Here is a 57,671-nt window from a genome sequence, read left to right as displayed (position 1 = left end):
GTTGCCGAGGTTATTCGTCTCGTAATGCCGGATCTTGTCCTGGCCCGCCGCGACGGCGGCGGTCAGTCCGTAGCGCTTGCCGTCGGCCGTGCCCTGCGCGTCCAGTTGCTTGCGGAACTCGGCCGTCAGCAACGTGAAGTTGTCCCGGTCGGCAGGCGACGCGTGATTGCCGACATGCCCGCCACCGCCCGGGTACTCCCAGTCCAGATCGAAGCCGTCGAAGACACCCTTGCCGGTTCCCGGGCCACCGAAGCCGTTCTGTTTCGGCAGGTTTCCCTTGATGAACATGTCGATGCACGAGGAGACGAACTTCTTGCGCGCGGCGTCGGTGGCAGACACATCGGAGAAGTACTTCGAGTATGTCCAGCCGCCGATTGCCAACAGCACCTTGAGGTTCGGGTGCTTGGCCTTCAGTTGCTTCAGCTGCTTGAAGTTCCCAACGATCGGGTCGTTCCAAGCGTCGGCGGTGCCGTCCACGCTGCTCGACGCGTCGAACGACTTACCGTAATCGGCGTACGAATCGCCCGCGCCGTCACCGGCATTCGGATCGTTTTCGTCCTGATTCGCCGCCTTGTTCGCCTCGAAGCAGGTCAGATCGACGGGGTGGATGTTGGCGAAGGCGTACATCAGGTAGTCGAGTTTGCTCGCCATGCCCGACGTGTCGACGTGCTTGGGGTAGAAGGCGTTCTGGTAGATCGACCACTGGTTGTAGTAGGCGACCTTGACGCCGCCCGACGTCGCGGCGGTCGATGCGGTGTTCGCCGGCGCGGCGTTCGTCAGTGCCACCAACACCGTCGATATGCCGATCAGCACGCTCACGATCGCCGCGACGAGCCCCGAATATTTCTTTCGCATGGGGTCCTCCCTATGGAGACGTTGGTCGGTCCCCGATGCACTGAATCGCGTAGCAGGTCAGCGAATCGTCCACCGCGACACCCATATTGCTGTTTGCGCGCGGCGAACAGCCCGCAGAACGCAGCCGAACGAGAACCGAAAACTATTGTGCGAGAGGATGTCCCGGCCGACGGCCGTACGGTCTACCGCCATGTCTGGACAACCGGTTGAATCATGACATGAAAGACCGCACCCGGACCTCCCCAGTGTGGGAGTGGGGAATTCGGAACTTCCGCGGGTGCAACAGGTGATCAGGACGATGCCGACAAGGTGCTGTGCAATTTCACTGAGCGGCGGCGATCGATGCTAATTGAAAGGTTCCGTCGGAAGTCCGATAATTCGACTGAATTGGATCCCGATCTGCCGCCACGGTTGTCGGCGGGCATCGCAACATTCAACGCTGGGAATAATCGAGTCGCATTATGCCGCAGCGTATCCGGTGAATTCATGCGCGGTCACCGCGACCATGCGGCCACCCACTGCCTTCACTGCCGAGCGAAAGCTGGGCCTACCGCTGGGCGGCAACGGCATCGACCAGGCAGGCGAACCGTCTCCGGCATCGATCGCGTGCACTGTGGTGCCGTCGGTCAGGATGAGGTGGCTTGCGTCGGTTATGCCGTCATAGCGTGAATAGCGTGAGGTGTTCGCAAACGGTATCGGCTGCTGCCAGATTCGGTGTCCGTCAGTGAGATCGAGTCCGGTCAGCTCTGAGCCATCGAGCGATCGGACGATCACGGTGTTATTCACTACTCCCTGTATCGCGCTCGTGCGTCCGGTGGGCTCGTCCATGCCGATCTGCGCATTGGTCCAGAGGACTCGGCCTGTCGTGCGCTCGTAGGCACTTTCGCCGGTGAGGATCGGCGGCGGTGTCGCGGTCGCGGTCGGGTACCACTCGAGGAGGAAACTGGGGTTGTTGACCTCGGTGATGGGATGGCCATTGCGATCGAGAAGCGTGACCCTTCCCGCGCTCCAGCCGGCTTCGAACACTTGCGAAGCGATAATGCCGCCGTCGAACATGTAGGCAACGGGTCCGGTGAACAGCGGCTCGCCGGTGCGCAGATCGTAGACGCGAACGTCGCGGTCGTGCCCATCCCGGAAGTAGTCCCGCGCGGACGAGTCGATACCGGGAGTGACCGGGTCGCCGGGAACGGGTGTCGGATACGTCCGCCGCCAGGTCGCGGCGATATCGGAAACGGCCCCTCGGGTGACGACGGCTGTCATCCAGTCCGCGGTTCGGCCTGCCACCGAAACGACGCCGTCACGTAGCGCCACGTCCATGACCTCGAAGTCCGTCGTGTGGTCCCCGAGCACCGCGCCCGTCGCAGCCTCGATGACCAACACTCGATGCGTGCCGCGGCAGGCGAGCTGTCCGTCGAATACCTGCTCATCGCAGCTGGAGAGTTCGCCGACGTCGGTCGTCCATCGCACCTCGCCGGTGTCCGGATCGATGCCGTGCAGCTGCACCGGTCCGACGGGCAGTCCGGCATTCTCGCCCGCCCCCGGCTCGGGCACCGCGGTTGCGGCGACGATCATCGTCCCGGCGTCCATCGGCGAGCCGTAGCCGTAGTAGCGGTCCAGGGTCTGCGGTGCTGACAGCAGGACCGCACCCGGCTTGTCGGACAAGTCGGCAGCGCGCAATGTCCATCGCGGTACCGGAGTGGAGTCGAGCCGGGTCGAAATCCGGAACTTGCCACCAGTTGCGGATGCCTCCTGCGGCCGCTCTGGTGATCTGTTCACCCACACGACCGCGGCGATACCCGCCACCACAGCCACGATCAGCATCGCGATCCAGATCCTGCGACTTCCCTGACCAGTGAGCCGCTTTGCAGCCGGGTTCATACGGAGGTCTCCTTCATCGATCTGGCCCACTGGCCGAAACCTGCGAATACGCAAGGTATCAGCCAACTTCGGTGGTGTGGGATCGCGAGGACGATCCGAGCGGAACCTTGGAGAGCCTGCACCAGAAGTTCCTGTGCTGTGCGCGGTTCCCGTGGTGAAGCGAATTCAGCGGAGCAGGCTCGAGCAAAGAACGCTTGCGCTAGGTGCGGTTTTTCGCGGGCCTGTTGGTTGCGGCGCGGCGCTCCGCTTCCTTGGCTGCGATGCGTTCGTTTTCTTTGAGAACCTCGGCGTAGTTTTCGCGTTCGCGGATCAACCACTCTGGGGGGTCGGTGAGGAGGGCGGTGATTTCGTCGGCGGTGAGGGCGTCGGAGACTTCGGCGCGGGCCAGGCCGGAGTTGGAGACGCCGAGTTTGCGGGCGGTGACGTCGCGGGGGAAGGGGCCGGTGCGGCGGAGTTCGGTGAGCCATTCCGGCGGGTTGGTGCGGAGAGCGTCGAGGTCGGCGCGGGAGATCGGGGTGGTCCGGAAGGACTCGGGGGCCGCAGGGAGGTAGATGCCGAGCTTGTTGGCTGCGGTCAACGGCTTCATCATCTGCGGGTTCTGGTCCGGGCTCACTGAGACAGCGTATCGGGTGCCGATACTGTTCCTGGCATGAGCCGGTTCGAGTCGATCGATATCGCGCGGCTGCGGTGGTTTGTCGCGGTTGCCGAGGAGCTGCATTTTGCGCGGGCGGCGAAGGGGTTGAAGATTTCGCGGCAGCGGTTGAGTCAGACGGTGATCGATTTGGAGGGGGAGCTCGGAACGAAACTGTTTGTGCCGGGTGCGCAACCGACTCAGTTGACCGAGGATGGCGCGGAGTTGCTGCGGGAGGCGCGGGAGTTGATCGCGCGGTCCGAAGAGGCGGGGGTCGAGGAGACGCCGGACGGTCCGGCCGCGTTGCGGGTCGGTTTTGTGCCGGGTGTCACGGTGTCGAAGTGGACGCGGATCTGGGGGGAGCGGTTTCCGGATACTTCGCTCGAGGTGGTGGCGGTGCCGATGGGGGAGCAGGAAGCGGCGTTGCGGGAAGGGCGGGTGGATTTGTGCTTCGTCCGCCTGCCGATCGACCGGGACGGGATGAGTGCGATTCCGCTCTATCGGGAGGTCCCCGTCGTTGTGGTGCCCAAGGACCATCCGATCTCGGTGTTCGACCAGGTGAGCATGGCGGACCTGGCCGACGAGCGGATGCAGGATGCCAGCGACCTGGACACTGTCGCGGGTGCCATCGAGCTGGTGGCGGCCGGAGTGGGTGTCGCCGTTGTTCCGCATTCGATTGCCCGGCTGCACGCCCGCCGCGACCTGGTGTACCGCACGGTCACCGATACCGCGGAGACGGAGATCGCCTTGGCGTGGCCGACAGCTCGCACCAGCGACTTGGTCGAAGATTTCGTCGGCGTCGTTAGAGGGCGTTCCGAACGTAGCTCTCGGTCTCCGGCGGCGCGCGCCAAAAGTCCTGAGCCGCAGAAGAAGTCCGCTGGCAAGCGGGCCGGTGGGCGTCCGAATACGACGAGGAGTTCGGCGGCCAAGAAGAAGCCGGTGAAGCGCCGAGGGCGTTAGTTGCCGAAGCTCGATCACTGACCGTTGGAGGGTAACGCGTCGGGGCTCAGCAGAAGTCCGTGCTCTCGATGGTGTGCCATTCGGCGGCGCGCCTGCCAGTGGCCCTGACCGCGAGGTGCTGCACGATGCGGGTGAATCCTTTTTCGGTGTCAGTTCCTCTCATACTTGTGTCGACAACAAGGTCGGCACGAGATCGGGAGGTTGTCGTGATCATTGCCGCGATTGTTGTCGGCGGAGTGCTTGTGTGCGCGTGCAGTGTTGCCGTGTTGCGGCGGTGGAGGCAGTCGCGTGGCTGAAGTTATGTGGCCCGACGAACAGTTGGTGGCGGCCGCGCGAGCGGGGGATGTGGAGTCGATTACCGCGTTGGTATCGGGTACGCATCCGCATGTGCGGCGGTTTGCCTACTCGCTGTGTGCATCGCCGGAAGACGCGGAGGATGCGGCGCAGGAAGCGCTGATCATTCTGTACCGCAAGATCGGAACACTGCGCGCGTCGGGGGCCTTGGCGTCGTGGATGTTTCGCATTGTCCGCAACGAGTGTCTGCGGCAGTTGCGGCTGATGGCGCGAGGTGGCGAGCCGATTCCCGACGCCTCGATGGTGTCGGCGGAGGAGGCGGCGATGCAGCGGCTGGAGGGCGAACGGGTGGCCGTGGCGATCGCGGAGTTGCCGCTCGATCAGCGCCAGGTGTTGATCATGCGGGATATCCAGGGATACAGCGGGCGGATGGTCGCGGACCGGCTCGGTCTCAGCGTCGCGGCGATGAAGTCGCGGCTGCACCGAGCTCGCTCGGCCGTCCAGCACTCGTTGCGAGACGGCCTCGATCCTCGAGCGGGATGTCGAGGATGACAACCGACCAGACCTTCGCCAGCACCTCCGTGCCACGGCACCTGGCACGAGGAGCCATCGGATTCGCCGCGCTGATCGGGGCGTTCGCTCTACTGCCCTGGACCGGCGTGGCAAGCCTGCTACTCGCCCCCCTCGGCTTCATCGCCCTGCGAGGCTGTCCCACCTGCTGGGCAATCGGCCTGATCCAAACCATCTCAATGGGCCGATTACACCGCTCATGCAGAGCCGGCCACTGCCAACTAACCCGCACCAACTAACCCACACCAACCATCCCTGCCCCAGCACCGAACCACCCGCCCGGCCGGCCGTCGAGCGGGACATGGCGGCGGCAAACGCGAGTAAGCGCTCCGTCGTGTCCCGTTCGGCGGTGCCCTGGGGGCGGGGTCAGGCTGCGCAGACGCGGTTGAGTTCGTCGGTGTAGGGGTCCAAATTGTCGACGTTTTCGTCGACTAGGGCGTTTGCGAAGGCGGTGATGACTTCGTGCTCGGCGCCGCTGGAGGGGATGGCCGTGAGGGTGAAGTGCAGGGACTGCAAGGTCGCCGCGTCGAGTTGGCCGTCGGGGGTGCCGTCTATGGCGGCGTTGATGGCGGCTATGGCGGCGCTGCAGGCCTCGGACTGGGCGTGGGCGGGGGCGGCGGGGAGTAGCAGGAGGGAGGCGGTGGCGGTGGTGGTCAGTAGTGCGGTGGCGAAGATGTTGGGCATGGGGTCCTCACGGTGTGGTCAGCAGCAAAAGTCCGCGACTCGAATGAGTCGCGGACCTGTCGAACGCACACCGTACTCGACGCCCTGAACTGGCGAAAGCCGTTATATCTCAGGGCATTCGGCGGGGCCCACCGCGTATGGCGTGTGCCGTTCGCGTTGGCTGCTCGACGCGGGGGTGGGCGGCCGATCGCTGGCTAGCGAGGCTTACGGCGCAGGTACGAGTCGCGGACCAGGATGCCAACGATGGCGGCGGCGAAGCCGACCAGGAAGATGTCCTCGACATGCCCCTTGTGGTTGCCGATGACCATCGCGACCAGGCAGAACGCGACGATCCAGCCCGCGATACGGAAGGTGCGGGGCGACTCACCGCTCCACCCCCACGCGGCGGAGGGAACCTCGGCGGTGTCCACGTGAGTGACGATGCCGCGCTCGGTGCTGGCGGGTTTGAGTTCCGTGGCGGCCACGATCGCTCCTTAGCTGGTTCGGGTACCGCGGGTTCCGGTACGCACACGAGGGACTAGTGCTCGATATCGTGACATACGACGGCGCGTCGTTGTAAGTCGGGCCACGCCGGTTGTGTGGACTTTTTTGTGGGCCACAATGAACCCGTGTCCGACATCGTGAGAGTCCTGCTCCTCGGCAGTACCGGATCCATCGGTACCCAAGCGCTCGAGGTGATCGCCGCCAACCCCGACCGGTTCGAGGTGGTCGGCTTGGCCGCACGCGGCGGCAACACCGAGTTGTTCGCCGCGCAGATGGCGGCCACCGGGACGCGCAACGTCGCCCTCGCCGACCCCGCCGCCGCCCAGCAACTCGACGTGCCGCTGGCAGGCCCGGACGCGGTGACCGAACTGGTGCGCCGCACCGAGGCCGACGTGGTGCTCAACGCGCTGGTTGGCTCGCTCGGCTTGGCCCCTACCCTGGCAACCCTGGATTCCGGCACCCGGCTCGCCCTGGCCAACAAGGAATCGCTGGTCGCGGGCGGTTCGCTGGTCACTCGCGCCGCCGCGCCCGGCCAAATCGTGCCGGTCGACTCGGAACATTCCGCGCTCGCCCAATGCTTGCGTGGCGGGCGCGCCGAGGAGGTGGACCGCTTGGTGCTCACCGCGTCGGGCGGCCCGTTCCGCGGCTGGACCGCCGAGATGCTGGAATCGGTGAATCCCAGTGCGGCCAAGACGCATCCGACCTGGTCCATGGGTCCGATGAACACGCTGAACTCGGCGTCACTGGTCAACAAGGGCCTCGAGCTGATCGAGACGCACCTGCTGTTCGGCATTCCCTACGACCGCATCGACGTCACCGTGCACCCCCAATCGATCGTGCACTCGATGGTCACCTTCACCGACGGCTCCACTCTCGCCCAGGCCAGCCCGCCGGACATGAAACTGCCCATCGCACTCGCCCTCGGCTGGCCGGACCGTGTCCCCGGCGCCGCCGCGGCCTGTGATTTCGGCACAGCCGCGACCTGGACCTTCGAGCCGGTGGACAGCAAGGTCTTCCCCGCGATCGAGCTGGCCCGCCAGGCCGGGGAGGCAGGCGGCAGCGTCACCGCCGTCTACAACGCCGCCAACGAGGTTGCGGTACAAGCCTTCCTGGACGGCGCCATCCGCTTCCCCGACATCGTCCGCGCGGTGGCCGCCGCCGTCGACTCCGCCGACCAGTGGCGTCCCGAACCGAACTCGCTCGACGAAGTACTGGCCGCCGACACCTGGGCCCGCGAAATCACCCGAGCCCGCATCCACGCCTAGCCGCACGCAGATCCCACAGACGGTGCGAACGTGTCACAGGAGCTGTAGACCCTGTGACGCGTATGCAAGGTCTGCGGGGTGAGTGGGGGCGGGGGACGGGACGCGCCCGGCGACCGCTGCCTGGCACACTGAGGACGCAGGGCCGGTCGGTGTCCGGTTACTGTGGTCGGGGTGCTCGCGGCCGTGACGGGATGTGCGGGCCGGGTTTGTGGGCGGCCGATCCGGCGGCCGCACTTCATCGAGGCGAGCTGCGCAATGCAGGAGGGCTGCAAAACACATGGTCTACGCGTTGGGATTCGCGCTGTTCTCCCTTGGCATCACGATTTCGATCGCGTTGCACGAATGCGGACACATGTGGACCGCTCAAGCCACCGGAATGAAGGTGCGGCGGTATTTCATCGGCTTCGGGCCGAGGGTGTTCTCGTTCCGCCGCGGTGACACCGAATACGGCCTCAAGGCGCTGCCACTCGGCGGCTTCTGCGATATCGCGGGCATGACCGCCCTCGACGAATTGCGCCCGGAAGAAATCGACCGCGCCATGTACCGCCAGGCCACCTGGAAGCGGATGGTCGTCATGTCCGGCGGCATCGCGATGAATTTCCTGCTCGGCTACATCCTGGTGGTCGTCCTCGCCATCGGCTGGGGCCTGCCGCAGTTCGACCAGCCGCCGGCCACCGCGCTCGGCAACATGAGCTGTGTGCCGCAACAGAATCCGGACGGCACCACCCAGCCGTGCACCGGCGCGGGCCCGGCCCAGCGCGCCGGTTTGCAGCGCGGCGACGTGGTCAAGTCGGTCAACGACGTGAAGGTCTCGACCTGGAAGGAATTCCAGGCCGAAACCCAGAAGCAGTCCGGCCCCTTCACCTACACGGTCGAGCGCGACGGGCAGATCCTCACCATCCCGGTCACCCCGGAACGCGTCATGCGCTACCCGGAGGGTGGCGGCGCGGGTCGTGAGGTGGGTGCGGTCGGCGTCGGCGCGGACGTCTACGGACCGGTCAAGTACGACGTGCTGAGCGCGATCCCGGCCGCTGGCTCGTTCACCGGTGACATGTTCGTGCGTACCTTCCAATCGCTGGCGCAGCTGCCGCAGAAGGTGACCTCGCTGTGGGACGCGGTGACCGGCGGCGAGCGCGACCCGGAGACCCCGGTCAGCGTGTACGGCGCGAGCAAGATCGGCGGCGAGACCGCCGAACGCGGGCTGTGGGGTGTGTTCATCCTGGTGCTGGCCAGCCTGAACTTCTTCCTCGGCGCCTTCAACATCCTGCCGCTGTTGCCGTTGGACGGCGGCCACATGGCGGTGGTGCTGTACGAGAAGATCCGCAACACCATCCGCGGCTGGAAGGGCCTCGCGCCCGGCGCGCCGGTGGACTATCTGAAGCTATTACCCGTGACCTACGTCGCGGTGGTGATCGGCGGCGCCTACATGGTGCTGACGTTGGTCGCCGATATCGTCAACCCGATCCGCCTGTTCCCCTGAGTTTCCCGCGACGCGGTACCCTGTCGCGGGCACTGGGGGACAGCACGTTGTCATGGGCGTCACAGGGTGGTCGTTCGGCGCGCGCGACTAAGCTCGGATGGCGAACGGCCCGGAATGTACGTACGAAAGTAGGCAGCCGAAGGTGACCAGCACAATCGGATTGGGGATGCCCGCCGCTCCCGCGGCCGTTCTCGCTCCTCGACGCAAGACTCGCCAGTTGATGGTGGGCAATGTCGGGGTCGGAAGTGATCACCCGATCTCCGTGCAGTCGATGACCACCACCAAGACCCACGACATCAACGCCACCCTTCAGCAGATCGCGCAGCTCACCGCTTCGGGCTGTGACATCGTGCGGGTGGCGTGTCCGCGTCAGGAAGACGCGGACGCACTGGCGACGATCGCGCGCAAGAGCCAGATCCCGGTGATCGCCGACATCCACTTCCAGCCGCGCTACATCTTCGCGGCCATCGACGCGGGCTGCGCCGCGGTGCGGGTGAACCCCGGCAACATCAAGGAATTCGACGGCCGGGTCGGCGAGGTCGCCAAGGCCGCGGCCGCGGCGGGTATCCCGATCCGCATCGGCGTCAACGCCGGTTCGCTGGACAAGCGGATGCTGGAGAAGTACGGCAAGGCCACCCCGGAGGCGCTGGTGGAATCCGCGCTGTGGGAGGCGAGCCTGTTCGAGGACCACGGGTTCGGCGACATCAAGATCTCGGTCAAGCACAACGACCCGGTGGTCATGGTGGAGGCCTACCGGCAGCTGGCCGCGCGCAGCGACTACCCGCTGCACCTGGGCGTCACCGAAGCCGGTCCGGCGTTCCAGGGCACCATCAAGTCCGCCGTGGCGTTCGGTGCGCTGCTGTCCGAGGGCATCGGCGACACCATCCGCGTCTCGCTGTCCGCGCCGCCCGCCGAGGAGATCAAGGTCGGCGATCAGATCCTGCAGTCGCTGAACCTGCGCCCACGCAAGCTGGAAATCGTGTCCTGCCCGTCCTGTGGCCGCGCCCAGGTGGACGTGTACACCCTGGCGAACGCGGTCAGTGCCGGGCTGGAGGGCATGGAGGTGCCGTTGCGGGTGGCCGTGATGGGTTGCGTCGTGAACGGTCCCGGCGAGGCGCGGGAGGCCGATCTCGGTGTCGCGTCCGGCAACGGCAAGGGCCAGATCTTCGTGAAGGGTGAGGTCATCAAGACCGTGCCGGAGGCGATGATCGTGGAAACCCTGATCGAAGAGGCGCTGCGCATCGCCGAGGAGATGGGCGAGGCGGCAGGCGCGGGAGAGCCTGTAGTCACAGTCAGCTGAGCGGCTGCCCGGCCGTTGCTCGGTCCGGCGCGGGAGACCGGTGGTCACAGACAGATAACCCCCGGACTGTTGCGTTCGGCATAGCCGTACCACATCGCCGATATTCGTGGCAGGCTAGCAACGTGCGGAGTCTGCTGGAGCCGACGCGTAGGGCGAAGTATGTTCCCGCGCGGCAGCTCGCGAACCGGGACCTGGGGCAGGTCCTGCGCGTTCTGGATGCCGATCCGGTGGCCTCGTGCATGGTCGCCGCCCGGCTCCAGGAATTCGGGCTGGACACAGCCCGATGTGGGCAGGGTGAACTGTGGAGTCGAGGCGGCCCGTCGGAGTCGCTGTGTTTCTCCGGTGCGAACCTGGTCCCGCTGCGCGGTGATCACGACGCGCTGCGGGCGTTCGCGGACCGGGCGATCCGGTGGCCGCGCATCGCGTCCTCGGTGGTCGGGCGCCGCGAACTGGCGCTGCCGCTGTGGGAGATGCTGGCCGACCACTGGGGCCCCGAGCGGGAACTGCGCGGCGAACAACCGCTGCTCGCCCTCGCGCAACCGCCGCTGGCCACCCCCGACCCGGATGTCCGCAGGGTGCGGCCCGACGAAATCGATCGCTACCTGTGTGCCGCGATCGCCATGTTCATCGAGGAAGTCGGCGTGGATCCCCGCGCCGGTGACGGCGGCCGCGGCTACCGGCGCCGGATCCACAGCCTGATCGAATCCGGCCGTGCCTGGGCACGTTTCGAGGACGGCGAGGTCGTGTTCAAGGCCGAGGTCGGTTCGCTGTCCCGGCGCACCGGCCAGATCCAAGGCGTCTGGGTGCATCCGGAACATCGCGGCACCGGACTCGGTACCGCGGGCACGGCTGCCATCGCCAACGCGGTGGTGGCGTCCGGTCGCACCGCCAGCCTGTACGTGAACGACTACAACGAGGTCGCGCGCCGCGCCTACAGCCGCGTCGGCTTCCGGCAGATCGCCACGTTCTCCACGATCCTGCTCGACTGACCCCGCCTGCGCTGAAAACTGGTTCAGTGGAAAGAAACACGGTGCGGCGCAGGGGTTTGCTCAGCGTTGGCTACTACCATCGGTGACGATGTCGACCAGGATTGATCCGCTGAGAAAATCGCTTCTCGTCACGCTGACCGGCGCGCTGCTCGCGCTGTCCGCTGCCGGTTGCGCGCACGGATCGCAGGGCCCGGTGCCGGCGGCCGACGCCTTCGTCGAGGCGTTCGCGGATCACGATCTGACCGCCGCGGCCGAGCTCACCAATCAGCCCGAAAAAGCCGGTGCCGCATTGCGTTCCGCCTGGGACCGGTTGCAGGCCGAAAAGCTCACGGCCCGCATCGGCTCGTCCAGGGTCACCGGCGACACCGCGACGGTCGATTACACCTATGAGTGGCGGCTGCCCAAGGATCGGACCTGGCGCTATACCGGACAGCTGCAGATGGGTCGCAGCGGTGGCCGCTGGATGGTCCGCTGGACCTCGTCGAATATCCATCCCAATCTCGGTGACACCCAGACGTTGTCGTTGCGATCCAATCCGGCGCCCCGCGCCCGGGTGAACGAGCAGGCGGGCAGCGATGTGCTGGTGCCGGGCAAGGTTTCCCGGGTCGCGTTCACCGCGGCGAACGCGGCCGACCCCGGCTCGGTCGCGACCGCGCTGGCCGCGGCGCTGAGCCGATTCGATCCGCAGCTCACCGCCGAATCGATCCTGAAGGCGGCCACCTCCGCAGGGGGTTCCTACACCGTCGCGTTGCTCAGCGAGAACGAATTCGACCAGGTGAGTATCGATCTCATCGGTCTGCCCGGCGTGGTGGTGACCGCGGAGTGGGACCTGGTTCCCACCGACCGAGCGTTCGCGCCCGACCTGCTCGCTCAGGTTCGCAAGACGGTGATCGCCGAAGTGGACGGCAAGGCGGGCTGGAGCGTGGTCACCATGAACGCCAACGGCGCCGACACGGATGTGCTCACGGAGGTGCCGTCGCAACCGGCGCCGTCGTTCTCGCTCAGCGTGGATCGCAATGTGCAGAATGCCGCGCAACGCGCCGTCGACCTTCGCGAAGAGCAGACCATGATGGTGGTGCTTCGCCCGTCCACCGGCGCGATCCTGGCGATCGCGCAGAACAAAGCGGCCGATCGGGACGGCCCGGTCGCCACCATCGGCCAGTACCCGCCGGGTTCGGTGTTCAAGACGGTGACCGCGGCCGCCGCGATGTCGACCGGTCTCGCCACGCCCGACACGGTGCTGCCCTGCCCGAGCCGAATCATCATCGGGGACCGCACGATTCCCAACTACAACCTGTTCACGGTCGGTGACGTGCCGATGATCACGGCTTACGAGCGGTCCTGCAATACCTCGTTCGCCAATGTGGCGAGCAGGCTGCCGGGCGACGCGTTACACCTGGCCGCCGCGAAACTCGGTGTGGGGCCGGGTTATACGGTGGCGGGACTGCCGACCTTCTCCGGCTCGGTGCCGCCTGCGGACCAGCTGATACAGCGCACCGAAGACGGCATCGGCCAGGGCAAGGTGGTGGTCAGTCCGCTCGGGATGGCGTTGATGGCGGCCACCATCGCGCGTGGTTCGGTGCCGGTGCCCTATCTGATCGCGGGGCGCACCACCGCGGTCGATGGAGCGGAGCCCGCCCTCGCGCCGCAGGTGATCAATGGGCTGCGGGCGATGATGCGCAGGGTGGTCACCGGCGGCACCGCGGAGCGGATCGCCGATCAGGGTGAGGTGTACGGCAAGACGGGCGAGGCCGAGGTCGACGGCGGGTCGCACTCGTGGTTCGTCGGCTATCGCGGAGATATCGCGTTCGCGACGCTGCTCGTCAAGGGCGGCAGCTCCGACAATGCGGTCGCGGTCAGTCGTGACATGGTCGCCGCGCTGCCGCCTGGTTACTGAGGGGTGCCGTCGGGCGAGGCGGCTACTTGGTTGCTGGCCGGCGCGCTGCTGGGGCCGGTTTCGATGATCAGAGCGCCGGTGTCGCCGCCGTCGAGGATCTGGGCGGTTGCGGCGCCACCGAGGATGATTGCCACGCTGGCCAGAATGGTGGTGGAACGCTTCATTGTTCGGCTCCCTCGGGTCAGGGGTGTCGACGGGGGAAGGTTCTAGCTGCTCCGCGAAGGGGTCGCTTCCCGAAGTTGTCTGGAAGTTTGCTGACTTCCGAACCGTAAACCGGGATCGATTCACGGAACAAGGGCAAGTGGGGCATGGCACATTCCGGTAGAAATGTGCTGCCGATCACATTTTATGATCTCGAAGGTGAGATTACGCGCCACCGAACTCGCGTTTCCACGGAATTCGACGATGGTGAAACAACTACGCCAGGCGGGGTCTTCGGCCACATAATGTTGCGAATCAGCAGCCGGATGGCGGAGGGTCTTCGGAATTCGGTCGGGAATCCGAGGTCGGCGGCACCCAGTCGGCCATCGCTCCGACGTGCACGAGTGATCGTCGACGGTGTCCTCGCCGACGATCGTCGGCCATCGAAGAGCCGGGTTCTCGAAAAGAGAACCGAGGGCCCGCCCTATTCCGCCCGGCGCAATGTGGCGGCGAGATGGTGTTGCAGTGGCTCGCCTACCGCGGCCATCCGCAACGTGTAATCGATGGTGTCGCCCTTCAATTGAAATGTCCGGCCAAGGGCGGTAACGAGTTTCGCGGTGCTGGTGCGGCCGATACTGGTGGAGTCGAATTCCATGTGCAGGGCGCCGTCGGCGACATTCAGTGCGCCTTCACATATTTCGGTGATGCCGGTGGGGTGCGCCAAGATCAATTCGACCCGGTCCGGGCGTGGGCAGCGCAGGTATCCGGTTTCGGCGTGCATGGGGCGGCCGTCGTCGGCGGCGCGCGTGCGCTGCCGATAGGTGAGGAACGGGCGGCCGAGATGGCCGAACCGGACTTCCTCCAGGTAATCGAAGGGCTGGATGGTCGGGTATTCGCCGTGTCCGTTGCCGCGCCAGATGCCGAGCAGCGGGGCCAGGGGGGCGATATCGGGATGGGGCGCGATTGGCGGTTGGGGTTCGACCACGGCGCACAGCCTAAACCTGTTGGTTCTCGGGGTGTTCACATACTGACGAATTCAGTACAGGTTAAGGTTAGCGTCGCCTAACTGTCAGCGCGGTGGTTTGGTCGGAAAGGAACAAGACGTTGCACGGACACTGGAGTGAGTCGCGCCTGACCGGCGCGTGGCGGCCGCGGACGAAACGTGGTCTGCTGCGCGTATCGGTGCTCGGCGCCGCCCTGGTGGTCGCCGCCGCCTGCTCGAATTCGAAACCCGCCGACGACGAGGTCCGTGCTCTCGACGGCAACCGGTACGCGCAGACCAACCTGGCTGCCAACGAAGCCGAGTACCAGGCCGAGTTCACCTTCCCTGACATGGTGAACGCCTGGGGCCTGGCCGACCGGCCGAAGGGCGCGGGCGGACATTTCTGGGTCGGCGCGGGCGGCAAGTCGTTCCAGTTCGTCGGCGATGTCACCGCGTCGGCGGACCCGAAGGTGCAGAAGCTGTTCCAGGATCCGCTGAAGATCGTCACCATCCCCGGCGCCGACGCCGACATCTCCGACAACAGCATCGGCAAGACCACCGGTGTCCTGTTCAACCCGGCGCCGATCACCTCGGACCTGTTCGCGGTGCGCGATCAACCGGTCGAGGTGGACGGGACGCAACAGCTGCTCACCGGGTCGGCACGGTTCATCTTCGCCACCGACTCCGGCAAGATTTCCGGCTGGACCGAGCAGGCCGCCGACGGCCGGATCGTCCGGCACGACGGCCCGGCCAACCTGATGTTCGACGGCGAGCCGCAGGGCATGCAGTTCTTCGGCATCGCGCTCACCCCGTCCGGTGACAAGCTGCTCGCCGCCGACTTCGGCGCGGACCCGCAGGTCCGCACCCTCGACAAGAACTGGCAGCTCATCCCCACCACCGGCTTCGCCAACCCGTTCGCCAGCGGCGACGCGGTCGACCCCGCCGCGCCCGACAAGGGCAAGAAGGTCAAGCCGGGCGATCCCGCCCCGTTCAATGTGTCCACCGTCGGCAACCGAGTGTTCGTCGCCTACGCGACCACCAAGCCGGACGAGGCGGACCCGGCCGAGCTCGATGCCGGCGAAGAGGATTCGCTCGACAAGGACCAGGAGCAGGACGCCAAGGGCAAGCCGGACAAGGGCAAGGTCGCCGAGTTCGACGCCGAGGGCAAGCTGGTCCGCGTCATCGACGGCGATCAGCGCTTCAACGCCCCTTGGGCCGTCACCGTCGCCCCCGCAGGCTTCGGCCCGCTCAGCGGCAAGCTGCTGATCGGCAACTTCGGCGGCGCGGGCTACGTCCTTGCCTTCGATGACGCCACCGGCAAGTTCGTCGACTACCTGCGCGACACTGACGGTAAGCCGGTGGCGATCGAAGGACTCTGGGCACTCATGTTCGGCAACGGCGAAAGTCTTGGTGACGCCGACTCGCTGTACTTCACGGCAGGCCCGGACGACGAGAAGGACGGCCTGTTCGGCAAGCTCCGGCTGAAGTAAGGCCCCCCGCCGACGGCCCGGCACTCTCGAGAGTGCCGGGCCGTTCGTGTCCGCAGGCCGGTGAGCTCGGCGCTGCGCCGCCGGTGACACGAGGACGTCCCAGGCGCCCCGCAGCAACAGCCGAGCGGGACCTGGCTGAGGACGCTCTCGCACGTCGACGCAGCCATGTCCCGCTGGGCCGGTGATTATCGGCCGCCGGTGGGGGCGGACGGCCTGGGGCGGGGGTTGCGGGCTTGGATTGCTGTTTCCACTTCATCGACCGCGGTGCGGATGGTGGTGCTGTAAGGGGAATCAGGGAGGGTGTGCAAGGTGGCTCGGGCGGCGGTGATTTCGCGCTGGGCGGCGGTGAAGGAGCTCAGTCTGCGGTAGTTGTCGGCCAGGTTGAGGTGCAGGGACGGGTAGAAGCCACGGACGTCCAGGGCTGAGTCGTATTGCTGGGCACGATCGTTGGACAGGGAGTCGGCGGCGTCGAGGGCGCGGATGTCCCAGGTGAGTGCTTCGGCCGCATCGTCGTACAGGTCGGCGAGGTAGTGGGCGAGAGCGCAGCGGTGTAGTGGATCACCCTGCGGGCCAAGGGATTTCCACAACGCGAGCAAGGCGTTACGGGCTGCGTCGGGTTGTCCCTCGTGCCCCAGTCCTACCGCGCGGCTGATCGCGGCCATGGTGTCGTCTGTCATGCGTGTGTGGTCCTATCTGTCTGTTGGGTCGGCATGGCCAGCGTGGTGAGGTCGCCGTCGGTGGCGGAGCGCAGGACGACGGGCTGGTCCGCCGCTGAGATGTCGAACATGAGATCTGGGCCCAGCGCGGTGTGGATCGCGGGGAGCAGCGTCGCGACATCGAAAGACAGATCGATGTCAGAACCGGTGACCGCGGCGGACAGGTGCTCTCGGCGGTTGCCGCCGGACACCGTGAGACCGGTGCGGTCGATCTCGAACCGCACTGTGGTCGTGTGGTTTTCGAGGAGGGCGAGCAACGTCTTGCGGGCCGTCACCACGCGCGTCCGGACCGGGGCGAGCCCCGAAAGCACCGCTCGATAGTCGGGGAACGGTTCGTCGATCACCCGGCAACGGCGCTCGACGCCGTCACCGGCGAACAGTAGACCCTGATCCGTTGGTGCCACAACGATTTCATCCAGGTGCCGGAGCCAGTCGAGCACCGGTGCGAGATCGCCCGCGTCGACGACCAACGACCAGTCGTCACCGTTTCGATTCCGCGACACCACTGTCCGGGTCGAGAGCCGGTACCGATCGGTGGCGGTCAGCGTCAGCGAATTCGCGCTCGCCTCCAGCAGAATGCCTGCGAGGACCGGTATTTCGCGGTTGCCCGCGGCAGCGGCCCGCACCTGGTCGAACGCCGCCGCCAACAGTGCGGCAGGCAATGCGACCTGATGGCCCGTCGACTCGGCGCCCAGCGTCTGCTTGATTGCCTCGGCAACGAGCGCGGCCTCCGCTGCCCGGCGCCGCAGCTCGTCGACGTGCTCGTCCAACAGTCGTTCAGCGCGTCCGGTATCGCCGGACAGGATGTCCGAGATCGACTCGAGCGGTACCTCGATCGCCCGCAGCCGACGGATCAGTGCGGCACGTTCCCGCTGGCCTTCGGTGTAATAGCGATAGCCGGTGAGCGGATCGACCCGGGCGGGGACGAGTAGCCCGCAGTCGTCGTAGAACCGCAGCGCACTCGCCGTGAGCCCACTGGCCCGCGCCAGCACGCCTATCGTGATGAACTCTTCGGACTCGGCCACCCGGCCATCATGAAGTCTCAGGTAGGCGGAAGGTCAAACCGTTCCGTCGTTCGGGTCGGTGAGTGCCGCTCCCCACCGCCGCGACCAATCCCAGACGGCGTGCAGGGCGGTGCCGAGTTCTGTTCCGGCGGTGGTGAGTTCGTAGGACTTGTCGGCGTTCTTCACGATCAGGCCAGCGCTTTGCAGGTGCTGCAGGCGCACCGAAAGCATGCTGGAGGAGCAGTTGTCCATGCGCCGCCGCAGTTCGAGGAAACCGAGCCTGCCTGGTTCCAGCTCCCACAGCACGCGCAGCGTCCATCGCTGACCCAGTAGCTCCATCGCGGCCAGGACCGGCGCGTTCGCCGGCTCGACCCGGCCGTTGGGCGGCTTCGCTCCGCTTGCACTTCTCATTTAGAACTACCATAGTGATTCTGAATTAGAAGCAATCCGCCGGGCCGCTGGTCCGCGATCGAGAGGGAAATGGTGGGCGAGCCAGCCGGACAGCGAATCGTTCTGATCACGGGTGCCTCCCGCGGCATCGGCGCCGAAACGGCGCGCATCCTCGCCGCGCGCGGCGATCACGTGATCATCAACTACCGCGAAAAGCTGAAGCGCGCCACAGCAATCGCCGACGAGATCAGCGCCGCGGGTGGCAGCGCGTCCACCGCGGGCGCCGACATCGCCGATGCCGACGCCACGCGCCTGCTCATCGACGGCATCATCGAGGAATTCGGCCGCCTCGACGTCCTCGTCCTCAACGCTTCCGGCGGCCTGGAACGCAACGCCGCCCCCGACTACGCCATGTCGATCAACCGGGACGCCCAGACCCGCCTGGTCCGACTGTGCTTGCCGCACATGCCTTCCGGTGCTCGCATCGTCTTCGTCACCAGCCACCAGGCCCACTTCCACGGCCGCAAACCGGTCCCCGCCGAGTACGAACCCATCGCGGCGAGCAAACGCGCAGGTGAAGACGCCCTCCGTGCGATGATCCCGGAACTCACGGCGCGAAACATTCCCCTGCACATCGTCTCCGGCGACATGATCGACGGCACGATCATCGTCCAGCTCCTCGAACGCCGGAACCCGGACGCGGTGGCTGCCCGCCGCGACCACGCCGCCCTGCCGACCATCACCGAATTCGCCACCGCGGTAGCCGACGCCACCAGCGGTCCGGTCGAATCCGGTCACACCGTCTACGTCGGCGGCCCGGACTATCTGCTCGCGGACAGTTCCATCCCGGTATAGCCGACGAGGTCGCCGCGGCCGCGGCGACCTCGCGCCGATTGCCCTACTCGCCGGGATCGATCGCTGCGCTGCCTCGGTTGGGTATAGCCGCAGGTTATCCGTTCCGAGTGGCGCATTAAGGTGTGGTCACTCAACGTTTGCCCTAGCCGAATGGACGCAACGGCGGGCTGGTGGGGAGGCGGCGATCGAGGGCGTGTTGGATGAACGGAAGTGGGTGAAATCGACGTGGAGGGGGGAAGTCTCGTTCACGCTATCGTTGTGTGCCAGGTGCGGAATGTGCTGCGGCAACGGTGCGGTACGCGGCACCGTCCGAGGACCGGGACGTTTGGGGTCGTGCCGACGCGCCACCATGCGGGGGCGCTGAGATGACCTATCCGGGCAACGACCGCACGATCCCCGGAAAAGACTTGCTGCTGGCCGCCTTCCGTGGCTTCCCGCACGCCGACCATCCGATGCTGGAGGCCGCGGGCGAACTGGCTCAGCTGCACCTGGCTCGGGAGCGCACACCGGCCACCGAGTCGGCCAAGATCGATCGGCGGCGCATCCAGCTGGTGCGCACGATCGATCGCTGGGTGACGCTGGCGACGCCGGTCCCGGAGGTCGCCGCACCCGAACACGCCGAAACCGTCGGCAGAATGGTGGATCGGCTCGCCGGAATGACCGCGCAGGCGTTCGCCGCGCTGGCACACGCCCCGGAGCCCGTCTTTTACGACGCCTGGGTGCAGATCGAGGAGATGGCCGACGGCTACCAGGACCTCATCGACGACTTACGCATCGGCATCCGGCGATTACCCGACGACCCGTACGACAGCTGGTGACTACTTCCCGCGCCCGAACAGCCGAAACGACCGACTCCGGCGTCGCGGCAAGGTCGCGTAGACCATCGTCATATCGGCGAACACCTCCGCCTCGCGCTCCCGTTCGACGCCGAATTCACTGCGCCCCAGCACATGTTTGATCGACTGCGGCGAAATCGAGGGCAGCAGCACGGCCAGCATCGGCGGGATCGGTGCGCTGCGATCCGCTTCCTGGGTGCCATGACCGAGCAGCATGTGCCCCACCTCGTGCAGGATGATGTGGTCGGCATTGCGATCGGTGGCGTCGACGTCGTAGATGATGAGGTCGTCGTGGGTGCGCGCGACCCACAGACCGCCCCCGCCGCAACCGATCTCGTTCAGCAGTGCCTTCGGCGCCGTGTGCAGGCTGATGGAGCGGCCACGGTGCGCGGCAACGGCGGCGAGATAGGTGGTCAGGTTCCACGGGTTGGGGAGGGGCACGGTTCGGGTCGCGTCACCGAAACGGGCTTCCATGCTGGTCATCTCGGCTCACATTACTCACGACTCCGCCACTAGTCACCTAGTGATTCGGACGAACCCGACGTGAGCTGGTGCACTGCCCGATAACAAGATCCACTACTTGGGCGGCGGCTCCGCGGCGGCGGGTTCGGCGTGCAGATATCGGATCACCAGATGATTCACGCCCCACAGCACGACCCCGACCGCGAGCAGGATTCCCGCGATGGCGTACTGCTGCGGATTCCGGTCGGTCCATGGCGTCACCAAGAAACCGCACGTCAGCGCGCCGATCACCGGCAGCGCCGTCGGCGTCCGGAAGTGCTCGTGCGACACGGGATCTCGGCGCAGCACCAGGACGGTGACATTCACGATGGTGAACACCGCGAGCAGCAGCAGCGCGGTGGTGCCGCCGAGTTCGGGAACCTCGCTGACGATGGCGATCAGACCCAGCGCGAGCAGCGTGGTGAACAGGATCGCGACATACGGCGTGCGCCGACCGGCATGGACCCGCCCGAGTATCCGCGGTACCACGCCCTGCCTGGCCATGCCGTAGAGCAGGCGACTTGCCATCAGCATGTTGATCAGTGCGGTGTTGGCGACGGCGATCATGCTGATGTACGCGAAGACATGCGTCGGGAACGCGGGCCAGCCCACCTGCACCACCTGCAGCAGCGGTGTGTCGCCCTGGCTGAGCTGGGCGACCGGCACGAGCGCTATCGCGGTGATCGATACCAGCACGTAGACGAGTGCGGTGATGGCGAGCCCGGCCAGCAGCACCTTCGGGAAGATCCGGCTTGGCTGTTTGCATTCCTCGGCCATATTGACCGAGTCCTCGAAGCCGACCATCGCGTAGAAGGCCAGCGTGGTGGCGGCGATGACACCGCCGACGGCGGTCCGGTCGCCGGTGTCGAACTCGACGACTCGGCTGAAATCGCCGTCGCCGACGCCTAGTGCCCAGCAGCCGATTCCGATGACGATCAGCAGACCGGTCAGCTCGACACAGGTGAGCAGCACGTTCAGCTTCACGCCCTCGCTGACGCCACGCAGATTGATCGCCGCGACCACCGCCATGAACGCCAGCGCGATCACCGTGACCGTGACGCCGGTGCCGATATCGAAGTCGAAGGCCTTGCCGAAGTTGGCCGCGAAGGCGCGGGATGCGGTCGATGCCGAGGTGATCCCGGAACTCATCACCGCGAACGCCACCATGAAGGTGAGGAACTGGATGCCGAAGGCCTTGTGCGTGTACAGCGCGGCGCCCGCCGCGTGCGGGTATTTGGTGACCAGTTCCAGGTAACTCATCGCGGTCACCAGCGCGACCAGGAACGAGACGACGAACGGCACCCACACCGCGCCGCCGACCTCGTTGGCCACCTTGCCGGTGAGCGCGTAGATCGAGGAGCCGAGGATGTCGCCGACCACGAACAACAGCAGCAGCCACGGGCCCATCACCCGCTTCAGCTCCGGCTCCGCTTCCCGCTGTGCGGTGACGTCGGCCATGGAGCTCCCCTCCCTAGAGATTTCGCGGCAGACGGATGAAGTACCCGAATCTCTCTGAAAATAGTCCACCGACCTTAGCTTTCGGCGGAAAACCATCGACTCGATGAACCGAATAGCCCGCTGGAGCGGTATCTCCTACGACCACCGCGGGCGACATGCGGACAACTGCCGGTTCCCGGCAAACCGGCGCCGGTATCCGCAGGATGAGAGCGTGCAGATGAGCCTGCTGACGGTCGCGGCGCGGCCGAGGATCGGGGTGGTCGCCCAATGGTGGGTGCTGACCTGCCGCCTGATCCGGCCGTCGTGGCGCAACGGCGAACTGGTGACCGCCGTGGTCGCGCCTACCGTGTTCACCCTGGGCTTTTACGTGCCGCTCAATCTGGTGATGAGCGGATACGGGCACGGGCTCAGCAGTTACGCACAATTCCTCATGCCGATGATCGTGATGCAGGCGGTGGCCTTCTGCGCGACGTCCGCCGCGTTTCGCGCGGCCAGCGACGCCGAGGACGGGCTCACCGTGCGATTCGGTTCGCTGCCGATGCCCGCGGCGGTGCCGTTGGCGGCGCGAATCACCGCCGCCATGTACCGCGCCGTGATCGCGCTGGCTGTCGCGGTGGTGTGCGGCCTGGTGATCGGCGTCGAGTTCTACGGAAGTTGGTGGGACACGGTCGGATTCCTGGCGTTCTCGCTGCTGGTGGCGTTGGCATTGTGTCTCGGCGCGGACCTGATCGGCAGTCTCGCCAAGAATCCCGAGGCGATCACCCAGGTGTTGATCTTCCCGCAGCTGATCCTCGGCTTGGTGTCCACCGGTATCGCGCCCGCGCACCAATTCCCGTCCTGGCTCCAGTTGTTCGCCCGCAACCAGCCGGTGTCGCAGTTCGTCTACGGGTTGCGCGCGCTGGCCGGTGATTCCAGCGGCAACGCGGGAGTCGTCGGCTGGTCGGTCCTCGGACCCGGCTTGGCCTGGGCGGTGGGGATACTCGTGGTGTTCGGCGCACTCGGCGTAGTGGTGGCCACACGGAGGTCGGCATGACCACGACGGACACCCGTGCCGCGGCCGCCGATCTGCCGATCGTGCGCGGCCGGACCGAGACCTGGCGGTTGTTCCTGCCGCAGACCGTCATTCAGACCCGGCGGCTGCTACTGCGGTGGTGGCGTGACCCGTTGACGCTGGTGCAATCGCTGGTGTTCCCGGCCTTGCTCCTGATCGTGCTGAATACCGTGCTCGGCAAGCAGGTTTCGACGTTCTCCGGAGCGAGTGCGCTCTATGGCTCGGTGCCGATGGTGGCACTGGTCGGCGTGATGTCGGGGTCGCTGGCCAGTGCGATCACCCTGGGGCGGGAGCGCGATCAGGGTCTGCTGGCCCGGTTGTGGGTGCTGCCGGTGCATCGCGCGTCCGGCCTTGCCTCGCGGATCCTCGCCGAAGGGGCCCGAATTCTGTTGTGCACCACCGTGTTGTTCGCGGTGGGCGTGCTGCTCGGCTTTCGGTTCGAACAGGGCGTGCTCGCCGGGATCGCGCTGTTCGGTGTGCCGCTACTGTATGGGCTCGGCTTCGCGACGCTGGTCACGGCGGTCGCGGTGTTCAGTGCGAAAGCGGCTCTGGTGGAAGCGGTTTCGCTGGGGTCGTCGATCATGATGTTCTTCAGCACCGGCTTCGTCCCGTTGACCGCGTATCCCCGTTGGGCCCAGCCGATCGTCGCGCACCAGCCGATGACCTACGCGATCGACGCCATGCGCGGGCTGTCGCTCGGCGGGCCGGTCCGCACCGCACTCCTGGCCACGGTGGCGTGGTCGGTCGGTGCGATCGTGGTGTTCGCGGTGCCCGCCGCGGTCGGCTACCGGCGGGCCAGCCGGCGTTAACCCATCCGGGCGGCGGCGTCGGTGATCATCGCCGCGGAATCGCGCGGGCTCAGCGCCATGGCGCGCAACTGGTCGAAGATGACGCCGAAGCGCCGGATCTCGGGATGTCCCTCGATCAGTTCATCGCCGGCGATGCCCTCCACGTACACCAGTTCCGGGTCGGCCGGGTCGGGGAAGTCCAACAGCGTGAACGAGCCGGCCATGCCGGGATGGGCGCCCGCGTCGAACGGCAAGATCTGCAGGATCACGTTCTTGCGCTTGGTTTCCTGGAGCAGCCGATCCAGTTGACCGCGCATGACGGCGGGTCCGCCGACGGTGCGCCGGATGGCCGCCTCGTCCATCACCACCCACAGCTCGAGCGGGTCGTCCTTGGTCAGGTTGGCGGCGCGATCCATCCTGGCGCGTGCCCGGTCCTCCATGACCGATGCCTCCACCTTCGGCATCGAGGTGTCGATGACCGCCGTCGCGTATTCCATGGTCTGGAGTAGCCCCGGGATGGTGGAGGTCTGGTAGTGCCGCGCGGACAGCGCCTCGGCCTCGAAATTGATATACGCCGCGTACACCTCCGAGACGCTGCCCTCGTACGCCCGCGACATTCCGGGCTTGAGCGCGTCCGACAGCAACTCGATGGCGTCTTCGCGCTTCTCCTCGGTCACGCCGTATAGATCGAGCATCGCCTGCAGGGTGCGCCGCTGCGGCCGAGCCTGCGCGGTCTCGATCCGATACAGCGTGGTGACATTGATGCCGGTCTTCGAACTCACTTCTTCCTTGCTGAGTTCGGCATTCTCGCGCATCTCTTGCAGCATCGCCGCCAACCGGCGCAGCCGAACGGTCAGGACGGTGCGCTTACCTGCCATGACAACACCCCTTTCGGTGTGTTCGTAGGCCAGAGCCTACCGCTTGCGATCGCCCTGAGGTCCAAGGTTTTCGGTTCAGCCGCGGCTATTACGGAAGATGTAAAGGGCGGTGCGCGGGTAGGGCGTTCAGGATCGAGCGGCAAGACGGGCGGTGCGAACGGCGAGCTTTTTGGCTGCCGCGAGCGGCTCCCAGCCCGCGGGGTCTTCGCTGTCGTCGACGAGGCCGAGGACGTGACCGGCGCGGATCTCCTGGTCCAGGTCGCGCCCACACGCCGCACCCGCGGCGTGCAGGCCGGACAGCATCGCGCTCTCGACGGCGGGACCCCACGCGGTGCTCGCGCCACACAGGAACAGGCCGCTGATTTCGGTGCGCACGCCCGGACGGAATGGCCCGAATTGGGTGATGGACATTTCGAGGCCGTACGGGGTGCCGCTGCTGGAACGGGTGTAGCGGTGCTGGGTCAGCGGGGTGGCTCCCTCGCGCCACACGATATGCTCCTCGATGCCGGGGATGACCTCGGCGACTCGCGCGATCATGAGCTCGATGAACCCCTCCTTCATTCGGAGGTATTCGGGGTTGCGCTGGTAGCTGTCGTCGCCGACGGCGGGCCACTCGGCCAAGCCCCAGAATTCCGGTTCGGCGGGCGCGAGCGTCATCACCTCGAGCACCGAGGAACCGGCCGGGGCGCCGTGCGGGTTGTCGGGGTCCTTGGTCGTGGTCACGCTGACGTACGCGGGCAACCTCTTTCGCGCCTGCTCGATGCGCTCGTCCTTGGTGTAGCCCGCCTTGTTCTCGGCCAGATCCTGGAATAGCGAGGTGACATCTTCGGCGGTCGGCACCGAGTAGAAGTTGGTGTTGTCGATCCGGGTGCTCAGGTCGATGTCGACGCCGAGGTAGCAGTTGAAGAACGACTGCGACATCCGCAACCGTTGGGCCCGGGCGATGGTGGTGGCGCGCAGGTGCTTTCGACCTACCAGCTCCAGGTAGGTCTTCTTGATGTCGGCGTTGGAGACCACGATCGGGGCGGTGAATCGGCTGCCGTCGTCGAGCTCTACGCCGGTTACCGTCTTGTCTGCCACCAGGATTCGCCGCACCGCCGACCGCGTCCGGATCTGCCCGCCGTTGGCGACGACCACCTCGCCGAGCCGGGCGGAGAGCACCTGTCCGCCGCCCTTGGGGAACCAGGCGCCGTCGCTGAGGAAGTTCTGCAGCATGAAGGCGTGCACGGCGACCGGGGTCCGATGCGGCGGGCTGGCGTAGGTGCCGTACTGCACCGACATCGCGGCTTTGAGTCCGGAGGTGAGCCGATGCGCGTTCAGCAACTGCGTCAGCGGAACCATCGCCCACGGCGCGTGAATTCCGGCCGCGAGCAAGAACTTCGCGTTACCGAGCAGCGAGGCCGGGGTGCGGCTGTGATCGATGCTCGTACCGATCCGCCGCAGAATGGCGACCACCCTGCGGATCTTTCGTGCTTCGGCGGGAAACGCCTCGATCAGGTTGTGCTGATAGTTGTCCCAGCCGCGCGGGATCTTCAGAGTCAGGTCGGGAAAGACGATGGTGTCGAAACCGTTGGGGTCAAGCGGCCGGAACTCGATCTTCTTGTCCAGTCCGACGCCGCGCAGGATGGTCGGGATCTGCCCGTTCGGCCCGCAGTCACCCAGGTAGTGCACCCCGACATCGAATTCCCACTTCCCCGCGCGCCGGAAGGCATGCGTGCAGCCGCCGATCACGTCGTAGGCCTCGAGCACCAGGGTGCGTTTGCCCGCCGCCGCCAAGTACGCCGCGGCGGTCATGCCGCCCATTCCCGAGCCGACGACGATCGCATCGAACGTGCGGTCGGTGGCCGTCGAATCCTGCCCGACGAGAGCGGTCATGTGTCCTCCTTGGTCGTGCCACGCTGATCAGCTGAATTTTCCTGTTACGAAGAGTTACGGGTGACCCAATGTAGTAGCATGATCGGTCTACCGCAAGAGAGGGATGGGTAAGGTGCGACCATGACGATGCGTCCCCGTGAGCGGCTCATCATGGGTGCCATTGATCTGATTCGCCGACACGGCGTCGCGGGCACCGGCATGACCGAACTCCTCGCGCACAGCAACACCGCCCGCCGCTCCGTCTATCAGAACTTTCCGCGCGGCAAGCAGCAGCTGATCGAGGAAGCGACGAGGACAGCGGGCGAGGTAATGGCCGCGGCCATCACCGCGACCGAGGGGTCCGGCACGTCGGCGGCTCGGCTCGCCGCCTTCGTGCAGATGTGGAAAGACACGCTGGTCGCCGCCGACTTCACCGCCGGCTGCCCGGTGGTCGCGGCGGCACTGTCGGGATCGGAGGTGCCCGCGGCACCGGCCATCGCCGCCGAGGTCTTCGCCCGTTGGGAGACGCTGATCGCCGAGCAGTTGACCGCCGAGGGTTTCGATGCCCCGATGGCGGCGTCCCTGGCGACCACCGCGGTCGCCGCCATCGAAGGCGCGGTCGTCATGTGCATCGCCGCGCGTTCGATAACCCCGCTCGAGCGAGTCGCGGACCAGCTCGACCAGCTCCTCCGATACCGGCAGTCCGAGCGCGGGGCCTAGGCGACGCGGCGGCCCGGAAATCAGTCGGGGTAAGCACCGGCGAAAGTGTTTGTCCGGCACCAATCCTTCACGGAGTCGAAACCTGGCGAAACCTGGAATTCGGTTTGGGCACGTAGGTTCACCGTCATGACTGGGGCGGGATCGACAGCGAAGCGACTAGTGCACCTCCTCGCCGTAGTGGCGGCGGCCTTGACGTTGGTGTTCGGGCTGTCGACGGGGACGCAGGAGCAGCATGTGCGGCCCGTGCAGACGGAATCGATCACGCTGCTCGGGGCCGCTGTCCCGCAACGGGCCTGGGACACACTCGCCAGGATCGATGCGGGCACGTGGCCGCCGAATGACGGCTCGGGCACCAAAGGCGGTGGTACCTGGTCGAATCGTGAGGGGACGTTGCCGCGCACCGATGGGGCGGGAAGGCCGATCACTTATCAAGAGTGGGACGTCAATATCAAGAAGCCCGGGCAGACCCGTGATGCCGAACGCATCGTCACCGGAAGTGACAGGTCCGCGTGGTACACCGGTGATCACTACGCCACGTTCACTCGAATGCGCTGAACATCCTCCGGCGCAGGACGTAACCGGTCTTGACACGTGTGCTGGGCGAAAACCGAAGGCAGTGGTGATAGCGAGCAACCGACTGGCCACCTCTGCTAGCGCTGTTGAGTGCTCACCAGGATTCGCGGTGGCCACTGATCGCAGGCCCGCTACGTGCACGATCGCGCGGGCGAATCCAGCATTCCGGATCGCCCTAGATCATCGGCGACACTCCCGCTCATGCGGCGTAGAACCTGTTGTCCAACTGGGGGAGAGGCCGCTCACGCGATGTCCGAACGCAGGGCTCGCAGCAATGCAGACGCACTCTTGCGTTCTTGCATCTGTAAGAGCATGATCCAGCTAGCTTAGTTGTGAACAACCGATCCGATGACCGGGATAACCGAATCGAGAGCCAATTATGTTGCTACAAAGCGCGTTGGTGTCGGGTGAACTCGGGGTCTGGCGATGAGCGCGCCAACGATAGGTGTGCTGCCGACAGCTCCGCAATTATTGTGTGCCTTTCAAGGACGTCGTTTCCAAGATCGGGAAATGCTGCGGTCCGCGCATGCGCTCGCCGAACTGCACGCGCGCAGGCAGCAGGTGCGCGACGCCGCGCTGATCGTGGAAATCGACTGCCGCCGAAGTGAACTCGTCGACGATATCAATGACTGGATCGGCAAGGAGATACCGCAACATCGCAACGGTGCGTTGCTGCATACGGAAAGCCTCGGTGCGGTGGTGGACCGAATGGCGCGTAGCTGGGTGGACGCGAACCAAGCGATCGACGTCGAGGGTGTGCGCAGTGACAATACCCATAAACACTGGTACCACCTGGCAGAACTTGTTGATGGGTACACTGATTTGGTAACCGACGTGGCCGGTGGCCGCCGCCGATTGCCGGAACAATGATCCTCTCGAACGACGGATTCCACCGCGATAGTGACACTGCCCCGGTAGCGTCACTTGCCCGATAGGCGACGTCCCAGGCGTAGTCATCCGACCAGTGGCTCCATCTGGACGATCACGTCGCCGGCACAGTGACGGCGGGCGCAACGGGGCGCCCCGCCCGGCGTGCCGCGTGGTCGACTGGCGCGGCACGCCCGCTGGGGAGTCTGTTCGGCGTTCCAATTATTCAGCAGCAGTGAAGATTTCGTGCGCAGCCGTACGGACATCGTGCTGCTCATGCGTCCGCATTCGGGCGAGCAGGGCCACCCAGGTTGGCGTCCAGCCGAAGTGACCGCCGCCCTGAGCGATCAGTGCCACGGCGGCCAGCGCTGTCGCGGTGTCCACCTCGGCGGCGAGGTCGTTGGCGATTGTCGACACGGTGTCGCCATCAACCATCCGCACGGTGCGCCCCAGCTGGATCCCCAGTTGTTCGGCCGGGTAGAGCACCAGGGCACCCTTGGCGAGACCACATGCCTGCCGAATCGATCGCGCACTCGCCGCGGCATCGGCCCAACGGTTCTGGGCCAGCAGCAGATCTATCGCAAACCGCCGCCACTGCGGTTCGCCCGCCAGTCGGTCGGCAACGGCGACGGCGGTCGCACGCGCCGCATCCGATCGTCCGGCCGCGCCGCCGAGATTGCCGAGCAGCGTCGAGAGCCGTTGCCGAGCAGGAAGATCACGGCCGGAAATGACGACGTCCTTGGCGGCGAGCAGACGATCTACCGCCGCCGGAATCGCCGCCAGGAAGCCGCCGCCGACGAGCACCTGCGCCGCTTGTCGCCACAGTCCCGCCTCGCCGAGGTCGGCGAGCCTGCGCACCACCAGGTCGCCGGTATCGGCGGGAGCCCAGCGATGCCACCCACCCAGCACCCGCATCGCCTGAGTCGCGAGTTGCACATCGGCGCCGCCCGCCATGTCCCGCACCAGCTCGGCCATCCTGCGCCGCTGCGGAATCGGCAGCAGCGCGGGCGCGAGATTCAGTGTCTCGCCCGCCACCGCCGGGTCGTGTGCCGCCTCGGCCAAGATCTGCCAGGCATCCTCGTGCGCCAGCAGCCAGCGACAGGCGAAGACGACCGCGCGTTTGACGTCGCGATGCTGATCCGGGCGATCCCAGATCGCGCGAACCGACGCCATCGCCTCCGGCGCGTGCAGCGCCGCGAGTAGTCGGACTCCCTCCTTCAGCGAGGTGATCTTCGGTGAGTCCACCAGTGGGGTGAGGGTGACCGCGAGACGATCCGGGGCAATGCTCATGGCGCGGGAAGCGATGCCACTCACCGCGACTCGCGCCCGATCGGAATCCACGAACCGACCGAGCACGCCGATGGCGGCCTCGGCTTCCTCGCTGCGGCCGAGCGCGGTGAGCGCCGCCTCGGCCACCGTGAGCTCGGGATGATCGGTATAGCCGACGAGACGCGCGAAGCTGCCGGGCAGGCGACCCAATCGCCGCACCGCCCAGGCTTTCTCCCACGGCGAGGATTCCTTGGACCCCACGAGTGCGGCGAGCGACCTGGCGTACAGCTCGACCTGCCGCGGGGTCCAGCCGTGGAAGCCGTCCGTGAAGTCGGGAACCAGACGCACTTTCGGCGCGAGGAAACGCCCTGGTGTCGCAGCGCCGAGCACCGTGTCGAGCAGATCCGTTCGGCGGGTGGCGATCAGGTGCTGCACCCTCGGTAGCGAGATGAGGGATCGGTCCCGGTTCAGCAGCGTGGCCAGGTTGTCGTCGCGGGTGGCCGGGTTGGTCAACGCCAGGTCCACCGCGCCGCGGATTACCGAGTCGTCGCGTGCGCCGCAGGCCCGCAGGAGCAACTGTTGCAGGGCAGCGACGTTCCAGGCGCGCCGGTTCAGGCCGTGGGCCAGGCCTAGCGTGAGGCCCCATTGGTCCCGCGCCGCATCGCCTTCCAGTCGATGGCGCAGTGCCGCGAACAGCCGATGTTCCGCGCCGTGCGGCAGGTCGCGGTCCAGGTCCCAGAGCGGCAGCGAACTGGAATGTGCCGCAAGGCTTTCGATCAACCGCAAAGCCGACCCGGTAAAGGCCGGATCATCGGCGCGGGCACCGTGCACCAGCAGCGTGCGGGCAATGACGCCGACCGCGCCGGTGGTCATGGACGACCGATCGCGGGCTTGCAGCGCGTCGGTGCTCAGGATTTCCAGTGCGGGCAGGTGTTCGGTACGCAGGAGGCTCGGCGGGATCTGGTTGACCGCCTGTAAAGCATTGCGTCGTACCGGGTCTTGTTCATTGCGGAGTCGGCGCAGCGAATCGAGCAGCGCGCCGACCACCGCGGGGTCGCGGGTACCGATGGCCGCGATCACCAGCAGCGGATACGCTTCCGCGCGCTCGTCGGCGGTCGGGCGCCGGATGCTCTCGCGCAGTACCGGTTCGGCATCCGCCCAGTCGAGCCGGGCGATCAGCCGCTCACGGACGAGCCGATCGTCGGATCCGCCTCGGCGGGCGAGCAATTCACGGGCAAGCGCGGCACGCTCTTGCCGTAATAGACTGTCGAGTGCGTCGAGGTCGACCTGCGCGGCATCGACACCGGGCCGGATGAACACCCGTCGCACCAGCTCGGTGCGCCGTACCGGCGCGAGCGTGGCGAGGAACCGCCGCCGCTGATATCCGGAATACGCCGCGCCCACGGCGACCAGTTGATCGTCGGGGAGCTCGCGCAATGCGGTGAACAGCGCGCGTCCGGCCAGGGCGGTGCCGCGCCCGCTCGGCTGCAGGATCAGCGCGACGACGGCGGCCGGGTCGTGCCGAGCCAGCTTGCCCGCGATCGCGTCCAGACCGTAGAGCTGCACGTGCCGCACCGCCTGTGCGGCGAGGGCGAGCAGGCGGTCCGGGTAGCGGATCGCGGAGGTGTCCGCTCCGGCCGCGATGCGCGGCCACAGCTCGGGCCAGTCGGACTCGCCTGCTTCGGCGGCGCGATCTTCCAGATAACTGAGCACTACGTCGGTGTGCTTGCGGCTCAATGCCTGCCAGTTCGGCGCGGCGTACGCGAGTTCGGGCAGCTGCTCGGCGACCAGGCGCGTCGAGCAGTAGGGCAGTATTCGCGCTGCCTCGGCGTCGCCGAAATGCTGTCGGACCCTGGGCAATAGCGCATCGGCCAGACCGCAATCGCGCCCGCGTCGGCCGATCGCGCGATACAGGACCCGCCGCGTCCGGTGCGCCATTCGTGGCAACTGCTCGACCAGCACCTCGGGCTCGACGCCGATCCGGACCAGGGCGACGACCGCGCGCGAAACGAATTCCTGTCCGGCCGAATCCAACTGGCCGACAAGGTGTTCGCGGTCGGCGGCGATCGCGGCCAGATGAATTGAGATGATCCGCTCGTAGCGGCCGCGCTCAGCCAGTTCGGCGAGCAGCGCGCCGAGATCCGCCGTACCGGCCAACCGCAGCGCTGTCGTCGCGATTGCCCGTCGCCGCTGCGGCGCGGACAACGGCTCGATGTCCTTCACTAACTTCGTCGCCGCTGATGCCATTGTTCGACGGCCAGCCTTTCCTCAGATACCGAGGGAACCCCCGTGGTCGTTGTGAGGATATGTCGCGCGCACCGGATTTCGGAGGCCGAGACACCACGGCGGCGGCATTACTCGGTCAGGTGGGCGCAGCGCCGCCCGTCTCCCGGCGTTGTCGGCGGCGGCGGAGGTAACGACGGATACGGGTGGCGAGGAACGCCACCAGGAACAGCCCGATCACGAGGAGGGTGCCCGCGACGATGGCCGCGGGCAGCGGATGGAAGATGGCGAGGGTGATGATCCCCGCGACGGCGGTGTCCTCGGCGGTGCTCGCCACAATATTGCTCGCAGGCTCCGGGGAAGTGTTGATGGCCATCCGGGTTCCGGCCTTGACCAGATGGCTCGCGAGCGCGGTGGCCCCGCCGACCGCGCCCGCTGCCAGCTCGGAGAGCGAACCGTCTTGTCCCGCAAGCAGTGCCGCGACGACGGCACCCGCGGCGGGCCGCACCACGGTGTGCAGCGCGTCCCAGAACGAGTCGAAGTACGGAATCTTGTCGGCGACCGCCTCGATCGCGAAGAGCACGGCGGCCGCGATCAGCACATCGGTGCGTTGCAGCGCCTCCGGCACCGAGTCGGACAGGCCGGTGCGACCGAAGATGCCGAGCAGCAGCACCACGGCGTAGGCGTTGACCCCGCTCGCCCAGCCCGCGGTGAAGATCAGGGGGAGTGCTGACACCTCGCCATCTTATGGCGCTGATCCGACGTTCGGGTCAGCGCAGCGCGGCGCGGCCGCGCAGGCGGCCGAGCAGGATCAGCGACACCAAGGTGACCAGGACCAGCAGGGTGGTACCGGCCGCGGCGTCGAAGACCTCGCCACGATCGGTTTGGGCGAAGATGCCGACCGGCAGGGTCTTCCAGGTGGCCGGGTAGACCATGATGGTGGCGCCCAGTTCGCCCATCGAGAGGGCGACGGCGAGTCCGGCCGCCGCGCCGAGTGCTGGGAGCAGCAGCGGCAGCGTGACCTGGCAGAGCACGCGGGCCGGGCCCGCGCCGAGCGATTCGGCGGCTTGCCGGTAGCCGGGGTCGAGCCGGTCGAGGGCGGCGGCGACCGCGCTGAACGCGTAGGCCAGTACGAGCACCGAATGGGCAACGATGACAATCCATTTGGTGCCGCCGAGCAATACCGGACGCTCATTGAACGCGATCAGCACACCGAGGCCGATGGCGACCGATGGGACGGCGACCGGCAGGTGGAACACCGCATCGGTGCAGCGCCGCCACCAGCCGGGCGCCTCGCGGGACGCCAGGGCCGCCCAAGTGCCAAGCACCAGTGAAAGCGCGCCGGCCAGCAGCGCGGTTTGCAGGCTTACCGAGAGACTGGCCGCCTGCTCGCCGGACAGGGCCCGCTCGAAGTTGCCGAAGCCGAGGTCCGACGGCAGTGGACCGGTCCACTGCCCGGCGAGCGCGGCCGCGACAACGGTGGCGATCGGCGCGGCGAACACCACGAGCACGACGAGCGCGAACACGGCGAGCACAGGGCCCTGCCCCGCTTGGTCCACACCAGCATCGGGTCAGCCTTCCTTTCGGGACGCACCGGTAAACCGCGCGAAGACGAGCCAGTACCCGACGTACAACGTGAGCGACAGCAGCACCTGCACCGAGGCGAGCACCGCCGCGCCGGGCAGATCGAAGGTGACGATGCCGCGGGTGTAGATCAGCGCGGGCAGGGTGATCACGCCCTTCGCGCCGGTGAACAGGACGATGCCGAACTCGTTGAGCGTCAACAGCAAGACCAGGCTGCCGCCCGCCGCCAGCGCGGGCCAGGCCTCGGGCAGCACCACCTGGCGCAGCACGCGCCACGGCGAGGCGCCGAGACTCGCTGCCACGTCGAGTTGTTCGCGCGGTAGTTGCGCGAATGCCGCGAGCAGCGGGCGCACGACGAACGGCGTGAAAAAGGTGATCTCGGCCAGGATTACGCCGAGCGGGGTGGTCAGGAAGTTCAGTGTCGGCTCGTTGCTGCCGGTGATCCGGGCGATCAACGCGTTCACCGCGCCCGCCGTTCCGTAGAGGAAGGTGAACGCCAGCGTGATGAGGAACGACGGCAGTGTCAGCACGGTATCGATGAGCCTGCCCACCACCTGCGACCCGGGAAACGGCACGAATGCCAGCACGATCGCCAGGAACGTGCCGAGCACCAGGCAGCCCGCGGTCGAGCTCGCCGCGATGGACACGGTGCGCCACAACGCATTCCGGAAGGACTCGGAGCCGAGCACCTGCGACCAGACCGAGGTGCCTCGGCCGGTGGGTGTCACGGTGGACTCCGCCAGGACCCGCACGATCGGGTAGACGGCGATGAACAGGACCACCAATAGTGGCGGCAAGCTCCACCACACCGGCTTCCAGTTGCGTTGCTGTGCAGGTGGATTCGATGGCGCGGGCTCGGCAACAGGCTCGAGCAGCGTGGGCGCGCTCACGGTCGGTCGCCCTCTCGGCTTCTCGGCGAACGCCCGGCCCGATACGCCATCACTCGGTGCCTCACGGCTGCACCTCCGTGCTGGTGGTGCCTGCGCCGACCGCGCGGGGGATCAGTATCCCGGCGGGGTCGGGGAAGCGGACGCCGACCACCGAGCCGATGGACGTGTCGACATGGCCGGGGACATCGGCGGTGACCGCGTCGGCCAACCCATCGATCGCTACGTGCAGGCGGGTCGAGGCACCGCGCCAGACGGCGGAGACCACCGTGCCGCGCAGGGCATCGCGTTCGGAAGTGACGCCGATGCGCACGGTGTGTGGGCGGACGCATAGCAGGGCAGGGGAGTCCAGGACCCAGTTCTCTTGGCCCACACCGGGGACGGGAGCCTCCGCGCGCAAGGTCTGGGCGCCGACGGTCACGAGAGCCGATCCGCCCGATACTCGGTTCACTGTGCAGGACAGTAGATTCGCGCCGCCGAGGAACGCGGCGGTGAAGTCGGTGGGTGGCCGCCGCCAGAGGTTTTCGGCTGTATCGATGTCGACCAAGCGGGAGTCGCGCATGACCGCGATGCGATCGGCCAAGGCCAAAGCCTCGGACTGGTCGTGGGTCACGTACAGCATGGCCGTGTCCGGCAGGGCCTTTCGCAGCTGCTGGAGTTCGCCCAGCATGGACTGGCGCAGTTGGGCGTCCAGCGCGGCGAGCGGCTCGTCCAGCAGCAGCACTGTGGGGCGGATGGCCAGTGCCCTGGCGATCGCCACCCGCTGCTGCTGGCCGCCGGACAGTTCCCTTGGTAGTCGTTCGGCGTAAGCGCCCATGCCGACCATGTCCAGCGCCTCGGTTACCCTGGCACCGATCTCGGTGCGTGGCACCCGATGTGCCTTCAACCCGAAGGCGACGTTGCCGTGCACGCTCATGTGCGGAAACAGCGCGTAGGACTGCACGACAACGCCGATACCGCGTTTGGCGGGCGACAGGTCGGTGACATCGCGCCCGGCCAGCCGGACCGCGCCCGAGGTCGGCCGGACGAAACCGGCCAGCGCTTTGAGCGCGGTCGACTTGCCGGAACCGCTCGGCCCGAGCAGGGCGACGGTCTCGCCCGCGGCGACGCGCAGCGTGAAATCGGCCAGCGCGACAGTGGTTTTACGGCCGCTGCGGTAGCTGACGCCGACCCGATCGAACACGATCGCCGGTGCACCGGCGGTAGCTCGCGGCGGGGCGGTAGTGGATGACTTCGTGCGCGCGTCACCGGTGGACATGGTCGACTCCCTTGTGGTGTACGGGGTTTCAGCTACCGGTGGCCTTTTGGTATGCGGCCAGATCGGTGTCCAGCTCGGCGAGCACCGTGTGCCAATCGACCGGCAGCAGCTCGACACCCTTCAGCACCGAACTCGGCGACGGACCCGATCCGGTCACCGGGGCATCACGCAGTTCCGCGCGGGCAGGCACCGCGAAAGCGTCCGGGCCCAGGGTCTTCTGCGCCTCGGCGGAGAGCAGGAACTCCATCAGTTTCTTCGCACCTGCCTGGTGCGGGGCGCCCTTGGCCAGACCCATCACGTAGGGGACCGCGACGGTCGACTTCTTGTCGTCGGCGGCGGCCGGGAAGAAGACGCTGAACTTCGAACCCTTCTCCTTGATGGTGGTCAGGTTCATCTGCACGTCACCGTTGGCGATATGCAGCTCACCCTTGTCGACCTTGGCCTGCAACTTGCCGGTGGACGAGGACGGCCCGACATTGTTGGCCTGCAACTTGTTCAGGTAATCGAGCGCACCCTGCTTGCCGAGCAGCTTTTGCAACAGGATCAGCACGGCGGTGCCGTCGCCCGCCTGACCCGGTGTCGAATACTGGAGCTTGCCTTTGAATTCCGGCTTCAGCAGGTCGTCCCAGGTGATCGCGGCGGCATCGACCGCTGGGTTGGCGATGAAGCACAGGTAGTTGTTGGCCAGGGTGACGTACTTGCCGTCGGCGTCCTTGTCGGCGGCGGGGACCGCGCTGGTATCCACGCCGCTGTCCTGAAGCAGCCCAGCGGCTTTCGCCTTCTGGATGAACGGCGGCAGCGTGACCAGCACGTCGGCCTGTGGGTTGGCCTGCTCCTTGTCGACCCGGTTGACCACCTCGCCGGAGCCCGCCTCCACCAGGTTGACCGCAATGCCGGTCTGCTTCTGGAAGGCCGCGAATTGGGTTCGGTACCAGCTGCCGACACCGTCGGCGGAGTAGACCGTCACGGTCTTCCCGCCCGCGGTGTCGGCGCCGGTGCCGCCGCAGGCCGCGGTGCATGCGACGGCGGTGACGGCGGCGACGAGCAGCGCGGTCCGGGAGAGGGCGCGGGCCAGGCGGGACGGCGTGTTCGAAGTACGCACGATGACTACAACTTTCGGTTCGTGAGGAGTGTCGGGGTCGGAGCGGCGGATGGATCGGCACCAACGGGTGCCGGGTCGACGGGTCAGGTGTGGTCGGCCAGCACCAGCTCGGCGAACTCGACGACCGACGGCACGACATGGGTCGCGCCTGCCGTACGCAGCTGGGCCTCGTCGTGCGCACCGGTGAGCGCGCCCGCGACGATCCGGGCGCCCGCGGCCAGGCCGGTGGCGATATCGCTGGTCGTATCGCCGAGCACCGCAACGCGATCCACGGCGTCGGCGCGCAGGCGCAGCAGCGCGGTGAGGACCATGTCGGGATAGGGGCGTCCGCGCCCGGCGTCCGCGGGCGCCAGGGTCAGATCGGCGATGTCCCGCCAGCCGAGCGCAGACAACAGACGGTCCTGGGTGGTCCGGCTGAACCCGGTGGTGAGTGCGACCTTGACGCCCGCGCCGCGCAGCTTTGTGATCGCCTCGGCCGCACCGGCAATCGGGGCGATGTCGACCTCGTCGATCAACGTTTCGTAGGCGGACTCGAAGGCCCGGTTGGCCTCCTGGGCGCGGTCCTCGTCGCTCAGCAGCGCACGGAACACGGTGATCTTCGACTGACCCATCGTGTCCAGCACGTACTTTCGGGCGTTGTCGCGCTGCGGTCCTTCGGTGTCGATGCCCGCCGCGGTTGCGGCGACGTCGAAGGCACGCAGGACGAGTCCGCCATCGGCGACGGTGGTGCCCGCCATATCCAGGACGACCAGTTGAATGGTGTTGTTCGACAAAGCAATCCTCAGAGATCGAGTAGGTCGGCGGTTTCCTCGCCGAGAGCGGGGCCGAGGGTCATGCCGCGGCCGCCGGGGCCGGTGATCACCCAGGTGTGCTCGCCTGCCTTGGCGCGGGTGACGATCGCGGTCGGGTCGGTGCTCTGGCTGTACACGCCTGCCCACCGCCGAACCACCTGCGGCAGTTTGCGGCCGAGCAGTTCCTCGGTGACCGCGGTGAGGTGCTCGTACGGCGCCTCGTCCACGTCGAACGCGAACGGCTCGTCGTATTCGTGGGTGTCACCGATGGTGAGACCGCCGTGTAAGCGCTGCACACAGAGCAGCTGCATCTTGTGTTCGGCCGCGGTGGCCGATTGGGACTGCTCCCGATTCAGGGTGTCCACTTCGGCGCCCGCGAAGCCGGGGTAGTAGCGGAAGCTGTCGCCGTCGGCGATGGCGGTGGTGAGCGGTTCACCGAGCGGCGCGGTCTGCATCATCTGCAGCCGCACCCGGCGCACCGGCAGGGTGCCGACCAACTCGCGAGTGAGGCCGCCGTGGGCGGCACCTGGACAGGCCAGCACCAGATCGGCGTCGAAGCGGCGGCCCTGATCGTCGAGCACGGTGGCGCCTGCCGCGGTGTCGGTGACCGACCTGGCCTCGGTGCCGGCGTGGAAGGTGTAGCGGCCGGTGGCCGCCAGGTAGGCGCGCAGCGCGGGCAGCGCCTGCCGCGACTCGACCGCGGCGTCGGTCGAACAATGCAGTCCGGCAAAGAATTTCCCGCGCAGCGCCGGGTTTATCGCGCGCACCTGTTCGGGGTCGAGCAACTCGAAGCCGCGTGCCTCGGCTGACGGCCCGGCCGCGGCGGCCTCGGCGACGGCCAACTCGACCGGGGTGCGTACCAGCGTGATCGATCCGGCCGGGCGGAACCCGACCGCGGGGACCTTGCCGCCGATCTCCTCCCACAGCTGCCGCGAGCGCAGGGTCAGTTCCAGTTCGGCGGCGGAGCGCCCGGAGACCCACACCAGGCCGAAGTTGCGAACCGTCGCGCCGCGGGCCTCGGTCTCCCGCTCCACCTGCACGACCTCGTGACCGCGGCGGACGGCGGCCAGGGCGTGGGCGGTGCCGAGGATTCCACCTCCGATGATGACCAATCGCATGAACCCATGGTGCACATTGGTCTAGACCAAGGAGTGTTGCCTACGCGAACGCCAGGTTAATAATTGGTATAGACCAATTGCGGGTACGCTGTGGACATGGACGCAACGGAGGTGGCGGGGGTCGGTGCCGACCCGGTGGCCGACGACATACGCGGTGGGCGAACCGAATTCACGCTGCCCGATCGGTTGCCGAAGTCGTACCGGGTGCGCACCGAGCTGGAGACGATCCTCGATGATCTCGACGAGGGCGATCCGGTTCCCTCGGAACGCGATCTGGCGGTCCGGTTCGAGGTGGCGCGCGAGACGGTGCGTCAGGCGTTGCGGGATCTGTTGGTGGAGGGCCGGATTCGCAGACAGGGTCGTGGCACCGTGGTCTCTCGCCCGAAAATGGTGCAGCCGCTGTCGCTGCGCTCCTACACCGAAGGGGCGATCAGCTACGGCCGTGTTCCCGGGCGGCTGCTGGTCAGCTGGGACGACGTGCCCGCCGACGCCGACACCGCTCGCGATCTCGATGTGCCCGTGGGCACTTCGGTCATGCACCTGGAGCGGGTGCTGCTCGCCGACGGTGAACGAATCGGACTGGAGAGCACCTACCTTCCGCTGCACCGCTTCGCCAACCTGCGCACCACCTACGATCCCAGCACCTCGCTGTATGCCGCGATCCGCGCCTCGGGCGTCCTCTTCGCCCGCGCCACCGAACGCATCGAAACGGTGCTCGCCTCCCCGCGCGAGGCCGCCCTCCTCGAATGCACCACGGCCCTGCCGCTGCTCCTACTGCACCGCCGCAGCACCGACGCCGAAGGCAATCCGATCGAACGCGTCCGCGGCCTCTACCGCGGCGACCGCATAGCCTTCGAAGCCCACCTCACCGCGTAGTCCGCCCGCCGCGCAGCGTCCCGGCCGCCGCGCGGGGAATCGTCGGCGATTTCGTGCGCGGGATGCGAAAGTGTGCGCGGCGCAACGGTGTCGGGTCAACGGACCTGCGGGGCCACCTTCTCGCCGAGCAATTCGATGTTGTGCAGCACCTTTTCGTGGGGGAGGGTGCCGACACTGGTGTGCAGCATGAACCGGTCCAAGCCGAGGGTGTCGCGAATGTCGGCGACCTTCTCGGCAACGTAGTCCGGCGTGCCGACGAACAGCGAACCCTCCGGGGAGCGCAGCGCGTCGAAATGAGCGTGGGTCATCGGGCCCCAACCGCGTTCCCGGCCAAGGGTGCTCATCGCCAGCGCGTACGGCTCGTAGAAGTCGGCGACGGCTTGCTCGTCGGTGTCGGCGAGGTAGCCGTGCGCGTGCACTGCCACCGGCTGCTTCTCGTGTCCACCTTCGGCGAGCGCGCGGTGGTACAGATCGACCAGCGGCTTGAATCGGGCGGGCTGACCGCCGATGATCGCGATCGCCAGCGGCAGGCCGAGCAGCCCGGCACGGACCACCGACTCGGGACTGCCGCCCACCGCGATCCACACCGGCAGCGGCCGGTTGTCGGTGCGCGGATAGACAATGGCTTCGCGCAGCGGCGCGCGGAACTTTCCGGACCAGGTGACCGGGCCGTCTTCGCGGATGTGCAGCAGCAGCGCCAGCTTCTCCTCGAACAACTCGTTGTAGTCGGACAGGTCGTAGCCGAACAGCGGAAAGCTTTCCGTGAATGACCCGCGCCCGGCCATCAACTCCGCGCGACCGTTGGACAGACCGTCCAGGGTCGCGAAATCCTGGTACACGCGTACCGGATCATCGGAGCTGAGCACGCTGACGGCGCTGGTCAGCTGGATCTTCTCGGTCCGCGCCGCGATGGCGGCAAGCACGACCGCGGGCGCGGAGGCCGCGAAGTCCTTGCGGTGATGTTCCCCGACGCCATAGACGTCGAGCCCGGCCCGCTCGGTGGTGACGGCCTCCTCGACCACCTCGCGTAGCCGTTCGCCCGCGTTCGGTGCGGGCCGGTCGCCGACCGGGTACAGCTCGGCGAACGTCGTGAGTCCCAGTTCCACGGTCGAGCCTCTTTTCTCAGTAGTGTCGATGTCAACCACTGTGGTAAACGGACCGTGGTCCGCAACTATTCCGCCTGGCTTCGGCAACGCGTACGGTCCGCGCCTGCAGCACCCGTGCGGGGGTCCGATTACGCTGTTCGCTATGTCTGTCCGCACTCGCAAGCCGCTGACCCCCGGCACCCTGTCACCGACCCGCGAGGTCCCGCGCACGATCGAGCGCCCGGAATACGCGTGGAAAAAGACCGTCAACGAGGGCAGCGAGCCCTGGGTGCAGACCACCGAGACGATCGAGAAGATGCGGATCGCGAGCAAGATCGCGGCACAGGCGCTGGCCGAGGCGGGCAAGGCCGTCGCGCCCGGCGTCACCACCGACGAGCTGGACCGGATCGCCCACGAGTACATGTGTGACCACGGCGCCTACCCGTCGACCTTGGGCTACAAGGGTTTTCCGAAGTCCTGCTGCACCTCGCTGAACGAGGTGATCTGCCACGGCATTCCGGACTCGACGGTGATCGAGGACGGCGACATCGTCAATATCGACGTCACCGCCTACATCCACGGCGTGCACGGCGACACCAACAAGACCTACCTGGCCGGTGATGTGGACGAGGAGGTCCGGCTGCTCGTCGAACGGACCGAAGAGGCCACCCTGCGGGCGATCAAGGCGGTCCGGCCCGGCCGGGCGCTGAACGTCATCGGCCGGGTGATCGAGTCCTACGCCAACCGATTCGGTTACGGCGTGGTGCGCGATTTCACCGGCCACGGCGTGGGCCCGACCTTCCACAGCGGCCTGGTGATCCTGCACTACGACCAGCCCGCCATCGATTCGATCATCGAACCCGGCATGACCTTCACCATCGAGCCGATGATCAATCTGGGCGGCATCGACTACGAGATCTGGAACGACGGCTGGACCGTGGTCACCAAGGACCGCAAGTGGACGGCCCAGTTCGAGCACACCCTCGTGGTCACCGAAACCGGCGCGGAAATCCTCACTTTGCCGTGAGGTGCGGACCGCGCAGTTCGAGGCTCGCGCCGTTGGGTGGCCACCGAAACCGGCGCGGAAATCCGAACCTTGCCGTGACGCCTGCCCAGGGCCGACCGCGGTGAAAGGTGCGCTGCTCGTCGCGGGGACCACCTCGGACGCGGGCAAAAGTGTTGTGGTGGCGGGCCTTTGCCGCATGCTCGCCCGGCGCGGGGTGCGGGTTGCGCCGTTCAAGGCGCAGAACATGTCCAATAACTCCGTGGTCACCCTCGATGGCGGCGAGATCGGGCGGGCGCAAGCGTTGCAGGCGCAGGCATGCGGGCTGGAGCCGAGCGTGCGGTTCAACCCGGTGCTGCTGAAGCCGGGCAGTGATCGCCGCTCCCAGCTGGTGGTGCGCGGCAAGGCGGTCGGCACGGTCGGCGCCCGGGACTACTTTCAGCACCGTCGCGAACTGCGCGAGGTGGTGACCGCCGAACTCGCTTCGCTGCGCGCCGAATTCGACGTGGTGATCTGTGAAGGCGCTGGATCGCCCGCCGAAATCAACCTGCGAGCAACCGATCTGGCCAATATGGGGTTGGCCCAGCCCGCGCGGCTTCCGGTGCTGCTCGTCGGTGATATCGACCGCGGCGGGGTGCTCGCCCACCTGTTCGGCACCGTCGCCATCCTGGAACCCGAAGACCAGCAACTGATTTCCGGGTTCGTGATCAACAAGTTCCGCGGCGACGTCGAGCTGCTGCGTCCCGGCCTGGACCGGCTGACCGAGCTGACCGGCCGCCCGACCCTCGGTGTGATTCCGTATACCGAGGAACTGTGGATCGACGCCGAGGATTCGCTGGGCACCGTCGCGGACGCACCCGTCGGTCGCCCCCGTCCGCCCGTCGGCACCGAGTGGCTGACCGTCGCGGCCATTCGGCTGCCGCGTATCTCGAACTCAACCGATATCGAGGCGCTGGCCTGCGAGCCCGGGGTTTCCGTGCGCTGGGCCAGCGAGCCGTCCCGGCTGGCCGGGGCCGATCTCGTGGTGCTGCCGGGCAGCAAGGCGACCGTCTCGGACCTGGAGTGGTTGCGGCGCACCGGAATTGCCGACGCCCTGCACGCACGCGCCCTGGCGGGTGGCCCGATCCTCGGCATCTGCGGCGGCTATCAGATGCTCGGCAAGCGAATTGTCGACCCGGTGGAGTCGGGTGCCGGTCCGGTCGACGGACTCGACCTGCTCGACCTGGAGATCGAATTCGCCGATCCGAAAGTGTTGCGCCGCAGTACCGGCCAAGACGGCGCCGGAATCTCGGTGCACGGTTACGAGATTCACCATGGCCGAGTGGTCGGCAACGGTGACCTGCCCTGGCTCGACATCGAGGGGGAGCCGGAAGGCAGTGTGCGCGGCGCGCTCTGGGGCACTCACCTGCACGGCCTGCTGGAATCGGACGAATTCCGCCGCGCCTGGCTGGCTACCGTTGCCGCGGCCGCAGGGCGTACGGGCTTCGTTGCCGCCGAGGGCATTTCCGTCGCCGCCGTACGCTCGGCGCAACTCGATCTGCTGGCCGATCTGATCGAAAACCACCTCGATCTCACGCAGCTGTCGAGCCTGCTCGCCGACGGCGCGCCAGCTGATCTACCGACCCTGGCCACCAGCACGGTCTCCGCCCCCGCAACCTTGCGTCCATGAACTGTTGACGTGACGAACGTCGCCCCTTACCTTGCAGTAAGGAATTCGGCTCCGGGTAAGGCGCGGGTCGATGGCGCGGAAGAAGCACGGGTCGGTGAGGGACATGGCAGACAAGAAGTCCAACAGCAGGTCGGGAAATGTGGTGTCCGCGACGGTGACCAGCAAGGGGCAGATCACCATCCCGATCGACGTCCGGGTCGCCATGGGCCTGCGGGCCGGGGTGCGGGTCGCCTTCGTGCCCACCGACAACGGTACCTACGAGCTGGTGCCCGAGACCCGAACCATCAAGTCGCTCAAGGGAATAGTCGGCTGGTCCGGCTCGCCGATCGGCCTCGCGCAGATGAACGAGGCGATCGCGGGCAATGTCGTGGAAGGCAAGCAGAAATGATCGGTCTCGACGCCAATGTGCTGATCCGCTACCTCACCCAGGACGACCCGGTGCAGTCCGCGCGGGCCAACCAGGTGATCGACGGGCTCAGCGAGAGCCGTCCCGGTTACGTGACGATGATCGTGCTCGCCGAGATCCACTGGGTGCTGCGCCGAGGCTACAAACAGGACCCGGAGGCGGTCACCGACGTGCTGCTCGGGCTGCTCGATTCGACCGAGATCGTGGTCGAACGTGCCGATACCGTGCGCCAGGCGCTGCGGCGGGCCGCCGACGGCGCGGATTTCGCGGACGCGCTCATCCAACAGCTGGGTCAGGAAGCAGGCTGCGACCTCACCGTCACCTTCGATCACACCGCCGGGGAACGCGCCGGGATGCGGCTACTGGCCTGACCCGAAGATAGGGCTTCGTTCAGGTGATCCGTGTAGCGTCATTCGGCATGAAATCTCGGCAGATCACGGTCGGTGACCGGGCATGGACCGTGCGGGTAGACGGACCGGAGTCCCGGCACAGCGTCCTGCTGCTGCCCGACCTCGGCGACCCGGTGGACGTCTACGACCAGGTGTGTGCCCGATTGCACAATTCGGACCTGCGCACGATCGCGATCGAGTCGATCGACGGCCTCGAACCTGCGGGAGTCACCGCGATCCTGGACGAGATCGGCGTGCCGTGGGCGAACGTAGCCGCCCGCGGGGCGGGCGCCGAACTGGCGTGGCGGGCCTGCGCGGCCGGATTCGGGCGCTTCATCAGCCTCGTAGTGGCCGATCGGGGCCATCCGGCGGTTGCGGGGCCGGGTGGCACCGCCGCCGACGCCACGGTCCGTCCAGTGGAGTTGCCGACCACGGTGCTGGTGACCAAGAACCTGCCGCGCTCGATCGCCGAAGCCTCGGGGCGCTTCGTCTACGGCGAGTTCCGGGTGGTCGACATCGATGTCAGCAATGTGGCGACCGAGGCCGACCACGAACTGGCCACCGAGATCGTGCTACGCACCAGCACCTGGTGAGCCGTTGCCGGACTTGGCCTGATACACCGCGAGCCAGTCCAGCCAGCTGTCGAGCTCGGCGAAGGCGTGGGCCAGCGGCTCGGCCGAAGACAGGAACACATCGTGCTTGGCCCCGTCGATCGGCACGATATTGGTGCGGTCGCCGAGGCAGCCTGACCAGCGCTGAATTTGCTTGACGTCCAACACCGCGTCGGCCACGTCGACGGCCGGCCCGTACTGGCGGGCGAACTTCGTCATCCGGGACCGCAGGATCAGCGACGGCACACCGATGTCGAGGCCGGCGTGCAACTGCGCATGGCCGTTGCGGATCGCGCGCAGCCAGCCGAACCGAACCGGGAAGCCGTGCAACGGTTTCCAGTCCAGGTTGTAATCCCACTCGCCGGCCACGGTGTGGTGCAGGCTGTCGCCGTAGGTGCTGATCTTGCCGACCGGCAGCTCGATCATCTTCCGAAAACGGCCGAGCGCCTTGATGACCGGTGTGCCGATGGTCCGGTAGTAGGACGGACCCTGCAGATCGAACCAGGGGCTGTTGAGCACCAGACCGCTGATCCCGGCCGCCGCCGTGCCGCGGGTCCGGTTGAGCCGATCCAGCCACAGCGGCAGGATCAGTCCGCCGGTGGAATGCGCGTTCAACACCACCGGCGCGCCGGTTTCCTCGCGCACGATCCGCAGTGCCTCGTTCAGCTCGTCGTCGTACAGTGCGAGATCGGTCACATAGTGCGGCGTCTGCCCCTGCCGCAGCGACCGACCGCACTTGCGCAGATCCAAGGCGTAGAAGTGATACCCGCGCTGAGCGAAATGCTCCGCGAGGTGCTCTTGGAAGAAGTAGTCGGTGAACCCGTGCACATAGAGCACCGCCCCCGCCGTCATTTCGTCTTCCCCACTCGGCACATATCGCACCAATGTGGCGACGGCCTCGCCCTCCCCATCCGGGTCCGGCCCGAACGACAGCGTCCGCTGTTGATACTTCTCACCCAGGACATCGGCTACCCACTGGCCATGTTCCTGCGTGCTGGTCTGCGGCGCGGCAAGCGAAGTTTCCTTTGTCACATACACAATCTATGTCACATTCCGCGGGTTCGGGGCAGGGGATCGGCGTGGTGAGGTGCACAATTGGGGCTAGGTGAACGGCGGGTAACCTAACTCCCGCCATGGTTTCAGAACCGAGGCCATACGCAAGCATTGTGCCCAAGCGGACCCACCAGCTCGGCGGGTCCGCGTAGAAGGACAAGGAAGTCGATTTCGCCGTGCCGAACGCTGCCATGACTGAAAAGACTGATGTAGTACTCATCGGTGCCGGCATCATGAGTGCCACCCTCGGCGCGCTGCTGCGGCAGCTGCAGCCGAACTGGTCGATCTCCCTGTTCGAGCGGCTCGATGCCGCGTCGGCGGAGAGCAGCGACCCGTGGAACAACGCGGGCACCGGGCACTCGGCGCTCTGCGAGCTGAACTACAGCCCGCAGAACCCCGACGGCTCGGTGGACATCACCAAGGCCATCGACATCAACGAGCGGTTCCAGGTGTCGCGCCAGTTCTGGTCCTACGCGGTGGAGAACGGCATCCTCGGCGACCCGTCCACCTTCATCAACCCGATCCCGCACGTGAGCTTCGTGCACGGCGCGGCCAACGTCGACTACCTGCGCAAGCGCTACGACGCACTGTCGCGGCATCCGTTGTTCGAGGGCATGGAGTACATCGACAGCCCCGACGAGTTCGCCAGGCGGCTCCCGTTGATGGCGCGCGGTCGCGACTTCGCCGATCCGGTCGCGCTCAACTGGACCGACGGCGGCACCGACATCGACTTCGGCTCGCTCACCCAGGAACTGCTCGCCTACCTCGGCGCCACCGGCGCCGACCTGGCCTTCGGTAACGAGGTGCGCGACCTGACCAAGCAGTCCGACGGGTCGTGGCGGGTAACGGTGCGCAACCTGCGTACCCGCGAAACCCGCACGCTCATCAGCAAATTCGTGTTCGTCGGCGCGGGTGGCGGGGCGCTGCCGCTGCTGCAGAAGTCCGGCATCAAGGAGATCGACGGATTCGGCGGCTTCCCGGTGAGCGGCCAGTTCTTCCGCTGCACCAACCCCGGCCTGATCCAGCAGCACAGGGCCAAGGTGTACGGCAAGGCCGCCGTTGGCGCGCCGCCGATGTCGGTGCCGCACTTGGACACTCGCGTCATCAAGGGCAGGCCCGGCCTGCTGTTCGGCCCGTACGCCGGCTGGACGCCGAAGTTCCTCAAGGACGGCAAGAACACCGACCTTTTCAAGTCGGTGAAGCCGAACAACCTGTTCTCGCTGCTCGGCGTCGGCGTGACCGAGCTCGGCCTGACCAAGTACCTGATCAGCGAACTGCTCAAGTCCCAGGCGGGCAAGGTGGACACGCTGTCGGAGTTCATCCCGCGCGCCGACGGCCGGGATTGGGAGCTGATCACCGCGGGCCAGCGCGTGCAGGTGATCCGGCGCAAGGGTGTCGGCGGCGTGCTCGAGTTCGGCACCGCCGTTGTCGCCGCCGAAGACGGGTCCATCGCCGGTCTGCTCGGCGCCTCCCCTGGCGCGTCGACGGGCGTCACCGCGATGCTGGACGTCATGCAGCGCTGCTTCCCGAACGAGTACGCCGCGTGGACGCCGAAGCTGAAGGAGATGATTCCCTCACTGGGCACCAAGCTGTCGGAAAACCAGCCGTTGTTCCGCGAAGTATGGGACTGGACCTCCAAAACCCTGAATCTCACGAGTGGCACAGATAACACGCCGAGGCATGCGGGGGTCGCGGCAAACGGCTAGGTGTGATAGCAACAGGCGATGATGTCAACGGTTGCTCTCAAACGGTCATGGGCGTTGGATCTGGACAACGCCACCCTCTATCAGCTGTTGAAACTTCGCGTCGAAGTCTTTGTCGTCGAGCAGAAGTGCGCGTATCCGGAATTGGACGGGCTGGACCTGTTGCCGGAGACCCGGCACTTCTGGCTCGATGACGAGGGCGAGGTGATCGCGACGCTGCGATTGCTCGAGGAGCACCAGGACGGTGTGAAGAATTTCCGCATCGGCAGGCTCTGCACCGCCGTCCCGGCGCGCGGCCACGGCTACACCACGCGCCTGCTGCAGGCCGCGCTGGCGGAGGTCGGCGAGGCGACCGTGCGGTTGAACGCGCAGACCTATCTGGTCGACATGTACGCCAAGCACGGGTTCAAGCCGGACGGCGAGGAATTCGAGGACGACGGGATCCTGCACATTCCCATGCGCAAGGGGTGATCGCCGGACCAGCTGTTCGTTGCCGCCCTCGTCGCAGACATGCGGCGAGGGCGGTTTCGCGTTCGGCGGTGATCTCCAGGGCACCGTCGGCGGGCCGCGCGAGCGCGCATAGAGTTGGGGCGTGTCCCTGTCCCATGCCGAAACCGCGCCGTCGTCCCACTCGCTGACCGGATCACGTACCCGTCCGGCCGACGCCGAGGCGGGTTTTCCGTTCTCCGCCGTAGTCGGTCAGGAGCGCCTGCAACTGGCGCTGATTCTGTGCGCGGTGCATCCCGGTATCGGCGGTGTGCTGGTGCGCGGCGAGAAGGGCACCGCGAAATCGACCGTGGTGCGCGCGCTGGCGCAATTGCTGCCGCCGGTGGTGGACGAGACCGGGGCGCGGCCAGCGCGACTGGTGGAACTGCCCGTCGGCGCCACCGAAGACCGTGTCGTCGGCTCGCTGGACCTCGAACGGGTGCTGCGCGACGGCGAGCAGGCATTCCGGCCCGGTCTGCTGGCCGCCGCGCACCACGGCGTGCTCTATGTGGACGAGGTCAACCTGCTGCACGACCACCTGGTCGACGTGCTGCTCGACGCGGCGGCGATGGGACGGGTGCACATCGAGCGCGACGGCGTCTCGCATTCGCATCCGGCGCGATTCGTGCTCGTCGGCACGATGAATCCGGAGGAGGGCGAGCTGCGTCCGCAATTGCTGGACCGGTTCGGGCTCACCGTCGATGTGGCGGCCTCGCGGAATGTGGACGTGCGGATGGCGGTGGTGCGCCGTCGGCTCGACTACGAAGCCGATCCGGCCGGGTTCGCCGACCGCTACGCCGCCGCCGACCGGGCGGTGGCCGAGCGCATCCTCGGCGCTCGTGATCGGGTCGCGCAGGTGCTGCTCGATGATGCGGAGCTGCGCCGAATTGCCGCGCTGTGCGCCGCATTCGACGTGGATGGGATGCGGGCGGACCTGGTGGTCGCGCGGACCGCGACGGCGCACGCCGCGTGGCGTGGGGCGGACGCGGTCACCGAGGAGGACGTGCGCATCGCGGCCGAACTCGCACTGCCGCATCGGCGTCGGCGCGATCCGTTCGACGAGCCGGGCATCAGTGAGGACCAACTCGACGACGCGATGCGGGATGCCGCCGAGGAAGTGGCTCGCGAGGCCGAATCGAGTGGGGACGCCGACCAGCAGCGAGACCAGTCACCTGGGGACACAGATCAATTCGAACCGGACCAGGACCAGCCGTCCGAGGGCGCGGACGAGCCGAGCCGTGCTGACCGATCGGCAACCGACGCCGAAGACTTCGACGCCGATCAGGCACCTTCGTCGCCGCGCAGCGATACCGACCCGGACGACGACCCGGATTCCCCGCCCGACGGCCCCGGTGGCGGCCGGTCACCGAATGCTCGCGAAGGCCGAAGTGGCGCACCGGTTTCCGCCGCCGCCACCCCGCCGCGCTGGGAAGTGCCCGGCATCGGCGAAGGCGCCCCGGGCCGCCGCTCCCGAGCGGAGTCCCGGCACGGTCGGGTCGTTCGCCCCAACTCCGACACCGCCACCGGCCTGCACCTGCTCGGCACCATTTTCGCCGCCGCACCGCATCAGCGTTCCCGCGGTCGCGGCGACGGTCCGCTGAAGCTGGTCGCCGAGGATCTGCGGGGCGCGTATCGCGAAGGGCGGGAAGGCAATCTGGTCGTTTTCGTGGTCGACGCCTCCGGCTCGATGGCGGCCAGGGATCGGCTGTCCGCGGTCACCGGCGCCGTCGTCGCCCTGCTGCGCGACGCCTACCAGCGCCGCGACAAGGTCGCCGTCGTCACCGTGCGCGGCCAGGACGCCGAACTGGTTCTGCCGCCGACCTCGTCGGTCGATATCGCGGTGCGCCGCCTGTCGGGCATGCGCACCGGCGGCAAGACCCCGCTCGCCGCGGGTCTGCTGAAGGCCAGGGAGATCGTGCGGCGCGAGCGGGTCCGTGACCCGCGCCGTCGCCCGATGCTGGTGCTGCTCACCGACGGTCGCGCCACCGGCGGCGTCGACCCGGTCCCGCGGGCCAGGGCCGCTGCCACGCTGCTCGCGAACGACGCGGTCACCTCGATCGTGGTCGACTGCGAACGCGGCATGATCCGCCTCGGCCTGGCCGCCGAGCTGGCCCGTGAACTCCGCGGGGGATATCTGAGATTGGCTGAACTGACCGGAGATTCGGTCGCCGACGTGGTGCGTGCCGGTGCCGGGCGACCCGGTGGCGGTTCCGTGGTGCGCGCGGCGTGAACCGCGGACTGACAAGGAGATTCGATGCCTAAGGGCGTTCCGGAGACCGTGCCCGATGATGGGCTCACCACGCGGCAGCGGCGCAATCAGCCGGTACTCGCGGTGCATACGGGGCCGGGCAAGGGCAAGTCGACGGCGGCGTTCGGAATGGCGTTGCGGGCTTGGAACCAAGGTTTCGATGTGGCGGTGTTCCAGTTCGTGAAGAGCGCGAAGTGGAAGGTGGGGGAGGAGGCGGCTTTTCGCACCCTCGGCAGGTTGCACGAGGAAACCGGCGCGGGCGGCGCGGTCGAGTGGCACAAGATGGGCGAAGGCTGGTCCTGGACCCGCAAACCGGGCACCGACGAGGACCACGCCGCCGCCGCGCTCGCGGGCTGGCAGGAAATCGCCCGCCGCCTGCACGCCGAACAACACCGCTTCTACGTCCTCGACGAATTCACCTACCCCCTCAAATGGGGCTGGGTCGACCTCGACGAGGTCGTGGACACCCTGACCACCCGCCCCGGCAACCAGCACGTCGTCATCACCGGCCGCGATGCCCCCCGAGCGCTGATCGACGCCGCCGACCTGGTCACCGAAATGACCAAGCTCAAACACCCCATGGACGCGGGCCGCAAAGGCCAGCGAGGCATCGAATGGTGAACCCCCGCAATGCCACGCCATGGCGGTGCCGATGACCGCCGGTGTGCCTGCTGTGGTGATTGCCGCGCCCGCATCCGGGAGCGGAAAGACCACGGTGGCGACGGGGTTGATCGGGGCGTTGCGGCGGGTCGGGCATCGGGTCGCGCCGTTCAAGGTCGGGCCGGATTACATCGATCCGGGGTATCACGGGCTGGCCGCGGGGCGGCCGGGGCGCAACCTCGATCCGGTGCTCGTCGGCGCGGAACGTGTTGTGCCGCTGTACCAGCACGGTGCGCGGGACTGCGATGTCGCGGTGGTCGAGGGTGTGATGGGGCTGTTCGACGGCCGCATCGATGAGAACCATGCCGGACCGGTCGCCGAAGGGTCTACCGCGCAGGTCGCGAGTTTGCTCGGCGCGCCCGTCGTGCTGGTGGTCGACGCCAGGGGACACAGCCAGAGTTTGGCCGCATTGCTGCACGGCTTCGCCACTTTCGACAGTGGGATCCGGCTCGGCGGGGTGATCCTGAACCGGGTCGGGAGCGAACGGCACGATCAGGTATTGCGTGCGGCCTGCGACCGCGTCGGGCTCCCGGTACTCGGCTCGATGCCACGCATGACCGAATTGGAGGTGCCGTCACGGCATCTCGGGCTGATACCCGCCGTCGAGCACGGCACCGCCGCCACCGCCGCAGTAGCCGCGATGACGGATCTTGTTGCCGCGCATGTGGATCTGCACGCCATCGCAGCGCTGGCCCGCTCGACCGCCGCCGGTCCGCCCTGGGACCCGGTCGCGGCTGTCCGCGAAGCAGCCGTCGCGGACCGCCCGCTGATCGCCATGGCGGGCGGTCCCGCCTTCACCTTCGGTTACGCAGAGCACCGCGAACTGTTGACGGCGGCTGGTGCGGAAGTGGTGGTCTTCGATCCGCTGCGAGACGACTTACCCAGCGGAACATCAGGTTTGGTGTTGCCCGGCGGGTTCCCGGAAGAGCACGCCGCGGCGTTGGCGGCGAACTCCGCGCTGCTGACCGCGGTGGCCGAGCAGGCCAGGTGCGGACTGCCGGTACACGCGGAATGCGCGGGATTGCTCTATTTGACGCGCTCACTCGACGGATATCCCATGGCCGGAGTAATCGACGCCGACGCCGAGTTCGGCCCACGCCTGACCCTCGGCTACCGAGACGCGGTGGCGCTGACCGACTCTCCGCTGTGGCGAGCGGGGGAGCGTGTGCGTGGGCACGAATTCCATCGGACCCGCCTGACGACGGCGTCCACGGACATCCCGGCATGGGGGTGGCACGGCAGCGACGGCGCACGCGTCAGGGAGGGCGCGCTCGTCCACCGTGTCCACGCCTCTTACCTACACACCCATCCCGCCGGAAATCCCGAAGCCACCGGCCGTTTCGTCGCGGCAGCGGCAGAATTCGCTGGTGCTCATGCGAGTCACTGAGCGAATGCTCTCGCGCAGCCGGCGGGGTCGTGGGTCGCCGAAAAAAGAAGCCACTGGCGCTGAGGCGGCCGGTGCCTGATCTGGTCGTCGGCCTCGGCTTACGCCCCGATACTTCCGCCGAACGAATTGTGGCCGCCGTGCGGGAAGTACTCGGCGACAAGAAGATCCACTGCTTCGCGACCATCGACCGCCGGGCGGGCGAATCAGGTCTTCGCGCCGCGGCGGCCGAACTGAAGGTGCCGATTCGGACCTTCACCGCCGCAGAACTCGACGACGTCTCGGTGCCGAACCCGGACCCGCGAACAGCGGCCGCAGTCGGTACGTCGAGTGTCGCGGAGGCGGCCGCCGTCCTCGCGGCCGGAGGCGGCTCCCTGGTGGTCGCGAAACGTACCGCCCAAGGAGTAGTTGTCGCTGCGGCACAACCCATCCCGCGCTGATCGTTCCGTCGGTGGCCAATTGGCTAGGTGCCGCGGCAGTTGGCGAGCGCTCACCGGCCGACCACGGTGTCCTGAACCACCTGCGGGCTACGCGTGGTTACATGGCGGGGTGGATATCCGAGGAGTCGACAACGTGCTTGTTCCCGTCGGGGATCTGACCGCGGCGGTGGAGTTCTACGGAAACCGACTCGGGCTATCGGTGCGGTTCACGGTGCCGGAGCGGGGGATCGCCTTGTTCGGCGTCGCCGCGCAGACCCCGGGAATCATGGCGCTCGTGGATCCGGCTGCGGGACAGGGCACTCCGCCCGCGATGCGGGTGTGGTTCGAGGTCCCCGACGCGCAGGCCGCGGCCGCCGAACTCCACGAGCGCGGTGTCGACCTGCGCACCGCGCCCTTCGAGGTCGCCACCGGGTGGAGTGTGGAAGTGTCCGACCCGTGGGGCAATGTGATCGGGTTGACCGACTACAGCAAGCGCCCCGAACTGGCTCGTCCCGCGGTCTGACCTACGGCGCGACCGAATTCCAATCGGCGAAACCGGTGGGATCGTGGCGGCCGAGGCTGGCGTGTTCGAACAGACCCCAGCCCTCGGCCCCGCCGCATCGAGCACGGGCCACATGGTCGATGACGCCGTAGGGCGCGCGGGCGATGATGGCCGGGTCGGTGAGGTCGTACCGGCTCGACAACGACCAGTCGCGGCCCTTCCACTGCCCGTGCTGCCAGTCGGGATCGCCGCCGTAGCCGCAACCCACATGCAGCGGCACATTGGTGCCCGTGGTCACCTCGATCTCCAGCGGCTTGCCGTCCGGCGTGGTCAGTTCGAGCCGAGCGCCGACGGGAAGCCTGGTGCCGGAACGGTAGTCGATGGTGATGCGCGGCCAGCCGAGCTGTTCGGTGCGCCCGTCCGGCCAGATCCGCACGGCGTCGTTCAACGTGCGCCTGCCGTCCGGCTCCTCCTGCACGATGATCACGACCGCGAAATCGTCGAAGCGCAGCGGCACATACATCCACCAGAAGCCGCCGGACGGTTCGCTGGCCGCACGGCCAGGCGGTTCGCTCTCGCCGACCGGCCGGATGCCCCACGACCGATCCCTGGTACCGGTCCACACCGCCGGGTCGACGGCGATGTCGTCCCCGTCGACGTGCAACGTCCCCGCCCACGAGCCGAGCTGCGCGAACCGGCTCGCGTCGATGATCGGCCGGTTGCCCGCCAGGATCAGATGCGGTTGCTCCTGCACGGCGGGGAAGGCACCCGCCCAGGTCAGGTCGAAGGACAGGTCGTCGTGCTCGCAGATCACCCGGATCCGGTGCAGCGGTTCGAGCACCTCGATGCGGTAGCCGCCGACTCGCTGATCCAGACCGCGATCGCCGAGCGCGTCGGAGAAGCGGACGGTCCGCTGCACGTCGCCGCGCCGGACGGCGGCGTAGGCATCGGTCACCCCGAGGTTCGGGTACACCCCGAACCCGGTGATGAAGAAGGTGCCGCCGTCCCGGTTGTGGCCGTTGAAATAGCTTCTGTCGTAGAAGTTCCGGTCGCTACTGGCCACCCGGGCCAGCGACAGCCCGGTCTGATGAATTGGATACTCGTCCAAGGGAACTGGCATGGCTGACTCTCAATCCCATTCGTAGGTTCCGTCGAGCAGCCGTTCCAGGCTGGCTCGATGCATCACATAGTCGTCCCGGTCCGGGGTATCGGTGTCCTCGCCGAAATGGATCATCCGGCGCTTCACCCTGGCCATCACGATGCCGTGCCGCAGCGCGGCGTAGACGATGTACCAGTCCAGGTCGCGCACCGTATGACCGGACAGCTCTTCGTATTTCGCGACGACGTCGGCGCGCCGCAGAAAGTCCGGCAGACCCGGTTGGCCGAATCGGGTGGCGATGTCCTGGAAGAACCGGTGGATGAATATCACCCAGGCGACATCGAGTTCGCGCGGGCCCAGCGCGGCCATCTCCCAGTCCAAGACCGCGGCGGGTTCGAAGCCGCGATAGATGATGTTGCCCGGCCGCGCATCGCCCCAGCTGAGGACGTCCGGACCCGGGTCGGCGGGCCAATGCTCGTCGAGCCAGGCGAAAGCCCGCTCCAGCAGCGGGATCTCGTAACCGTCATCGGCCAGCGCCCAGCGATACCAGGCCTTCTGGGCTTCGACGTGCCTGCGCAGCGACTGGCCCGCACCGCGCAAGGCCGGGAATCGCATTGCCGGGTCCGGGATGTCGTGGATCTTCGCGATCACTTCGACGGTGTTGGCGGTGAGCAGCGCGCGTTCTTCCGGGCTCGCGTCGAACAGCCAGCCGATGAAGACATACGGCGGATTGTCCGTCGGCACTCGTCCGTCGACCCGCTTCATTACGAAAAACGGTGCGCCGAGCGGATTCTCGTCCTCTTCCAGCCAGCACAGCTCCGGCACCGGCACGTCGGTGTTCTCGGCGACTCCGGCCATCACCCTGTACTGGGTGACCAGATCGTATTTCTCGAACACCGGGAACGACCCGGCCTCCGGTGCCATCCTGGCGACGAACGCCCCGCTCTCATGCCGCCCGTCCACGCTCCACTCGGCGTCGAACAAGATGGTCGTGCTCGACATTCCGCCCGACTGCGGCCGCGAGAGCCCGGAGACCTTCGGCGGATGATCGGCGGAGACCTTCGAATCCAGCCAACGCGCCAAGTCCTCGGCGAGCACGTCGAGATCACGTTCGCTGACGGTCAGCTGCTGCCGCTCGGCGGGATCCGGATCGTCGGCCATCGTTGTCCTCCTGACGCCATGAAACGCGGGCGCGCCACGGCACAGCCCACATCGGCGGCGATGCGCCGCTATACGCGACAGTAACGCGTTCCAGTCGGGCCGCGGGCGGAAAACGATCGAGGTCGCCGAACCCGCTCACTGTGCGGAACCGGCCCTTGACATGCGAGTACTTAGCCTGGGCGACGCCTGGCACGAGTGGCCGGGTGGTGCTAGCACGTACGACTGAATGGGGAGGAAAAGACCGGGGATTTCCTGGAGGCCGACCAACCCCTCGCGTCGATACCGTTTGCGCCCGTGGAGTGTTCGGCGGAAGAGGGGTCATTGTGAGTGCTGTCAGTGCAGAGTCGGTCGATCGGCGGAGAGTCACCGAAGCCAGTGACGTCGGTGAGACCACGAACGCGAGATGGAACCCGTTGACCCGCATCGCATTCCGGTTCAGTTTCACCTATTTCGGCCTGTTCTGCCTGATCTTTCCGCAGTTCCTCTTCGTCTATTCCGGAGTTCTCGGCGAGAATCTTCCGGAGACGGCCATCCTTGGGCTTCTCTATCAGTTCAGTCCGGTATTCGAATGGGTCGGCCGGCACGTCTTCGATGCCGACGTTGCGCTGCACTTGGATTCGGGCAGCGGTGACCAGGCGATCATCTGGGTCTTCGTATTCAGCGTCCTGGTGATTGCCCTCGCGGCGACCATTGCGTGGACGGTATCGGACAGACGCCGCCCGAATTACCAGCGGTTGAATGCCTGGTTCCTGCTCTTCCTGCGACTGGCCTTGGGCGGGCAGATGCTCTGGTACGGGATGGGCAAGGTGATTCCGACCCAGATGCCCCTACCGTCGCTGACGACGCTGCTCACACCGTACGGAGACTTCACGCCGATAACGGTTCTTTGGTCCCAGGTGGGCACTTCCCCCGTCTACGAGATCTTGCTCGGTGCCGCGGAGGTGTTCGGCGGGCTGCTGCTCTTCCTGCCGCGGACTGCGACGCTGGGTGCGATGGTGAGCCTGGTGAGCATGGCGCAGGTGTTCATCTTGAACATGACCTTCGATGTGCCGGTGAAGATTCTCTCCGGTCATCTCATGCTGATCTCGCTGGTATTGCTCGCACCTCAGGCCCGGCGGTTGGCGAATATTCTTGTGCTGCAGCGCCCGTCGGAACCCGCCGAGCAACCCGAACCGTTCCGCTCGCGACGCGTCCGCCGGATCGCGGTAGGCCTGCAAGCTGTGCTCGGCGTCTGGGTGCTGCTCGGTGCGACCCAGGAGGGCCTGCAGTTCTGGCGTGAAGGCGACGGCGCACCGCGGCCGCCGCTGTACGGGATCTGGACGGTGTCGGAGTTCACCCAGGACGGTCAGCCGCTCCCTCCGTTGACCACTGACGAGAACCGTTGGCAGCGAGTAGTTTTCGATGTGGGTGGGATGGCGTATCAGAAGATGGACGGTGGTTTGGTCCATGTCGTCGGTGCGGTCGATACCGCGGCACATACGATCACCGTGTCGGAGGCGAACATCGTGGCGGGGCCGGTCCAGCGGGTATCGGCCGAGCCGACCCAGATCGGTACCTTCACCTTTGCCCAATCCGCGCCGGATCGGCTACGACTCGAAGGCCAATTCAAAGGACACGCGGTGACCGTATCCCTGGAGCAGGTGGATATCGATAGCTTCCCCTTGCGCAGCGGCGGCTTTCATTGGGTCCAGGAGTATCCCCGCTGACCCGGTCTGCCGACGCTGGTCCCTGCTCGGCTAGTTGTGCGCCGCAAGGCAAAAGCCTCAGTGCATACGACTCACGGATGACGGGAAAATCGGGGAGTTCCTGGATGCGGCGCTGTGCCCTGCGACCATACCGTCGGTGCAGGTAGATCCGGTGGAGAAGAGGGGCGATGTGAACGCGGTCGATACGGAGCCAGTGAAAACGGACCGCGCCGCCCCCGCGCTGAGCACCGCGGCCACCTCGACGTGGAACCTGGCGACCCGCTTCGCCTTCCAGTTCTCCTTCGTCTATTTCATCGTGTTCTGCCTGGTGTTCGGCCTGCCGCGGGTGTACGCGGGGATCTTCCAAACCAAGCTTCCGGACTGGACGAACCAGGGTTTGCTGGAGCCGCTGAGTCCGATCATGGCCTGGGTCGGGCGGCAGGTGTTCGGCGTGGACGTCGCGCTACGCGAGTCGGGTAGCGGTGACCAGGCGATCATCTGGGTCTTCGTGTTCTGCAACCTGGTGGTCGCCCTCGTGGCGGCCGCGCTGTGGGCCGTGCTGGACCGGCGGCGGCCGAACTATCAGACGCTGCATGCCTGGTTCCTGCTC

General features: G+C 67.0%; 55 protein-coding genes and 1 pseudogene (2 of these 56 only partly in view). 30 read left to right on the top strand and 26 right to left on the bottom strand.

Going from position 1 to position 57,671, the window contains the following annotated elements; genetic code table 11:
• The 3 genes from KV110_RS29885 to KV110_RS29875 all read right to left on the bottom strand — a co-directional run.
• Positions 1-855, bottom strand: partial view of a glycosyl hydrolase family 18 protein gene (locus KV110_RS29885; RefSeq protein WP_218470534.1) — the 5' end (the start) only. Its footprint begins 1,140 nt before the window's first position; 855 of the gene's 1,995 nt are visible here — the first part of the coding sequence; the start codon lies at positions 853-855; its stop codon lies off the left edge, out of view.
• Between the two features lie 459 nt (positions 856-1,314).
• Positions 1,315-2,733, bottom strand: a complete 1,419-nt coding sequence (locus KV110_RS29880) for an outer membrane protein assembly factor BamB family protein (RefSeq protein ID WP_218470533.1) — start codon at positions 2,731-2,733, stop codon at positions 1,315-1,317.
• A gap of 199 nt (positions 2,734-2,932) precedes the next feature.
• Complete coding sequence (locus KV110_RS29875) at positions 2,933-3,346, bottom strand: DUF5997 family protein (protein WP_218470532.1); 414 nt, start codon at positions 3,344-3,346, stop codon at positions 2,933-2,935.
• A 36-nt stretch (positions 3,347-3,382) separates the two neighbouring features.
• Between KV110_RS29875 and KV110_RS29870 the strand changes: the two genes are divergently transcribed.
• Together KV110_RS29870 and KV110_RS29865 are read left to right on the top strand one after the other, a co-directional pair.
• Positions 3,383-4,324, top strand: a complete 942-nt coding sequence (locus KV110_RS29870) for a LysR family transcriptional regulator (RefSeq protein ID WP_218470531.1) — start codon at positions 3,383-3,385, stop codon at positions 4,322-4,324.
• 288 nt (positions 4,325-4,612) lie between these two features.
• A complete protein-coding gene (locus KV110_RS29865) occupies positions 4,613-5,170 on the top strand; it encodes an RNA polymerase sigma factor (RefSeq protein WP_218470530.1) in 558 nt (185 codons plus the stop codon).
• 384 nt (positions 5,171-5,554) lie between these two features.
• On the opposite strand, the gene KV110_RS41885 is transcribed toward KV110_RS29865, so the two are convergent.
• Positions 5,555-5,872 (bottom strand): hypothetical protein, encoded by a 318-nt coding sequence (locus KV110_RS41885; protein ID WP_281427692.1) that lies wholly within the window; start codon positions 5,870-5,872, stop codon positions 5,555-5,557.
• A gap of 194 nt (positions 5,873-6,066) precedes the next feature.
• On the bottom strand, positions 6,067-6,336 hold the full coding sequence (locus KV110_RS29855) for a DUF2631 domain-containing protein (protein WP_218470529.1): 270 nt from the start codon (positions 6,334-6,336) through the stop codon (positions 6,067-6,069).
• 144 nt (positions 6,337-6,480) lie between these two features.
• On the opposite strand from KV110_RS29855, the gene dxr reads away from it, so the two are divergent.
• From dxr to KV110_RS29830, 5 genes are all read left to right on the top strand, one after another.
• Positions 6,481-7,620 carry a 1-deoxy-D-xylulose-5-phosphate reductoisomerase gene (dxr, locus tag KV110_RS29850; RefSeq protein ID WP_218470528.1) on the top strand — a complete coding sequence of 380 codons (1,140 nt, stop codon included), beginning with the start codon at positions 6,481-6,483 and terminating at the stop codon, positions 7,618-7,620.
• Between the two features lie 277 nt (positions 7,621-7,897).
• Positions 7,898-9,100 carry a M50 family metallopeptidase gene (locus KV110_RS29845; protein WP_218470527.1) on the top strand — a complete coding sequence of 401 codons (1,203 nt, stop codon included), beginning with the start codon at positions 7,898-7,900 and terminating at the stop codon, positions 9,098-9,100.
• 142 nt (positions 9,101-9,242) lie between these two features.
• Positions 9,243-10,400, top strand: coding sequence for a flavodoxin-dependent (E)-4-hydroxy-3-methylbut-2-enyl-diphosphate synthase (gene ispG / locus KV110_RS29840; RefSeq protein WP_218470526.1), 1,158 nt, complete (start codon positions 9,243-9,245; stop codon positions 10,398-10,400).
• 122 nt (positions 10,401-10,522) lie between these two features.
• Positions 10,523-11,389, top strand: a complete 867-nt coding sequence (locus KV110_RS29835; RefSeq protein ID WP_218470525.1) for a GNAT family N-acetyltransferase — start codon at positions 10,523-10,525, stop codon at positions 11,387-11,389.
• Between the two features lie 88 nt (positions 11,390-11,477).
• The gene (locus KV110_RS29830) at positions 11,478-13,286 is read left to right on the top strand and encodes a penicillin-binding transpeptidase domain-containing protein (protein ID WP_218470524.1); all 1,809 of its coding nucleotides are present in this window, start codon (positions 11,478-11,480) and stop codon (positions 13,284-13,286) included.
• Here KV110_RS29830 and KV110_RS29825 read toward each other — a convergent pair.
• Together KV110_RS29825 and KV110_RS29820 are read right to left on the bottom strand one after the other, a co-directional pair.
• Positions 13,280-13,450, bottom strand: coding sequence for a low affinity iron permease family protein (locus KV110_RS29825; protein ID WP_218470523.1), 171 nt, complete (start codon positions 13,448-13,450; stop codon positions 13,280-13,282). The two genes, KV110_RS29830 and KV110_RS29825, sit on opposite strands and share 7 nt — an antisense overlap.
• Positions 13,451-13,911: 461 nt before the next feature.
• On the bottom strand, positions 13,912-14,412 hold the full coding sequence (locus tag KV110_RS29820) for a peroxynitrite isomerase (RefSeq protein WP_218470522.1): 501 nt from the start codon (positions 14,410-14,412) through the stop codon (positions 13,912-13,914).
• A 182-nt stretch (positions 14,413-14,594) separates the two neighbouring features.
• Between KV110_RS29820 and KV110_RS29815 the strand changes: the two genes are divergently transcribed.
• Entirely contained in the window at positions 14,595-15,899 is a 1,305-nt protein-coding gene (locus KV110_RS29815) for a TIGR03118 family protein (RefSeq protein WP_218479073.1), read from the top strand.
• Between the two features lie 185 nt (positions 15,900-16,084).
• Here the strand turns inward: KV110_RS29815 and KV110_RS29810 are convergent, their stop codons facing one another.
• From KV110_RS29810 to KV110_RS29800, 3 genes are read right to left on the bottom strand one after another with little or no spacing between them, the layout of a single operon-like run.
• Entirely contained in the window at positions 16,085-16,576 is a 492-nt protein-coding gene (locus KV110_RS29810; RefSeq protein WP_218470521.1) for a hypothetical protein, read from the bottom strand.
• The gene (locus KV110_RS29805; RefSeq protein WP_218470520.1) at positions 16,573-17,640 is read right to left on the bottom strand and encodes a DNA polymerase III subunit beta family protein; all 1,068 of its coding nucleotides are present in this window, start codon (positions 17,638-17,640) and stop codon (positions 16,573-16,575) included. The genes KV110_RS29810 and KV110_RS29805 overlap by 4 nt, the downstream gene beginning before the upstream one ends.
• A gap of 33 nt (positions 17,641-17,673) precedes the next feature.
• Positions 17,674-18,030 (bottom strand): winged helix-turn-helix transcriptional regulator, encoded by a 357-nt coding sequence (locus tag KV110_RS29800; protein ID WP_246634071.1) that lies wholly within the window; start codon positions 18,028-18,030, stop codon positions 17,674-17,676.
• 69 nt (positions 18,031-18,099) lie between these two features.
• On the opposite strand from KV110_RS29800, the gene KV110_RS29795 reads away from it, so the two are divergent.
• Both KV110_RS29795 and KV110_RS29790 read left to right on the top strand, forming a co-directional pair.
• Positions 18,100-18,864 (top strand): SDR family oxidoreductase, encoded by a 765-nt coding sequence (locus KV110_RS29795; protein WP_218470519.1) that lies wholly within the window; start codon positions 18,100-18,102, stop codon positions 18,862-18,864.
• A 365-nt stretch (positions 18,865-19,229) separates the two neighbouring features.
• Positions 19,230-19,682, top strand: a complete 453-nt coding sequence (locus tag KV110_RS29790; RefSeq protein ID WP_218470518.1) for a hypothetical protein — start codon at positions 19,230-19,232, stop codon at positions 19,680-19,682.
• Here KV110_RS29790 and KV110_RS29785 read toward each other — a convergent pair whose 3' ends face one another.
• Complete coding sequence (locus KV110_RS29785) at positions 19,683-20,183, bottom strand: hypothetical protein (RefSeq protein ID WP_218470517.1); 501 nt, start codon at positions 20,181-20,183, stop codon at positions 19,683-19,685.
• Positions 20,184-20,276: 93 nt separating this feature from the next.
• A complete protein-coding gene (locus KV110_RS29780; protein WP_218470516.1) occupies positions 20,277-21,659 on the bottom strand; it encodes an APC family permease in 1,383 nt (460 codons plus the stop codon).
• Positions 21,660-21,876: 217 nt separating this feature from the next.
• Here KV110_RS29780 and KV110_RS29775 point away from each other — a divergent pair, with 217 nt between their 5' ends.
• Entirely contained in the window at positions 21,877-22,692 is an 816-nt protein-coding gene (locus KV110_RS29775; protein WP_218479068.1) for an ABC transporter permease, read from the top strand.
• A complete protein-coding gene (locus tag KV110_RS29770; RefSeq protein ID WP_218470515.1) occupies positions 22,689-23,519 on the top strand; it encodes an ABC transporter permease in 831 nt (276 codons plus the stop codon). Before KV110_RS29775 ends, KV110_RS29770 begins: the two co-directional genes overlap by 4 nt.
• Here the strand turns inward: KV110_RS29770 and KV110_RS29765 are convergent.
• Both KV110_RS29765 and KV110_RS29760 read right to left on the bottom strand, forming a co-directional pair.
• Positions 23,516-24,376, bottom strand: a complete 861-nt coding sequence (locus KV110_RS29765) for a helix-turn-helix domain-containing protein (RefSeq protein ID WP_218470514.1) — start codon at positions 24,374-24,376, stop codon at positions 23,516-23,518. The genes KV110_RS29770 and KV110_RS29765 overlap by 4 nt on opposite strands.
• A 126-nt stretch (positions 24,377-24,502) precedes the next feature.
• Positions 24,503-26,251 (bottom strand): phytoene desaturase family protein, encoded by a 1,749-nt coding sequence (locus tag KV110_RS29760; RefSeq protein ID WP_218470513.1) that lies wholly within the window; start codon positions 26,249-26,251, stop codon positions 24,503-24,505.
• Positions 26,252-26,371: 120 nt separating this feature from the next.
• Between KV110_RS29760 and KV110_RS29755 the strand changes: the two genes are divergently transcribed.
• From KV110_RS29755 to KV110_RS29745, 3 genes are all read left to right on the top strand, one after another.
• Positions 26,372-26,950, top strand: a complete 579-nt coding sequence (locus KV110_RS29755; protein ID WP_246634070.1) for a TetR/AcrR family transcriptional regulator — start codon at positions 26,372-26,374, stop codon at positions 26,948-26,950.
• A 126-nt stretch (positions 26,951-27,076) separates the two neighbouring features.
• The gene (locus KV110_RS29750) at positions 27,077-27,505 is read left to right on the top strand and encodes a guanyl-specific ribonuclease (protein WP_218470512.1); all 429 of its coding nucleotides are present in this window, start codon (positions 27,077-27,079) and stop codon (positions 27,503-27,505) included.
• A 528-nt stretch (positions 27,506-28,033) separates the two neighbouring features.
• Positions 28,034-28,393: a DUF4254 domain-containing protein gene (locus KV110_RS29745; protein ID WP_218479065.1), complete on the top strand. Its 360-nt coding sequence runs from the start codon at positions 28,034-28,036 to the stop codon at positions 28,391-28,393.
• Between the two features lie 219 nt (positions 28,394-28,612).
• Here KV110_RS29745 and KV110_RS29740 read toward each other — a convergent pair whose 3' ends face one another.
• The 8 genes and pseudogenes from KV110_RS29740 to KV110_RS29705 form a co-directional block, all read right to left on the bottom strand.
• Positions 28,613-31,882 (bottom strand): hypothetical protein, encoded by a 3,270-nt coding sequence (locus KV110_RS29740; RefSeq protein WP_218470511.1) that lies wholly within the window; start codon positions 31,880-31,882, stop codon positions 28,613-28,615.
• 139 nt (positions 31,883-32,021) lie between these two features.
• Positions 32,022-32,618 (bottom strand): DUF4126 domain-containing protein, encoded by a 597-nt coding sequence (locus KV110_RS29735; protein WP_218470510.1) that lies wholly within the window; start codon positions 32,616-32,618, stop codon positions 32,022-32,024.
• A 34-nt stretch (positions 32,619-32,652) separates the two neighbouring features.
• Positions 32,653-33,449: pseudogene (locus tag KV110_RS29730) on the bottom strand (ABC transporter permease).
• Positions 33,450-33,453: 4 nt separating this feature from the next.
• Positions 33,454-34,356 (bottom strand): 2-aminoethylphosphonate ABC transporter permease subunit, encoded by a 903-nt coding sequence (locus KV110_RS29725; RefSeq protein ID WP_218470509.1) that lies wholly within the window; start codon positions 34,354-34,356, stop codon positions 33,454-33,456.
• A gap of 61 nt (positions 34,357-34,417) precedes the next feature.
• Positions 34,418-35,611 (bottom strand): ABC transporter ATP-binding protein, encoded by a 1,194-nt coding sequence (locus KV110_RS29720; protein WP_218470508.1) that lies wholly within the window; start codon positions 35,609-35,611, stop codon positions 34,418-34,420.
• A 28-nt stretch (positions 35,612-35,639) separates the two neighbouring features.
• Positions 35,640-36,713: a 2-aminoethylphosphonate ABC transporter substrate-binding protein gene (locus KV110_RS29715; protein ID WP_218470507.1), complete on the bottom strand. Its 1,074-nt coding sequence runs from the start codon at positions 36,711-36,713 to the stop codon at positions 35,640-35,642.
• Between the two features lie 83 nt (positions 36,714-36,796).
• Complete coding sequence (locus KV110_RS29710) at positions 36,797-37,486, bottom strand: phosphonatase-like hydrolase (RefSeq protein WP_218470506.1); 690 nt, start codon at positions 37,484-37,486, stop codon at positions 36,797-36,799.
• 8 nt (positions 37,487-37,494) lie between these two features.
• A complete protein-coding gene (locus KV110_RS29705) occupies positions 37,495-38,622 on the bottom strand; it encodes a TIGR03364 family FAD-dependent oxidoreductase (RefSeq protein ID WP_218470505.1) in 1,128 nt (375 codons plus the stop codon).
• Between the two features lie 96 nt (positions 38,623-38,718).
• Between KV110_RS29705 and KV110_RS29700 the strand changes: the two genes are divergently transcribed.
• Positions 38,719-39,498, top strand: coding sequence for a GntR family transcriptional regulator (locus KV110_RS29700; protein WP_218470504.1), 780 nt, complete (start codon positions 38,719-38,721; stop codon positions 39,496-39,498).
• Between the two features lie 95 nt (positions 39,499-39,593).
• Here KV110_RS29700 and KV110_RS29695 read toward each other — a convergent pair whose 3' ends face one another.
• Positions 39,594-40,604, bottom strand: coding sequence for an LLM class flavin-dependent oxidoreductase (locus KV110_RS29695; RefSeq protein WP_218470503.1), 1,011 nt, complete (start codon positions 40,602-40,604; stop codon positions 39,594-39,596).
• 142 nt (positions 40,605-40,746) lie between these two features.
• Here KV110_RS29695 and map point away from each other — a divergent pair, with 142 nt between their 5' ends.
• From map to KV110_RS29670, 5 genes are all read left to right on the top strand, one after another.
• Positions 40,747-41,610: a type I methionyl aminopeptidase gene (gene map, locus KV110_RS29690; protein WP_218470502.1), complete on the top strand. Its 864-nt coding sequence runs from the start codon at positions 40,747-40,749 to the stop codon at positions 41,608-41,610.
• A 100-nt stretch (positions 41,611-41,710) separates the two neighbouring features.
• Positions 41,711-43,255, top strand: coding sequence for a cobyric acid synthase (locus KV110_RS29685; protein ID WP_218470501.1), 1,545 nt, complete (start codon positions 41,711-41,713; stop codon positions 43,253-43,255).
• 103 nt (positions 43,256-43,358) lie between these two features.
• Positions 43,359-43,643: an AbrB/MazE/SpoVT family DNA-binding domain-containing protein gene (locus tag KV110_RS29680; RefSeq protein WP_246634069.1), complete on the top strand. Its 285-nt coding sequence runs from the start codon at positions 43,359-43,361 to the stop codon at positions 43,641-43,643.
• Positions 43,640-44,032, top strand: a complete 393-nt coding sequence (locus KV110_RS29675; protein ID WP_218470500.1) for a type II toxin-antitoxin system VapC family toxin — start codon at positions 43,640-43,642, stop codon at positions 44,030-44,032. Before KV110_RS29680 ends, KV110_RS29675 begins: the two co-directional genes overlap by 4 nt.
• A 47-nt stretch (positions 44,033-44,079) precedes the next feature.
• On the top strand, positions 44,080-44,643 hold the full coding sequence (locus KV110_RS29670; protein ID WP_218470499.1) for an alpha/beta hydrolase: 564 nt from the start codon (positions 44,080-44,082) through the stop codon (positions 44,641-44,643).
• Here KV110_RS29670 and KV110_RS29665 read toward each other — a convergent pair.
• Positions 44,623-45,693 carry an alpha/beta hydrolase gene (locus KV110_RS29665; RefSeq protein ID WP_218470498.1) on the bottom strand — a complete coding sequence of 357 codons (1,071 nt, stop codon included), beginning with the start codon at positions 45,691-45,693 and terminating at the stop codon, positions 44,623-44,625. The genes KV110_RS29670 and KV110_RS29665 overlap by 21 nt on opposite strands.
• A gap of 212 nt (positions 45,694-45,905) precedes the next feature.
• On the opposite strand from KV110_RS29665, the gene mqo reads away from it, so the two are divergent.
• From mqo to KV110_RS29630, 7 genes are all read left to right on the top strand, one after another.
• On the top strand, positions 45,906-47,420 hold the full coding sequence (mqo, locus tag KV110_RS29660) for a malate dehydrogenase (quinone) (RefSeq protein ID WP_218470497.1): 1,515 nt from the start codon (positions 45,906-45,908) through the stop codon (positions 47,418-47,420).
• Between the two features lie 18 nt (positions 47,421-47,438).
• Complete coding sequence (locus KV110_RS29655) at positions 47,439-47,888, top strand: GNAT family N-acetyltransferase (protein ID WP_218470496.1); 450 nt, start codon at positions 47,439-47,441, stop codon at positions 47,886-47,888.
• Between the two features lie 127 nt (positions 47,889-48,015).
• Complete coding sequence (locus tag KV110_RS29650; protein ID WP_423710099.1) at positions 48,016-50,133, top strand: VWA domain-containing protein; 2,118 nt, start codon at positions 48,016-48,018, stop codon at positions 50,131-50,133.
• 24 nt (positions 50,134-50,157) lie between these two features.
• A complete protein-coding gene (gene cobO / locus KV110_RS29645; protein ID WP_218470494.1) occupies positions 50,158-50,772 on the top strand; it encodes a cob(I)yrinic acid a,c-diamide adenosyltransferase in 615 nt (204 codons plus the stop codon).
• Between the two features lie 31 nt (positions 50,773-50,803).
• Positions 50,804-52,198 carry a cobyrinic acid a,c-diamide synthase CobB gene (locus KV110_RS29640; RefSeq protein WP_218470493.1) on the top strand — a complete coding sequence of 465 codons (1,395 nt, stop codon included), beginning with the start codon at positions 50,804-50,806 and terminating at the stop codon, positions 52,196-52,198.
• Positions 52,199-52,269: 71 nt separating this feature from the next.
• Entirely contained in the window at positions 52,270-52,635 is a 366-nt protein-coding gene (locus KV110_RS29635) for a cobalamin biosynthesis protein (RefSeq protein WP_246634068.1), read from the top strand.
• A 133-nt stretch (positions 52,636-52,768) separates the two neighbouring features.
• A complete protein-coding gene (locus tag KV110_RS29630) occupies positions 52,769-53,137 on the top strand; it encodes a VOC family protein (protein ID WP_246634067.1) in 369 nt (122 codons plus the stop codon).
• A gap of 1 nt (position 53,138) precedes the next feature.
• Here KV110_RS29630 and KV110_RS29625 read toward each other — a convergent pair whose 3' ends face one another.
• Positions 53,139-54,236, bottom strand: a complete 1,098-nt coding sequence (locus KV110_RS29625) for an Rv3169 family protein (RefSeq protein ID WP_218470491.1) — start codon at positions 54,234-54,236, stop codon at positions 53,139-53,141.
• Positions 54,237-54,245: 9 nt separating this feature from the next.
• Positions 54,246-55,376 carry a phosphotransferase family protein gene (locus KV110_RS29620; protein WP_218470490.1) on the bottom strand — a complete coding sequence of 377 codons (1,131 nt, stop codon included), beginning with the start codon at positions 55,374-55,376 and terminating at the stop codon, positions 54,246-54,248.
• A gap of 413 nt (positions 55,377-55,789) precedes the next feature.
• On the opposite strand from KV110_RS29620, the gene KV110_RS29615 reads away from it, so the two are divergent.
• Both KV110_RS29615 and KV110_RS29610 read left to right on the top strand, forming a co-directional pair.
• Positions 55,790-57,082 (top strand): DoxX family protein, encoded by a 1,293-nt coding sequence (locus KV110_RS29615; protein ID WP_246634066.1) that lies wholly within the window; start codon positions 55,790-55,792, stop codon positions 57,080-57,082.
• A 151-nt stretch (positions 57,083-57,233) separates the two neighbouring features.
• Positions 57,234-57,671, top strand: the start of a protein-coding gene (locus KV110_RS29610; RefSeq protein ID WP_246634065.1) for a DoxX family protein. 954 nt of this gene lie beyond the right edge of the window; only the first 438 of its 1,392 coding nucleotides appear in the window; its start codon is at positions 57,234-57,236; the stop codon falls past the right edge of the window.

It is taken from the genome of Nocardia iowensis (assembly GCF_019222765.1).
GTDB classification, from domain to species: Bacteria; Actinomycetota; Actinomycetes; order Mycobacteriales; family Mycobacteriaceae; genus Nocardia; species Nocardia iowensis.
This window is presented reverse-complemented; position numbering and strand designations above follow the sequence as displayed.

Bases quoted from the DNA above. Each gene is read 5' to 3' on its own strand.
- KV110_RS29880 (WP_218470533.1), bottom strand. From the start codon at position 2,733: ATGAACCCGGCTGCAAAGCGGCTCACTGGTCAGGGAAGTCGCAGGATC.
- KV110_RS29870 (WP_218470531.1), top strand. From the start codon at position 3,383: ATGAGCCGGTTCGAGTCGATCGATATCGCGCGGCTGCGGTGGTTTGTC.
- KV110_RS41885 (WP_281427692.1), bottom strand. From the start codon at position 5,872: ATGCCCAACATCTTCGCCACCGCACTACTGACCACCACCGCCACCGCC.
- KV110_RS29845 (WP_218470527.1), top strand. From the start codon at position 7,898: ATGGTCTACGCGTTGGGATTCGCGCTGTTCTCCCTTGGCATCACGATT.
- KV110_RS29830 (WP_218470524.1), top strand. From the start codon at position 11,478: ATGTCGACCAGGATTGATCCGCTGAGAAAATCGCTTCTCGTCACGCTG.
- KV110_RS29825 (WP_218470523.1), bottom strand. From the start codon at position 13,450: ATGAAGCGTTCCACCACCATTCTGGCCAGCGTGGCAATCATCCTCGGT.
- KV110_RS29810 (WP_218470521.1), bottom strand. From the start codon at position 16,576: ATGACAGACGACACCATGGCCGCGATCAGCCGCGCGGTAGGACTGGGG.
- KV110_RS29800 (WP_246634071.1), bottom strand. From the start codon at position 18,030: ATGAGAAGTGCAAGCGGAGCGAAGCCGCCCAACGGCCGGGTCGAGCCG.
- KV110_RS29795 (WP_218470519.1), top strand. From the start codon at position 18,100: ATGGTGGGCGAGCCAGCCGGACAGCGAATCGTTCTGATCACGGGTGCC.
- KV110_RS29790 (WP_218470518.1), top strand. From the start codon at position 19,230: ATGACCTATCCGGGCAACGACCGCACGATCCCCGGAAAAGACTTGCTG.
- KV110_RS29785 (WP_218470517.1), bottom strand. From the start codon at position 20,183: ATGACCAGCATGGAAGCCCGTTTCGGTGACGCGACCCGAACCGTGCCC.
- KV110_RS29780 (WP_218470516.1), bottom strand. From the start codon at position 21,659: ATGGCCGACGTCACCGCACAGCGGGAAGCGGAGCCGGAGCTGAAGCGG.
- KV110_RS29775 (WP_218479068.1), top strand. From the start codon at position 21,877: ATGAGCCTGCTGACGGTCGCGGCGCGGCCGAGGATCGGGGTGGTCGCC.
- KV110_RS29770 (WP_218470515.1), top strand. From the start codon at position 22,689: ATGACCACGACGGACACCCGTGCCGCGGCCGCCGATCTGCCGATCGTG.
- KV110_RS29765 (WP_218470514.1), bottom strand. From the start codon at position 24,376: ATGGCAGGTAAGCGCACCGTCCTGACCGTTCGGCTGCGCCGGTTGGCG.
- KV110_RS29760 (WP_218470513.1), bottom strand. From the start codon at position 26,251: ATGACCGCTCTCGTCGGGCAGGATTCGACGGCCACCGACCGCACGTTC.
- KV110_RS29755 (WP_246634070.1), top strand. From the start codon at position 26,372: ATGACGATGCGTCCCCGTGAGCGGCTCATCATGGGTGCCATTGATCTG.
- KV110_RS29750 (WP_218470512.1), top strand. From the start codon at position 27,077: ATGACTGGGGCGGGATCGACAGCGAAGCGACTAGTGCACCTCCTCGCC.
- KV110_RS29745 (WP_218479065.1), top strand. From the start codon at position 28,034: ATGCTGCGGTCCGCGCATGCGCTCGCCGAACTGCACGCGCGCAGGCAG.
- KV110_RS29720 (WP_218470508.1), bottom strand. From the start codon at position 35,611: ATGTCCACCGGTGACGCGCGCACGAAGTCATCCACTACCGCCCCGCCG.
- KV110_RS29705 (WP_218470505.1), bottom strand. From the start codon at position 38,622: ATGCGATTGGTCATCATCGGAGGTGGAATCCTCGGCACCGCCCACGCC.
- KV110_RS29700 (WP_218470504.1), top strand. From the start codon at position 38,719: ATGGACGCAACGGAGGTGGCGGGGGTCGGTGCCGACCCGGTGGCCGAC.
- map (WP_218470502.1), top strand. From the start codon at position 40,747: ATGTCTGTCCGCACTCGCAAGCCGCTGACCCCCGGCACCCTGTCACCG.
- KV110_RS29680 (WP_246634069.1), top strand. From the start codon at position 43,359: ATGGCAGACAAGAAGTCCAACAGCAGGTCGGGAAATGTGGTGTCCGCG.
- KV110_RS29675 (WP_218470500.1), top strand. From the start codon at position 43,640: ATGATCGGTCTCGACGCCAATGTGCTGATCCGCTACCTCACCCAGGAC.
- KV110_RS29670 (WP_218470499.1), top strand. From the start codon at position 44,080: ATGAAATCTCGGCAGATCACGGTCGGTGACCGGGCATGGACCGTGCGG.
- mqo (WP_218470497.1), top strand. From the start codon at position 45,906: ATGACTGAAAAGACTGATGTAGTACTCATCGGTGCCGGCATCATGAGT.
- KV110_RS29655 (WP_218470496.1), top strand. From the start codon at position 47,439: ATGATGTCAACGGTTGCTCTCAAACGGTCATGGGCGTTGGATCTGGAC.
- cobO (WP_218470494.1), top strand. From the start codon at position 50,158: ATGCCTAAGGGCGTTCCGGAGACCGTGCCCGATGATGGGCTCACCACG.
- KV110_RS29640 (WP_218470493.1), top strand. From the start codon at position 50,804: ATGACCGCCGGTGTGCCTGCTGTGGTGATTGCCGCGCCCGCATCCGGG.
- KV110_RS29625 (WP_218470491.1), bottom strand. From the start codon at position 54,236: ATGCCAGTTCCCTTGGACGAGTATCCAATTCATCAGACCGGGCTGTCG.
- KV110_RS29620 (WP_218470490.1), bottom strand. From the start codon at position 55,376: ATGGCCGACGATCCGGATCCCGCCGAGCGGCAGCAGCTGACCGTCAGC.